This window comes from Nocardioides sp. SYSU D00038 (genome assembly GCF_016924665.1).
GTDB lineage: Bacteria > Actinomycetota > Actinomycetes > Propionibacteriales > Nocardioidaceae > Nocardioides.
Map to the genome: position 1 here is coordinate 1 of NZ_JAFFJT010000012.1, position 48,401 is coordinate 48,401.

Genomic DNA, 48,401 nt, shown 5'->3' on the forward strand with positions numbered 1-48,401 from the left:
GCAAGAGTTACGGCGGCCATAGCGAAGGGGAAACACCCGGTCCCATCCCGAACCCGGAAGTTAAGCCCTTCAGCGCCGATGGTACTGCAACCGAGAGGCTGTGGGAGAGTAGGACGCCGCCGGACATTCTTTCCAGCAGGCCCATCCCTTCGGGGATGGGCCTGCTGTCATTTCCGGCATCTTCGGCCTGTCGGGGAGGGCCAGGTGTCGTGCACATCGACCCTCCCGATCGGCGTTCTGCACCGCCGCGGATAGTGGCCCGTCGCGACGTCGCCCCCTGCGGCGAGGCTGTCGGTGGAGGTGATGTGCATGTCAGCACGCAGGAAGGCCGCGGACCCCGGGGTCCCGGGGCGCGACGAGCCCGAGCACGCCAACGAGGTGCGCCTGGTCGGCCGCTTGGCAGCGGAGCCCGAGGTCCGCGAGCTGCCGAGTGGCGACACGGTGTGGACGTTCCGCCTGGTGGTGGGGCGACCGCGTGCGGAGGTTCGGGGCCGCCAGAGCGTCGACACCCTCGACTGTGCTGCCTGGACGCCACGGGTGCAGCGGTCGGTCGCGGCGTGGTCGGCCGGCGACGTGGTGGAGGTGTCCGGCTCGATGCGGCGCCGGTTCTTCCGCGCGTCGGGGGCGACGGCGTCGCGGGTGGAGGTCGAGGTGACCCGGGGTCGGATCAGCCGTCGCGCAGCGAGCGGATGAGCACTCCCGGTGACGGCTTGGGCTGGAACGACGTGGCCTTCTCCGGCAGCAGCCGGTCGTCCTCGGCGATCCGGATCACCAGGTCGACGTCCGGGGCGGGCATCAACAGCCCGACGTCCTGCCCCCGCCGCAGGCCGGCCAGGGTGGCCTCCACGGTGTGGAAGTGGGTGATCGCCTGGGGACCGCGCGGCAGCGCCGGTACCAGGTCCTCGTGGAGCGCTTCTACGACGGCCCGGTCGGTGCCGACCGGGAGGGACAAGGTGCCCCAGGCGCGTCCGTCGGTGACCGCCATCGTGGCGGCGTCGAGGGCGGCGACGGCGGCGTCGCGGTCGGTGGGGGCGAAGCGACCCCCGGTCGCGGCCGCCGCGGTGGCGAGGTCCTCGAGGCTGACCTTGGTCAGCACCCGGTGGATGGGGCCGAGGAACAGCGGGGTCTCGCCCTGGTCGACCAGCATCGCCAGGCCGCGATCGGCGGCCCCACCGGGCGCCCGGCTCTGCATCCGCAGGTAGGCGGCGTAGCGGTGGTGCCCGTCGGCGATCAGCGCGCGCGAACCGGCCAGGGCGACCTCGAGCCGCTCCAGCAGCGCGGGGTCGCGGATCGCCCAGATCCGGTGGTGCTGCCCGGCCCGGTCGTCGAACTCGTGGTCGGTCGCGCCCCGGGCGACCTCGGCCAGCGCGGCGCGTGCGTCGTCGTGGGAGCGGTGCACCAGGAGGATGGGGGCGGGGTTGAGCTCGAGCTGCGTCATCCGGTCGGCCAGGTCGTCGGCCTGCACCGGGCGGATCCCCTCGTGGGGTAGCACCGCCCGGTCCTCGGGGCGCGCCGCCCGCCGGCCGAGCTCGAGGGCGCCCACCAGCCCGCGGACGGTCAGGCCGCCGGCGGTGTACTCGTGCAGGTAGAGCGCGGGCTCGTCGTCGTGGTGCAGCTGGCCCCGCTCCTGCCACTGCAGCAGGCGGCCGGCGACCGAGAGGTAGGGGCGGGCGAACAGCCGGCCCGATGCCGGGTCGCCGACTCGGCGGGGGGTGAGCATCAAGCCGCGGAACGGCGTCAGCCGCAGCGGCCGGGCGACGTAGGGAGGCGTGACCACGGCTCCGACCTCCACCCCCTCATCGTAGGGTTGCGCACCAACGGCCCACCCGTGCCACCCACCCGTGCCACCTACCGCTGCCACCCCGCCCGAGGAGCCCGATGCTGGTCACGTCCGACGGCCCGCTGTGCCGGGCGCACGACCTGGTCATGCTCGACCTCGACGGGGTCGTCTACGTGGGCGGCCGGGCCGTCCCGGGTGCTCCCGAGCACCTGGCCGCGGCGCGCGAGGCGGGGGCCGCGGTCGCGTTCATCACCAACAACGCCTCCCGACCGCCGGAGACCGTGGCCGCCCACCTGACCGAGCTGGGAGTGCCCGCGGCGGCGGAGGACGTGGTGACCTCGGCGCAGGCCGCCGCGCGGGTGCTGGTGGAGCGGTTCGGGGCCGGTGCGCGGGTCGCGCTGCTGGGCGGCCCGGGGCTCGAGGCAGCCCTGGCCGAAGCAGGTGTGGTCGCGGTGGACGTCGACGACGAGTCCGCGGTAGCGCTGGTGACGGGCTACGGGCCCGAGGTGCTCTGGCGCGAGGTGATGCGGGCGGCCGTCCGGGTGCGTGACGGGCTGCCCTGGGTGGCCAGCAACACCGACCTCAGCATCCCGACCGACTACGGCGTCGCGCCGGGGCACGGGGTGCTGGTCGAGACCATCGCCCGGTTCGCCGAGGCCGAGCCGGTGGTGGCCGGGAAGCCCGCCCGACCGCTGCTCGACGAGACGGTGCGCCGGATGGACGCCCAGCGACCGCTGATGGTGGGCGACCGCCTCGACACCGACATCGAGGGCGCCGAGGCGCTGGGCCTGCCGTCGCTGCTGGTGCTCACCGGGGTCAGCGGGCTGGCCGAGGTGGTCGGGGCCCCCGAGGGCAGCCGACCCAGCTACCTCGCGCCCGACCTGGCCGGGCTGCTGGTCGAGCACCGGGCACCCGAGCGGCTCGAGGACGGCGCCGCGCTCGGCGGCTGGCACGCGTCGGTGCACGACGGCCACCTGGTCGTGGCGGGCGCCGGCACGGACGACGACTGGTGGCGGGTCGTGGCCGCGGCGGCCTGGTCGGCTGCCGACCGGGACGGGTCGGTGCCGGGCTGTGCGGGCCTGCTGCCGGGACGAGCCACGGGGTAGCCTCGGCCCATGCGCGACGACCACGACCCGGACCTCCCGACCCCGCCGCCCGGCGACGGCGACGCGGCGTACGACGCGGACGTGGCCGAGGACTCCGACCAGGACTCCCCGGAGCCGACCGGGGTGGGTGCCGTCGACGAGGTGGTGCGATCGGTCGAGGGGCTGGCCGACCGTCCCGTCGAGGAGCACGTCGCCGTCTTCGAGCAGGCGCACGAGCGGCTGCGGTCGGCGCTGGACGCCGCCCCCGAGGAGTCCGCCGAGCCGACCGGCGACCCGGCTGGCGACCCGGCCTGAGGTGCCTCCGCGTCGGTTGCGACTCGACGCCGAGCTGGTCCGGCGCGGGCTGGCCCGGTCGCGCGAGCACGCCAGCGAGCTGGTGGCCGCCGGCCGGGTGAAGGTGCGGGGCGCGGTCGCCACCAAGCCGGCGACCGGGGTGACCACCGACGTCGCGATCGTGGTGCTCGACGACCCCGACCGGCCCGACTACGTCTCGCGCGGAGGGCACAAGCTCGCGGGAGCGCTGGCGGTGTTCGGCCCGGCCGGTCTGGAGGTGGCGGGGCGGCGGGTGCTCGACGCCGGCGCCTCGACCGGCGGCTTCACCGACGTGCTGCTGCGCGCCGGTGCGGCCGAGGTGGTGGCCGTCGACGTCGGCTACGGACAGCTGGCCTGGCGGATCCAGCAGGACGAGCGGGTGCGTGTGCACGACCGCACCAACGTCCGCGACCTGACGACTGCGACCATCGGGGGTCCGGTCGACCTGGTCGTCGGCGACCTGTCTTTCATCTCGCTGCGGCTGCTGCTCGACGCGCTGCTGGGCGTGACGGCCGACGACGGCGACCTGGCGCTGATGGTCAAGCCCCAGTTCGAGGTCGGCAAGGAGCGGGTGGGTCGGGGCGGTGTCGTGCGCGACCCCGCGCTGCGCGCCGAGGCGGTCGTGGGCGTCGCCCGGGCCGCCGCCGAGCGGGGCTGGGGCGCCCGGATGGTGGCGACCAGCCCGCTGCCGGGCCCCTCGGGCAACGTGGAGTTCTTCCTCTGGCTGCGTCGCGGGCCGGCCACGCTCGACGACGACGCCATCCACACCCACGTGCGGGATGCGGCGCCGGTGGGGGCGGCGGGTGAGAAGGTGGACCCGTGACCAGCCACGAGCCCGACCCCGTCGCCGTGCCGCGCCGGGTGCTCATGCTCACCCACACCGGCCGGGCCGAGGCCCGCGAGGTGGCGCTGGACTGCTGCAAGGCGCTGACCGGCCACGGGATCGTGGTGCGGATGGTGGCCGAGGAGGCCTCCGACCTCGGGGTCGAGCCGGGCGACTACGCCCCCGCGCTCGAGCTGACACCGGGGGAGGCCGGGGCCGCCGACGACTGCGAGCTGGCCCTGGTGATCGGCGGCGACGGGTCGATCCTCCGCGCCGCCGAGATCACCCACGGCACCGGCACGCCGGTGCTCGGGGTCAACCTCGGCCACGTGGGTTTCCTGGCCGAGGCCGAGCCCGACCACGTGGACTCGACGATCGACGCGATCGTCGGCCGTCGCTACACCGTCGAGGACCGACTCACGCTCGACGTGCGCGCCTACCGCGACGGCGAGCTCCTGATGCGGACGTTCGCGCTCAACGAGGCCAGCGTCGAGAAGGCCGCCCGCGAGCGGATGCTCGAGGTGGTCGTCGAGATCGACGGGCGGCCGCTGTCGCGCTGGGGCTGCGACGGCGTGGTGCTGGCGACCCCGACCGGGTCGACGGCGTACAACTTCAGCGCCGGCGGGCCGATCGTGTGGCCCGGCGTCGAGGCGCTCCTCATGGTGCCCATCAGCGCGCACGCGCTGTTCGCCCGTCCGATGGTGGTGGCCCCCACCTCGCTGCTCGCGGTCGAGGTGATCGCGCGCACCGACGGCGCCGGCGTGCTGTGGTGCGACGGCCGCCGGGCCGTCGACCTGCCTCCGGGGGCGCGGATCGAGGTCCGCCGCGGCGAGTGCCCGGTGCGGCTCGCGCGGCTGCTCGAGGCGCCGTTCACCGACCGGCTGGTCGCGAAGTTCGACCTGCCGGTCTCGGGCTGGCGCGGCGCCGCGGAGCGCCGGGGGGAGCGCGATGCTTGAGGAGATCCGGATCGGCTCGCTCGGGGTGATCGACTCCTCGACCCTCGAGCTCGGGCCGGGGCTGACCGTGATCACCGGTGAGACCGGGGCAGGCAAGACCATGATCGTCTCGGCGCTGGGCCTGCTGCTCGGCGGCCGCGCCGACAGCGGGGCGGTGCGCTCGGGGGCCCGGACGGCGCGGGTCGAGGGCGTCGTGCACGCCGGCGACCTGCCCGCCTTCGCCGCCGCCGTCGAGGACGTCGGTGGCGAGGTCGAGGACGACCGGGTGGTGCTGGCCCGCAACGTGTCGAGCGAGGGCCGCTCGCGCGCGTTCGTCGGCGGCGCGTCGGTGCCGGTCTCGGCGCTCGCCGAGGTCGCCGAGCCGCTGGTCGCCGTGCACGGCCAGTCCGACCAGCACCGGCTGCTGCAGCCGCGGGCCCAGCGCGACGCGCTCGACCGGTTCGGCGGCCCCGGGCTCGCCGCCGTGGCGACCGCCTACCGCGACCTGCACCAGCGGCTCGAGGAGGTCGAGCACGAGCTCGACGAGGTCGTGACCACCGCCCGCGACCGGGCTCGCGAGGCCGACCTGCTGCGCTTCGGCCTCGGCGAGGTCGAGGCGGTCGAGCCGAACCCGGGCGAGGACGCCGAGCTGGCCCGCGAGGAGGCCCGTCTCGGGTTCGCCGACACGCTGCGGACCGCGGCCGAGCAGGCCCGCGAGGCGCTGTCGAGCGAGGAGGGGGCACCCGACGCGCTGACCGTCGTCTCGCACGCGCGCACCGCACTGGACTCGGTGCGCGAGCACGACGACGAGGCCGGCCAGCTGGCCGACCGGCTCGCCGAGATCACCTACCTGCTCTCCGACGTGGCGGCCGACGTCGCGTCGTACGCCTCCCGGGTCGAGACCGACCCGGCCCGGCTCGCCGCGGTCTCCGAGCGCCGCGCCGCGCTGACCGCGCTCACCCGCAAGTACGGCGACACGATCGACGAGGTGCTGGCCTGGGCCGAGTCGTCGGCCCGCCGGCTGCTCGACCTCGACGGCACCGACGAGCGGATCGAGGAGCTGCGGGGCGAGCGGGAGCGGCTGCGCGGCGAGCTCGCCGACGCCGCCGCGTCGCTGTCGTCGCTGCGCACCGAGGCCGCGGGCCGGCTCTCGGAGGCGATCACCGCCGAGCTGGGCCAGCTGGCGATGCCGCACGCGGTGGTCGCGGTCGAGGTCCGCCAGCACGAGGTGGAGGAGCCGCCCGAGGGCGCCGCCGGCGCGCCGCTGCTCGTCGACGGTCGCTGGTTGCGGCACACCGCCTCGGGGGTCGACGATGTCGAGTTCCTGCTGACCGCCAACACCGGCTCCGAGCCGCGGCCGCTGCACAAGGGCGCGTCCGGCGGCGAGCTCTCCCGGGTGATGCTCGCCCTCGAGGTCGCGCTCGCCGGCACCAGCCCGGTGCCGACGTTCGTCTTCGACGAGGTCGACGCTGGCGTCGGCGGGTCGGCGGCCGTCGAGATCGGCCGGCGGCTGGCCCGGCTCGCCACCGGTGCGCAGGTGCTGGTCGTCACCCACCTGCCCCAGGTCGCGGCGTACGCCGACCGGCACGTCGTGGTCGAGAAGGCCAGCGACGGCTCCGTCACCAGCTCGGGGCTGACCGTCCTCGACGCCGCGGGCCGCGAGCGCGAGCTCTCCCGGATGCTCGCCGGCATGGCGGAGTCGGACTCCGCGCTGGCCCACGCCCGCGAGCTGCTCGAGGTCGCCTCGCCCGCCCGCGCTCTGGGCTGACCGCCTCCGGCCGCCTCGGCTGCGCCACCTGTGACTCCTTTTCGCCTGTCACGCAAGGGGATCGCCGGGGTCGGGTGGTGGGGCGCGGTCTGGTCCGGTGCTGCCGGTCCGCGTGGCGCGGTCGGAGCACCCCCGGACGTGACCTAGGATGGAGTTCCATGCGGAGCCCGTCGCCCACCAAGCATGTGTTCGTCACCGGAGGCGTCGCCTCCTCACTCGGCAAGGGCCTGACGGCGTCGAGCCTCGGTCGCCTGCTGCGACTGCGTGGCCTGCGGGTCACGATGCAGAAGCTCGACCCCTACCTCAACGTCGACCCCGGGACGATGAACCCGTTCCAGCACGGCGAGGTCTTCGTCACCAACGACGGGGCCGAGACCGACCTCGACATCGGCCACTACGAGCGGTTCCTCGACACCGACCTCGGCCAGATCGCCAACGTGACCACGGGCCAGGTCTACTCCAGCGTGATCGCCAAGGAGCGGCGCGGCGACTACCTCGGCGACACCGTGCAGGTGATCCCCCACATCACCAACGAGATCAAGGACCGGATCCTCGCGATGGGCGGCCCGGACGTCGACGTGGTGATCACCGAGGTCGGCGGCACCGTCGGCGACATCGAGTCGCTGCCGTTCCTGGAGGCCGCCCGGCAGACCCGGCACGAGATCGGGCGCGACAGCTGCTTCTTCCTGCACGTGTCGCTGGTGCCCTACATCGGGCCCTCGGGCGAGCTCAAGACCAAGCCCACCCAGCACTCGGTGGCCGCGCTGCGCCAGGTCGGCATCCAGCCCGACGCCGTCGTCTGCCGGGCCGACCGCGAGCTGCCGCAGTCGATCAAGCGCAAGATCTCGTTGATGTGCGACGTCGACGAGGAGGCCGTGGTCACGGCCGCCGACGCCCCGTCGATCTACGACATCCCCAAGGTGCTGCACCGCGAGGGGCTCGACGCCTACCTGGTGCGCCGCCTCGACCTGCCGTTCCGCGACGTCGACTGGACGCTGTGGGACGACCTGCTGCGCCGGGTGCACCACCCCAAGGAGGAGATCTCGGTCGCGCTGGTCGGCAAGTACGTCGACCTCCCCGACGCCTACCTCTCGGTCGCCGAGGCGCTGCGCGCCGGTGGCTTCGCCCACGAGGCCAAGGTCAACATCCGCTGGATCGCCTCCGACGAGTGCCAGACCCCGGCCGGTGCGGCCAAGCACCTCAGCGACGTCGACGCGGTGCTGGTCCCCGGTGGGTTCGGGGTCCGCGGCCTGGAGGGGAAGATCGGCGCGCTCACCTACGCCCGCACCCACCGGATCCCCACGCTCGGCCTCTGCCTGGGCCTGCAGTGCATGGTGATCGAGTACGCGCGGCAGGTCGCCGGCCTGGAGAAGGCCGACTCCACGGAGTTCGACCCCGGCAGCCCGGAGCCGGTGATCGCCACGATGGCCGAGCAGATGGCCTTCGTCGAGGGCGCGGGCGACCTCGGCGGGACCATGCGTCTGGGCCTGTACCCCGCGGAGCTCAAGGAGGGCTCGGTGGTGCGCGGCGCCTACGACGGCGCCCCGTCGATCGAGGAGCGGCACCGGCACCGCTACGAGGTCAACAACGCCTACCGCGAGCAGCTGGAGGCGGCCGGGCTGGTCTTCTCCGGCACCTCGCCGGACAACAACCTGGTCGAGTTCGTCGAGCTGCCCCGCGAGGTGCACCCCTACTACGTCTCCACCCAGGCCCACCCCGAGCTGCGCTCGCGACCGACCCGCCCGCACCCGCTCTTCGCGGGGCTGGTCGGTGCGGCCATCGAGCGGCAGCGCGAGCTGCGCTTCCCCATCGACGAGAGCGGCCTGCGTCGGGAGCCCCAGCCGGAGGCGTGAGTCCGCTCCCGCCGTTGGTCGAGGAAGGACGAAGTCCTGTCTCGAGACCCGGTGAGACGGGTGCCCTCCGGTGGGGCCGGATGGCGTCCGGGCGTCCGGGGTCTCGACGGACGCTCCTCGCTGGCGCTCGTCGCTGCTCGACCACCGGTGGCGCGGTGGTCGAGGTGCGAAGGCCGCTAGGCCTGAGCCTCGAGACCCGGTGAGACGGGAGCGCTCCCGTTCCCGACGGAGGGTGTTCGGGTGCGGGGGTTTCGAGGCTCGCTTCGCTCGCACCTCAACCAGCGCGGGGCACCGGAGGGGCGTTGGGTGCGGTGGTCTCGACGGGCGCTCCTCGCTGGGGCTCGTCGCTGCTCGACCACCGGTGGCGCGGTGGTCGAGGTGCGAAGGCCGTTAGGCCTGAGCCTCGAGACCCGGTGAGACGGGAGCGCTCCCGTTCCCGACGGTGGGTGTTCGGGTGCGGGGGTTTCGAGGCTCGCTTCGCTCGCACCTCAACCAGCGCGGGCCGGTGGGTGTTCGGGTGCGGGGGTCTCGAGGCTCGCCCCGCTCGCACCTCAACCAGCGGTGGGTCAGGAGCGGGCGCGGAGCATCCGGGCGGCGAGGTCGGCGGCCTCCAGGACGACGGCCCGGACGCCCGGGCTGAGCCCGTCGCGGCCGGCCAGGGAGAGCGCCGCCTCGACGTACTCCTCGTCGACGACCGTCGGCGTCATCGCTCGCAGCAGCAGGAGGTGGCCGGGGCCGCCGGTGCGGGAGAGGGCCTCGGCCTCCTCAAGGTAGCGCCGGGCGTAGGGGAGCAGGAGGGCGTGCTGGACCGGCCGCCAGAAGCAGGCGGCGAGCCGGGGGAGCTGGGCGTCGACGGGCACCCGCCGGGTGCGGAAGAGCTGCTCCCAGACCTCGTCCTTGGCGGCCGGGTCGGGGCGGGCGGCGGTGACCCACAACGCCCTCACCCAGGTCTCCGGGTGCGGGTCGCGCCGGGTCAGGGCCTCGGCGTCGGACGGCAGGTCGCGGCCGAGCGAGGCGCGGCGGGCCAGCACCCGCCAGGCGAGGTCGACGTCGCCGCCGGTGGCGGCGTCGAGGGCCTCGAAGTGCTCGGGGCGGCTGGCCGTCCAGGCCAGGGCGCGGAGCGCCGCCACCGGCTCGGTCTCGTCGTCGCAGCGCGCCAGGGCGACCTCGGCCAGCCGGCCGAGACGGCGGGGGACCAGGCCGCGGGCGGTCCAGTGCTCGGCCACCTCCAGACCCAGGACGAGCAGCGCCTCGAGCAGCGCCGGGTCGGGCTCGGCGGCGGCCGTGCGGACGACCAGGTCGAACAGCTCGCCGCTGGACAGCTCGCCGCGCAGCAGCAGGTCCCACGCCGAGCCGACCGCCAGCGCCCGCGAGACCGGCTCGGCGAGCCGTTCGGCGTGGCCGAGCAGGACCGTCAGCGAGCGCTCGTCGGTGCGGGTCGCGGCCCAGGTCAGTGCGTCGTCGTTGACCAGGCGTACGTCGGCCTCGGGCAGCTCGGTCGACAGGTCGGTGGTGGGCGCGGCCGCGTCGACGTCGGTGCGGGCCACCCGCACCAGCGCGCCGTCCTGCTCCAGCCGGTAGGAGCCGATCACCAGTCGGTGCGGGCGACCCGGGGCACCGTCGGGACCGGTCACCAGCAGGGTGTGGTCGACGAGCGTGAGGGTGTCGCCCCCGGCGGTGTCGAACCAGGCCTTGCCCCACTCGTCGAGGCCCGGCCCGTCGAGATCCGGCCCGTCGAGATCCGGCCCGTCGAGATCCGGCCCGTCGAGATCCGACCCGTCCGCGAGCTCACCGGGTGCATCAGCAGCGATCGCGGCGAGCAGGTCGGCGGCGGTGGCGGTGCCGCCGCTGTGCCCGGCGAGGTAGTGGCGCAGGCCGGCCAGCAGCCGGTCGGTGCCGACGGTGACGGCGAGCTGGTGCACCACCGCCCGTCCGGTCTCGCGGGTCAGCGTGTCGAGGGCCAGGTAGGAGGACCTGGCGTCGGGGACGTCGGCGCGCAGCGGGTGCCGGGTGGGTGCGAGCTCGGCCAGCCGGCCGCGCCGGGCCCCGCCCAGCACGAAGCCGGGCAGGTCGCCGCTGCCGGCGATCGCGGCGACCCACGCGGTGAGCGCCTCGCTGAGCCACAGCTCGTCCCACCAGGCCGGGGTGACCTGGCCGCCGAACCAGGAGCGGGCCAGGTTGCCGAGCACCTCGTCGGCGACCGCGGCCCGGTCACCGGGCGTCGGCGTCCCGCGGTGCAGCGCGTCGTCGCCCAGGGTGACCCCGCCCCAGTGGGCCAGCCCGGCGCGCAGCCCCGGGACGAAGACCTGGTCGTAGCGGCCCAGCGACCGGCCGAGGTGGTCGCGGAGGAAGTCGAGGCCGCGACCGGTGACCCGCGCCAGCTCGTCGGCGTCGCGGTCGAGCAGGTCGCGCACCGACCCGCGGCAGTAGAAGCCGAGGTCGTGCTCCCCGTGCTCGCGCCGCACCTCGTGGAACGGCCCCGCGTGCAGACCCACGGCGTACGACGGCAGCCGGGGGGTCTCGGCGAAGACCCAGGACCGGCCGCCGTCGTCGAGGTCGCGGACCTCGTCGGGGGCGGTGCCGGTGACGACCGTCCAGTCGCCGGGGGCGTGGACGGTCAGCCGGTGCACCGCCTTGAGGTCGGGCTGGTCGAAGCAGGCCCAGGCCTGGCCGGCGGCGTCTGGCTGGGCCGCGGTCCAGACGTAGGTCTGGTTGTCGGACGGGTCGACGAACCGGCGCACGGACGCGTGGGCGGCCGAGGCCGTGGAGGAGACGACCAGCACGTTGCGGGCGGCCAGCCGGGACAGCGGGATCCGGCCCCGGCGCACCTGCTCGAGGTCGATGGCGACGCCGTTGAGGGTGGCGGCCAGCACCTCGCCCGCGCACTCGACGAAGGTGCGCGCACCCGGGCGGCAGGTGAAGGTGATCCGCGACTCGGCGGACCACACGTCGGCGCCGCGCATGCCGCGCACGTCGACGACGAGGTCGTAGCGCTCCACGGTCAGGTAGGAGGCGCGCTCGCGCGCCTCCTCCAGCGTCAGGGTCGACGCCTGGCTCATGGTCGGTCCTCCTGCGGCCCGGGGGGCGGTGCGGGCTGCCCCGCACGGTAGCGTCTCGGCATGCCCGACCTCGTCGATTCTCCCGAGGAGTGGCCCGTGGTCGCCACCGCGGACCTGCACCGCGACGGCTGGGTGGTGGCGCTGCGCGCCGACCAGGTGCAGCGGCCCGGCCACCCCGACGAGGAGCCGTTCCGGCGCCTGGTGGTCGAGCACCCCGGCGCCGCGGTGGTGCTGGCCGTCGACGACGACGACCGGGTGCTGTGCCTGCGCCAGTACCGGCACCCGGCCCGCACCCGCTTCGTCGAGGTGCCCGCCGGGCTGGTCGACGTGGCCGGCGAGGACCCGCTCGACGTGGCTCGCCGCGAGCTGCGCGAGGAGGCCGGCTACGCCGCCGAGCGGTGGACCCACCTGGCCTCCACCTGGGCCTCGCCCGGGATCTCGGCCGAGCGGCACCACCTCTACCTCGCCCGCGGGCTGCGGGAGGTCGACCGCAGCGACTTCGTGCTCGAGCACGAGGAGGCCGAGATGGAGGTCTTCTGGGCGCCGTTCGACGACCTGGTGGCGGGCTGCCTGGCCGGCCGGCTCACCGACGCGCCGCTGGTCACCGCGGTGCTGCTGGCGCAGGCCCGGGGACTCGCGGGCAGCGGCGCCGGACCGTGGGAGCGCAGGAAGTAACCTCGCGTCAGCGCCACGACGAGGTGGCGCCACCAGTCCCTCGAGGAGTCCCACGTGAAGGTCGGCGTACCGAAGGAAGTCAAGAACCGCGAGTACCGGGTGGCGATCACGCCCATCGGCGTGCACGAGCTCACCGCCCACGGCCACGAGGTCGTGGTGGAGCGCGGAGCCGGGGCCGGCTCCGGCATCACCGACGAGCAGTACGTCGCCGAGGGCGCCACGATCATCGCGGACGCCGACGAGGTGTGGGGCACCGCCGACCTGGTGCTCAAGGTCAAGGAGCCGGTCGCCGAGGAGTACCACCGGCTGCGCGAGGGCCTGACCCTGTTCACCTACCTGCACCTGGCCGCCGACAAGCCCCTCACCGAGGAGCTGCTCGCCCGCAAGGTCACCGCGATCGCCTACGAGACCGTGCAGCTGCCCTCGGGCGGCCTGCCGCTGCTCTACCCGATGTCGGAGGTCGCCGGGTGCCTCGCGCCCCAGGTCGGCGCGCACACGCTGATGAAGGCCGAGGGCGGCGGCGGCGTGCTGCTCGGCGGCGTGGGCGGCGTGGAGCAGGCCCGGGTCGTGGTGATCGGGGCCGGGGTGGCCGGCCAGAACGCCGCCAACATCGCGCTCGGCATGGGAGCGGACGTCACCCTGCTCGACACCGACCTCGACAAGCTCCGGATGGCGTTCTGGCGCTACAACAACCGGGTGCACGGGCTCGCCTCCTCGCGGCTGGCGATCGAGCAGCAGCTGCTCCAGGCCGACCTCGTGATCGGGGCGGTGCTGGTGCCGGGCGCCGCGGCGCCCAAGCTGGTCTCGAACGAGCTGGTCGCCGCGATGAAGCCCGGCTCGGTGCTGGTCGACATCGCCGTCGACCAGGGCGGGTGCTTCGAGGACACCCGGCCCACCACCCACGACGACCCGACGTACGCCGTGCACGACTCGGTGTTCTACTGCGTGGCCAACATGCCGGGCGCGGTGCCCAACACCTCCACCTACGCCCTCACCAACGCCACGCTGCCCTACACGATGGCGGTGGCCGACCACGGCTGGCGCGACGCGTGCGCCGCCGACCCGAGCCTCGCGAGAGGTCTCAACACCCACGCCGGCCGGCTGACCAACGCCCCGGTCGGCGAGGCCACCGGCATCGAGGCCGTGGCGCTCGACGAGGTGCTGTCGGCGTGAGGAGCCCGACCGGGTGAGCGTCGGCACCGAGGAGCTGGGGCACGCGGTCCGCACCTACCTCGACCACCTCTCGGTCGAGCGCGGGCTCGCGGCCAACACCTTGTCGTCGTACCGCCGCGACCTGAGGCGCTACCTCGACCACCTCGACCACCGCGGCGTACGACGGCTGGCCGACGTCTCCGAGGAGGTCGTGCTCGACTTCCTGGTGCGGCTGCGCGAGGGCGACGCCGACCACCCGCCGCTGAGCTCGACCTCGGCGGCGCGCACGGTGGTGGCGGTGCGGGGGTTCCACCGCTTCGCCGTCGCCGACGGGCTCGCCGAGGCCGACCCGGCCGCGGCGGTGAAGCCGCCCACCCCGGCCAAGCGGCTGCCGAAGGCGCTGCCGCTGGCCGACGTGGAGGCGATCCTGGCGGCCGCGGGCTCGGCCGGCACCACGCTGGCGCTGCGCGACCGGGCGCTGCTGGAGGTGCTCTACGGCACCGGGGCGCGGATCTCCGAGGCGGTCGGGCTCGACGTCGACGACCTCGACCTCGTCGACGGCACCGTGCTGCTGCGCGGCAAGGGCTCGAAGGAGCGGATCGTGCCGGTGGGCAGCTACGCCCGCGAGGCGGTGGAGGCGTACCTGGTGCGCGGCCGCACCGAGCTCGTCTCGGCCGGCCGCGGCACCCCGGCGCTGTTCCTCAACGCCCGGGGCGGCCGGCTCTCCCGCCAGTCGGCCTGGGCGGTGCTCACCCGCCACGCCGAGCGCGCCGGCGTCACCCGCGAGGTCTCGCCCCACACCCTGCGCCACTCCTTCGCCACCCACCTGCTCGAGGGCGGCGCCGACGTCCGGGTGGTGCAGGAGCTGCTCGGCCACGCGTCGGTGACGACCACGCAGGTCTACACGCTGGTCACGGTCGACAGCCTGCGCGAGGTCTACGCCGCCGCCCACCCCCGAGCCCGAGAGTGAGACCGAGGCGCTGATGGCCAGGCTCGACATCCCCACCGGCACCGACCCCGACGACGTCTACGCCGCGCTCGTCGCGTGGGTCGAGGAGCAGGGTCTCGGCCTCTACCCCCACCAGGACGAGGCCGTCATCGAGCTGCTCGCGGGCAGCAACGTCGTGCTCGCCACCCCCACCGGCTCCGGCAAGTCGCTGGTCGCCGTGGGGGCCCACGCCGCGGCCCTGGCCGACGACCGGGTGTCGTTCTACACCGCGCCGATCAAGGCGCTGGTGAGCGAGAAGTTCTTCGCGCTGTGCGAGGTATTCGGCGCCGACCAGGTCGGCATGCTGACCGGCGACGCCAGCGTCAACTCCGACGCCCCCATCATCTGCTGCACCGCCGAGGTGCTGGCCAACATCGCGCTGCGCGAGGGCAGCACCGCCGACGTCGGGTTGGTGGTGATGGACGAGTTCCACTTCTACGCCGAGCCCGACCGCGGCTGGGCCTGGCAGGTGCCGCTGCTGGAGCTCCCCCAGGCGCAGTTCCTGCTGATGTCGGCCACCCTGGGTGACGTCACCGACCTGATGGCCGACCTGAGCCGGCGCAACGGCCGCGACACCAGCCTGGTCGCCGACGCCGAGCGGCCGGTGCCGCTGAGCTTCACCTGGCAGCTGACCCCGCTCGCCGAGACGGTCGAGGAGATCGTCACGACCGGTCAGGCGCCGGTCTACGTCGTCCACTTCACCCAGAAGGACGCCGTCGAGCACGCCACCTCGCTGCTCAACGCCAAGCTCGGCATCACCGTGGACGAGGCGCTCAAGGAGCGGTTGGCCGGCTTCCGGTTCGGCGCCGGCTTCGGCCGGGTCCTGTCGAAGCTGCTGCGCCGCGGCATCGGAGTCCACCACGCCGGGATGCTGCCGCGCTACCGTCGCCTGGTCGAGCAGCTGGCCCAGCAGGGGCTGCTGACGGTCATCTGCGGCACCGACACGCTCGGCGTCGGCATCAACGTGCCGATCCGCACCGTGCTGTTCACGGGGCTCGCCAAGTTCGACGGCAACCGGCAGCGGATCCTGCGCACCCGCGAGTTCCTCCAGATCGCCGGGCGGGCCGGACGCGCGGGCTACGACACCGCCGGCTACGTCGTCGTGCAGGCGCCCGAGCACGTCATCGAGAACGAGCGTGCCAAGGCCAAGGCGGAGGCCAAGAACCTCGCCAACCCGAAGAAGAAGAGCAAGGCCCAGCTCCGCAAGCCCCCCGAGGGCACCGTGGTGTGGTCGGAGCAGACCTTCGACAAGCTGGTCGCGGGGGAGCCCGAGCCGCTGGTCTCGCGGATGCGGGTCGACAACTCGATGCTGATCAACGTCGTCGCCCGCGAGGAGGACGCGTTCCCGGTGCTGCGCCGGCTGCTCACCGACAACCACGAGCCGGAGCGGGAGAGGCGGCGGCTGGCGCGGCGGGCGCTGCGGCTGGCCCGCTCGCTGCTGCGCTCCGGGGTGCTCACCCGCCTCGACGAGCCCGACGAGCACGGCCGCCGCTACGTGATCACCGTCGACCTGCCCGAGGACTTCGCCCTCAACCAGGAGCTCTCGCACTTCGCGCTGGCCGCGCTCGACGTCCTCGACCCCGAGGCCGACGAGCACACCCTCGACATCGTGTCGGTGCTCGAGGCGGTGCTGGAGGGACCGCGGCAGATCCTGATGGCCCAGCAGCACGCCGCCCGTGGCGAGGCGGTCGCCGAGATGAAGGCGGACGGCCTCGAGTACGACGAGCGGATGCGGCTGCTGGAGGAGATCACCTGGCCCCAGCCGCTCGCCGAGCTGCTCGAGGCGACGTACGAGATCTACCGGCAGACCCATCCCTGGCTCACCGAGGACGCGCTGCAGCCCAAGTCGGTGGTGCGGGAGATGTGGGAGCAGGGGATGAGCTTCACCGACTTCGTCGGCCGCTACCAGCTGGCCCGCTCCGAGGGACTGGTGCTGCGCTACCTCACCGATGCCTACCGCACGCTGCGCCAGACCGTGCCGGAGTCGCACCGCACCCCCGAGCTCGACGACGTGCTGGAGTGGCTCGGCGAGACCGTGCGGCAGACCGACTCCTCGCTGCTCGACGAGTGGGAGGCGCTGACCGACCCGGAGGCGGTCGCGGCCCGCGCCGCCGACCTGGCCGCGCACGCCCCGCCGCCCCCGCCGCGGCCGATCACCCGGCAGGAGCGGGCGTTCCGGATCATGGTGCGCAACGCGCTGTGGCGCCGGGTCGAGCTGGTGGCCCGCGACGACCTCGACGGGCTGATGCGGGTGGAGCGCGAGTCGGCCGACCGCACCGACCCGCCCGCGCCGGTGGTGATGACCCGCTCGGCGTGGGACGAGGCCCTCGAGGCCTACTACACCGACCACGACGAGGTGCGCCTCGACGCCGACGCGCGAGGGCCCGACCTCGTGGCCACCGAGCCGCTGCCCGACGACCTGCGCGCCGAGCACGCCGAGGAGCTCGCCGGCGACCGCGCGCTGCTGGCCCGCCAGACCCTCCACGACCCCGCCGGCCACCACGACTGGGTGATCGAGGCGCTCGTCGACCTTGACGCCTCCGACGAGTCCGGCGAGCTGGTGCTCCGCACCCTGGCCATGCGCCGCCTCTGACCCTCCGCGGGGGGGGGGGGGGGGGGGGGGGGGCGGTGGGGGGGGGGGGGGGGGGGGGGGGGGGGGGGGGGGGGGGGCGGGCCCCCCGCCCCCCCCCCGCGCTGTTGCTGTTTCCCTGGCCCGCCCACCCCCCCCCTCGGCGGGGTTGGCGGGGCCGCTTGTCGCGCACAGGTGGGGTTGGGGAGCGCGGCCTAGGGTGGGGGCATGGCTGAGGTGACGGTGAGGGACAACCCGGGGGAGTCGCGGTTCGAGGCGTTCGTCGACGGCGAGCCGGCCGGCTTCGCGGCGTACCAGAAGGACGGCGAGCGGATCGTCTTCACGCACACCGAGGTCGACGACGCCTTCGAGGGCCACGGCGTCGGGTCGGTGCTGGCCCGGACGGCGCTCGACGCGGTGCGGGCCGAGGGCACCCACCGGGTGGTGCCGAGCTGCCCGTTCATCGCGCGCTGGATCGAGCGCCACGAGGACTACCGCGACCTGGTCGCTCCGGGCTCCTGACGGGTCGCTGAGGCGCCGTCGCGTCTCCACAGGACTGTGCACAGGGGGGGTCCCGCCTGTGCAGGTGAGGCGGCGGAAGTGCACACCTCGTCAACAGATTCGACCGGGGGCTGGGGATAGGCGGTGGCCGGGTTGTTGGGCCCTCCGCAGCGGGCCTAGAGTCCCCCCGCGAGTCGGCGCCAAGTCGCCGTGTCGACAAATTACGGTGCTGGGAAGAGCAGCCCGCCATCCCGAGGAGCCACCATGAGCGCAGCCGCACCCGGCCCGGGCAGCAGCGGGGCCACCGCGCCGCAGATGCCGCCCACGATCCGCACCCCCGACCCCGCCGACCGCGACGAGGACCTGCCCCTGAGCGAGCCGGTCGCGATCGGCACCCGAGGCGGCAAGGGCCGGGGCAAGGCCGGCTCCGGGCTGGGCCCGACCGGGCGGCCGATGCCGACGCTGCCGGAGCCGACGCCGGTGGCCGAGCACGGCGGCGCCCGGGTGGTGTCGATGTGCAACCAGAAGGGCGGGGTCGGCAAGACCACCACCACGATCAACCTCGGCGCCAGCCTGGCCGACTACGGGCGCAAGGTGCTGCTCGTCGACTTCGACCCCCAGGGCTCGCTCTCGGTCGGTCTCGGCATCAACCCCCACGACATCGACCTCACCGTCTACAACCTGCTCATGCAGCCCGACGTCGGCCTCCACGACGTGGTCGTGCCCACCGGGGTGCCCGGGATGGACCTCCTGCCGTCGAACATCGACCTCTCCGCCGCCGAGGTGCAGCTGGTCCACGAGGTCGGCCGCGAGCAGACGTTGCAGCGGGCGCTGGCGCCGGCGCTGGCGGAGTACGACGTCATCCTCATCGACTGCCAGCCCTCGCTGGGCCTGCTGACCGTCAACGCCCTCACCGCCTCCCACGGCGTGATCGTGCCCCTGGAGTGCGAGTACTTCGCGCTGCGCGGGGTGGCGCTGCTCAAGACCACGATCGACAAGGTCCGCGAGCGGCTCAACCCCGGCCTGGAGATCGACGGCGTCCTCGGCACCATGTACGACGGCCGCACCCTCCACAGCCGCGAAGTGCTGGAGCGGCTGGTCGAGGCCTGGGGCGACACGGTGTTCCACACGGTGATCCGGCGCACGGTGAAGTTCAGCGACTCCACGGTCGCCGGCGAGCCGATCACGTCGTACGCCCCCAGCTCCTCGGGTTCCGACTCCTACCGCCAGCTCGCGAGGGAGGTGCTCGTCCGGTGGCACGACGCGTGAACCTGCCGGCGGCCGACGACCTCTTCCGCCCCACCGACGACGACGCCCCGTCCCGCCCGAAGGGGCAGACCGCCCAGGGCAAGGGCAAGGGCGCGGTCCGGGCGGTGCCCGACCAGCCCGAGCCGGGGGCCACCCGCCGGCCCAGCGGCCGGGTGCGGCACGACGAGAAGATGACGGTCTACGTCACCTCCGAGGAGCTGCTCGACATCGAGCACGCCCGACTGACCCTGCGCCGCCACGGGATCGCCGTCGACCGCGGCCGGCTGGTGCGCGAGGCGCTGGCGCTGGTCCTGGCCGAGCTCGAGGCCGAGGGCGAGTCGAGCGCCCTGGTGAAGCGGCTGGCCGAGGAATGACCGTGACCTCCCCACCCACGGACGCCTCCGCGGCCGTGCCGGCGGGCGAGGGCGAGACCCCCGCGTTCGCGGTGCGCCTCGACAACTTCGAGGGCCCCTTCGACCTGCTCCTGAGCCTGATCTCCAAGCACAAGCTCGACATCACCGAGGTCTCGCTGTCGCAGGTCACCGACGAGTTCATCGCCCACGTCAAGGCCGGGGGACCGGTCTGGGACCTGGAGCAGACCTCGTCGTTCCTGCTGGTCGCGGCGACGCTGCTCGACCTCAAGGCAGCGCGGCTCCTGCCGCAGGGCGACGTCGAGGACGAGGAGGACCTCGCCCTGCTCGAGGCCCGCGACCTGCTCTTCGCGCGGCTGCTGCAGTACAAGGCGTTCAAGCAGGTCGCCTCGGTGCTCGAGACCCGCCTCCACGGTGAGGCCCGGCGGCACCCGCGCGCGGTCGGGCTCGAGGAGCGGTTCGCCACGCTGCTGCCCGAGGTGCTGATCGGCATCGGGCTCGAGCAGTTCGCCCAGCTCGCTGCGCGGGCGCTGGAGCCGAAGCCGGTGCTGGAGCTCAGCCTCCAGCACATCCACGCCCCCACCGTGAGCGTGCGCGAGCAGGCGGCGGTGGTCGTCGACCGGCTGCGGCGCAGCGGCACCATGACCTTCCGCGCCCTGTGCGGCGACTCCCCGGACACGCTGACCACGGTGGCCCGGTTCCTGTCGCTGCTCGAGCTGTTCCGCGAGGGCGCGGTCGCCTTCGACCAGGTGACCCCGCTCGGCGAGCTGACGGTTCGCTGGACCGGCGACGACGAGGCCGACGTCGACGCGCTGATCCACGACGAGTTCGAGGGCGCCCCGCCGCAGGACGACGTGCCGCTGCCGGCCGGCACCGACCAGACCGACCCGACCCCGGAGGACGAACCAGGTGAGCACGCAGGTGAGTGAGGACGCGACCGAGGTCGAGCCGGAGGTCGTGCAGGCTGCGGACGAGGCGGGCGGCGAGACGCTCGCCGTCCCGCTGGCCGAGCTGCGGCCCTCGCTCGAGGCGGTGCTGATGGTGGCCGACCAGCCGCTCGACACCACGGTGCTGGCCACCGCGGTCGGCTACCCCGTCGAGGAGGTGACCGCCGCCCTGCACGCCCTGGCGGAGGAGTACACCGAGCAGGGCCGCGGCTTCGAGCTGCGCAACGTCGCCGGCGGCTGGCGCTACTACACCCGCGAGGAGTACGCCGTGGTGGTCGAGGGCTTCGTGCTCGAGGGCCAGCAGGCGCGACTCACCCAGGCCGCGCTCGAGACGCTCGCGGTGGTCGCCTACAAGCAGCCGGTCTCGCGGGCCCGGGTCTCTGCGATCCGCGGCGTGAACGTCGACGGCGTGATGCGCACCCTGCTGACCCGCGGGCTGGTCGAGGAGGCCGGCCAGGACCACGAGACCGGCGCCAACCTCTACCGCACCACGGGCTACTTCCTGGAGCGGATCGGGGTCACCTCGCTCGACGAGCTGCCCGAGCTCGCGCCGTACCTGCCGGCGATGGAGGACATCGAGGACGAGCTGGCCGAGCTGACCGCGCCGGCGCCCGAGCCGAGCCCGGAGCTCGAGCCCGAGCAGCCCGATGCCCAGCCCGATGCCCAGCCGGCCGCCCAGCCGGCCACCCGGCCGGGCCCGACGCCCGAGGAGGGGCCGAGCACCGAGCCCGACGGGGGCACCGAGCCGTCGTGACCCCGGAGCAGGAGGGCATCGAGACCGACGAGGAGGGCCTGATCCGGCTGCAGAAGCTGCTGGCCCAGTCGGGCGTCGCGTCGCGCCGCAAGTGCGAGGAGCTGATGCTCGCCGGGCTCGTCGAGGTCGACGGCGAGGTGGTCACCCGGCTCGGCACCAAGGTCGACCCGCGCACCGCCGTGGTACGGGTCGAGGGGCGGCGGCTGCCACCGATCTCGGAGAAGGTCTACCTGGTGCTCAACAAGCCCCGCGGGGTCGTCTCCACGATGTCCGACCCCGAGGGACGCCGCTCGCTCGGCGACGTCGTGGCCGACCGTCCCGAGCGGCTGTTCCACGTGGGGCGGCTCGACACCGACACCTCCGGGCTGATCATCCTCACCAACGACGGCGACTTCGCCCAGCGGCTGGCCCACCCCTCGCACGAGGTCGACAAGACCTACGTCGCCGAGGTCGCCGGGCAGGTCTACCCCAAGGTCGTCAAGCAGCTGCTCCGCGGTGTCACCCTCGACGACGGGCCGGTGCAGGTGAGCAAGGCCAGGATCGTCGAGGCCGTCGCCGACCGCTCGATCGTGGAGCTGGTGATCCACGAGGGACGCAACCGGATCGTGCGACGCCTCCTGGAGCACGTCGGCCACCCGGTCACCCGGCTCACCCGCACCCGGATCGGACCGGTCACCCTGGGCCGGCTCAAGCCCGGCGAGCTGCGCGACCTGGGCCGCGACGAGCTCGGCGAGCTGCTCGACGGCGCCGAGCTCTAGCCCGGTCCACCCGGTCCGGCCCGGCTACCGTGGAGGGGTGACCGGGAAGCCCAGGGCAGCGGTGCCACGCGTGGCCGTGCCGCCCGTGCTGGCGCCGTACGTCGCCTCGCTGGTGCCCTACGACGTCGAGACCGGCGTGCCCGGCGTCCACCAGGGGCTGCCCTCGACGACGCTCACCTTCGTGCTGCCCGTGGGGGAGCCGCTCGACGTCGGCTGGGCCGACCGCCCGGCCACCCGCGCCCGGCGCTGGTCGACGGTCTCGGGGCTGCACACCGGCCCCGCCCGGATCCACCACGACGGCACCCAGCGCGGGGTGCAGCTCGGGCTCACCCTCGCCGGTGCCCGCGCCCTCCTCGGTGTGCCCGCCGCCGCGCTGGCCGGCGAGATCGTCGAGCTCGCCCAGCTCGACGGACCCGGCGACCCCGCGCTGCGGCACCTGCCCGAGCAGCTCGCAGACCGCACGCCGGAGCAGGCGGGTCGGCTGGTGGTGCGCGCGCTGGTGACCGCGCTCGCCCGGCACGGGGCGGCGGGACCGCGGGCCGAGGTGGGGCGCGCGCTGGCCCGGCTCACCGCTGGGGTGCCGGTGCAGCGGGTGGCCGCCGAGGTGGGCTACAGCCGTCGCCACCTCGGCACCCTGGTGCGGGCGGAGAGCGGTCTCAGCCCCAAGGAGTGGCAGCGGGTGGCACGGCTGGAGCGGTCGCGGGCACTGCTCGGCCGCCGGCCGCTGCGCGAGGTGGCGGCCAGCTGCGGTTACGCCGACCAGGCGCACCTCACCCGCGACTGGCGCGACCTGGCCGGGCTGACGCCGGGCCGGTGGGTGCGCGAGGAGCTCCCGTTCGTCCAAGACCTCCGCGAGGCCGACCCGGCAGGGTGAGCCCATGACCGCTTCGACCACCCGACTCTGGCAGACCCTGACCTTCCGCGACTGCGACGCGATGATGTCGTGGCTGGCTGCGATCGGTTTCACCGAGCACGCCACCTACCGCGACGAGCAGGACCCCTCGGTCGTCGTGCACGCCGAGTGGGTCTGGCCCGGCGGTGGCGGGATCATGTTCGGCTCGCCGCGCCCCGACAGCCCGGTCGCCGCACCGGGCGCGTCGTCGACGTACCTGGTCACCGAAGACCCCGACGGCGTCTTCGCCCGCGCGGTCGCGGCCGGTGCCAGCGTCGACCGCGAGGTCGTCGACCAGGACCACGGCGGCCGCGGCGGCAGCGTCCGCGACCCCGAGGGCAACCGCTGGTCGTTCGGGGACTACCAGCCGTCGTAGACCGGCGCCGAGCCCCGGCGGGCATGCCCTAGCCTTCTCTGGTCACGAATTGATCACGACGGAAGGCGGAGGAGTGTCGGTGCGGGCAGTGCGGGGAGCCACCCAGCTCGACGAGGACACCCGCGACCACATGCTCGAGCGGGTGGCCGAGATGGTCACCGACGTGATGAGCGCCAACGGCCTGGAGGTCGACGACTTCATCTCGGTGATCTTCACCGCGACCTCCGACCTGGTCTCGGAGTTCCCGGCCTACGCCGCCCGCCGGCTCGGGTTCGGCGACGTGCCGCTGATCTGTGCCCGCGAGCTGGAGATCGAGCGGTCGATGCCGCGCGTCGTGCGGATGATGGCGCACGTCGAGACCGACCTGCCGCGCGCCGACATCACCCACGTCTACCTCCACGGTGCGGCCGCGCTGCGCACCGACCTCACCCGGGTGCGCTCGGTGCCCGACGATGAGTGAGCCGCTGGCCGGGCCGGTCGCGATCATCGGCACCGGCCTGGTCGGCACCTCGATCGGGCTCGCGTGCCGCCGCGCCGGGCTCGACGTCGTGCTCCACGACGCCAGCCCGGAGCACGTCCGCACCGCCTCGGGGCTGGGCGCCGGCCGGGCGCCCGCCCCCGGTGACCGGCCCCAGCTCGTGGTGGTCGCGGTGCCGCCGGACCACCTGGCCGAGGTGATCGCCGGGGCGCTCGCCGACGGCGACGCCGTCGTGACCGACGTCGGCAGCGTCAAGACGGCTCCGCTCGCCGCGGTGGCCGGCCGGCCCGGCGTCGAGCGCTACGTCGGCGGCCACCCGATGGCCGGCAGCGAGCGGTCCGGTCCGCTGGCGGCCAGCTCGACGCTCTTCGACGGGCGGCCCTGGGCGATCACCCCCCACCCGACCTCCGACGTGGCCGCGGTCGAGCTCGTGGAGGAGCTGGTCGCGCTGTGCGGCGCGACGCCCGTGTGGCTGACGCCCGAGGAGCACGACCGGGCGGTGGCCCGCACCTCCCACGTGCCCCACCTGCTCGCCACCCTGGTCGCCGGTCGGCTGGCCGCGGCCCCGGAGAACCACCTGGCGCTCTCGGGGCAGGGCGTGCGCGACGTCACCCGGGTGGCCGCGGGCGACCCCGCGCTCTACAGCCAGATCGTCGCGGGCAACGCCGATGCGGTGCTGGCCCTCCTCGGCGAGGTCCGCGACGAGCTCGACGCCGTCATCGCGGCGGTCGGCACCGGCGACCGCGACGGGCTGCGCGACGTCCTGGAGCGCGGGGTGGCCGGCACCCGGGTGATCCCGGGCAAGCACGGCGGGCCCCCGCGGCCGATGCGGTCGGTCTGGGTCTCGGTGCCCGACCACCCGGGCGAGCTGGCCCGGCTGCTCAGCGACTCGGTGGCCAGCGAGGTCAACATCGAGGACATCCGGATCGACCACGACCCGGGTCGTCCCGTCGGCCTGGTGGAGCTCGTCGTCGAGGAGCGCCGGGCCGAGCACCTGCTGGCCTCCCTGGAATCCCGCGGTTGGGTGACTCACCGGTAGGCTGCGGCCCCGTGAGCAGCAGCACCCCCGACCCGGTCGCAGGGCACCGCGACCCCCCCGCCGCCCCGGTCGAGGGCACGGTCAAGGGCGCGGTCGAGGGCACGCTCGAGGGCGCGGTCGAGGGCGCCGCCCACGGCGTCGTCGTCGCCGTCGACGGCACGTCGGGCTCGGGCAAGTCCAGCACCTCCCGCGGCGTCGCCGCGCGGCTCGGCATGCGCTACCTCGACACCGGTGCGATGTACCGGGCCGTCACCTGGTGGATGGTCAGCCACGGCGTCGACGTCCACGACCCCGCGGCGGTCGCCGCCCGTGCCGGCGAGCCCGTGGTCGAGTCGGGCACCGACCCCGACGCCCCCACGATCCACCTCGACGGCGTGGACGTGGCGGTCGAGATCCGCAGCGACGCCGTCAACGCCGCGGTCTCTCCCGTCAGCGTCGTGCCCGAGGTGCGTGCCCGCCTGGCCGAGCAGCAGCGCGCCGAGATCCGCGCCGCGCTGGCCACCGGGCCCGGCATCGTGGTCGAGGGCCGCGACATCGCCTCGGTGGTCTGGCCCGAGGCGGCCGTCAAGGTGTTCCTGTCCGCCGACCCCGAGGCGCGGGCCGCCCGCCGGGCGGCCGAGCAGGGCGGCACCGACGTCGGCGCCACCCGCGAGTCGCTGCTCGAGCGCGACCGGATCGACTCCGGACGCGCCACCGCGCCGCTCACCATGGTCGACGGCGCCGCGCACGTCGACACCACCTCGCACACCCTCGACGAGGTCGTCGACCGCGTGGTGGCGCTGGTCGAGGCCGCCCGGGTGGACGCGTGAGCAGCGGCCTCCAGGGACGCACCGACCTGCCGCCGAGCGCGGCCAAGCACCCCTACCGCTACCTCCTCCACGGCCTGCGCCCGGTCGCCCGCTGGGTGATCCGCCGCCGCTACCGGGTGACCGTCCACGGCGCCGAGCACGTGCCGGCCAGCGGGCCGGTGATCCTCGCGTCCAACCACGTCGGGGTGCTCGACGGCCCGTTGATGGCGATCTACGCCCCGCGACCGGTGCACGCGCTCACCAAGGAGGAGATGTTCGAAGGTGCCCTGGGCCGGTTCCTGCTCCACTCCGGCCAGGTGCCGCTCGACCGGTTCCACTCCGACCCCGCGGCCGTGCGCACCTGCGTGCGGGTGCTGCGCGACGGCGGGGTGGTCGGCATCTTCCCCGAGGGCGCCCGCGGGCCCGGCGAGTTCGAGCGGTTCCACCTCGGCGCCGCCTACCTCGGGCTGGTCTCGGGGGCGCCGATCGTGCCCGTGATCCAGTTCGGCACCCGTGAGCCGGGCGGGCACAGCGGCTCGCTGCCCGACCGCGGCCACCACATCGAGCTGGTCTTCGGGCCACCCCTGGCCACCACGGCCGCGCCCTGGCCGCGCACCAAGGAACAGGTGGAGGGTGCCTCGGTGTTGCTCCGGGAGCACCTCCTGGCGCAGCTGGCCGCCGCCCGCGCCCTCACCGGCCGCGAGCTGCCCGGTCCGCTACCGCCTGGCGACCACGACATCGATCCCGCCACCGGGATCACCGAGCAGGGAGCACCATGAGCGAGACCGGCCCCGAGCCGGCGTCCTCGACCGACGCACACGTCCACGCCGGCACCGACCCCGAGGCACCCCTCGGGCCGCTGCCGGTCCTCGCCATCGTCGGACGCCCCAACGTCGGCAAGTCGACCCTGGTCAACCGGATCATCGGCCGCCGCGAGGCGGTCGTGGAGGACGTTCCCGGCGTGACCCGCGACCGCGTCTCCTACGACGCCCTGTGGAACGGCCGCGCCTTCACCGTCGTCGACACCGGCGGCTGGGACCCCGACGCCCGCGGGCTGGCGAAGGCGATCGCCGACCAGGCCGAGGTCGCGGTCTCGCTCGCCGACGCCGTGCTGTTCGTGGTCGACGCGACCGTGGGCATCACTGACGCCGACGAGGCCGTGGTCAAGATCCTGCGCCGCTCCGGCAAGCCGGTGGTGCTCGCCGCCAACAAGGTCGACGACCAGCGCACCGAGGCCGAGGCCTACGGCCTGTGGAACCTCGGGCTGGGCGAGCCGTGGCCGGTCTCGGCGCTGCACGGCCGCGGCTCGGGCGACCTCCTCGACGCCGTCCTCGCCGCGCTGCCCGAGCCGCCGCCGGAGCGCGAGGCCGAGGTGGGCGGTCCGCGCCGGATCGCCATCGTCGGCAAGCCCAACGTCGGCAAGTCCTCGCTGCTCAACCGGGTGGCGGGGGAGGAGCGGGTCGTCGTCGACAACGTCGCCGGCACCACCGTCGACCCCGTCGACGAGCTCGTCGAGCTCGGCGGACGCACCTGGCGGTTCATCGACACCGCAGGCATCCGCAAGCGGGTCAAGGAGGCCTCCGGGCACGAGTACTACGCCTCGCTGCGCACCTCGACAGCCATCGACCGGGCCGAGGTCGCCGTGCTGGTGCTCGACGCCGGCCAGTCGATCTCCGAGCAGGACGTCCGGATCCTTCAGACCGTCCGCGAGGCCGGCCGGGCGCTGGTGATCGCGTTCAACAAGTGGGACCTCGTCGACGAGGAGCGCCGCTACTACCTCGAGCGCGAGATCGAGCGCGAGCTGGTGCAGGTGCAGTGGGCGCCGCGGATCAACGTCACCGCGCGCACCGGCTGGCACGTCGACCGCCTGGTGCCGGCGCTCGACCGGGCCCTCGAGGGGTGGGAGACCCGGGTCACCACCGGTGCGCTCAACGCATTCCTCGGCCGCCTGGTCGCCGAGCACCCCCACCCGGTGCGCAGCGGCAAGCAGCCGAAGATCCTGTTCGGCACCCAGCCGTCCACCGCGCCGCCGACGTTCGTGCTGTTCACGAGCGGGAGGCTCGACGCGGCGTACGAGCGGTTCATCGAGCGGCGGCTGCGCGAGGAGTTCGGCTTCGTCGGCACCCCGATCGTGCTGCAGCAGCGTCCGCGGGAGAAGCGCAAGCGCTGAGCCCGCGGGTGGGGCAGACTGACCCCCTCGATCGATTGCCGCGGCATGGGGCGGGCACCGGTCGGACCGTCACACCGCTTCTCGGAGGAGAGTCCCCATGCGCCGCCGTACGCCCGTCCTGGCCGTCCTCGCCGGCCTCGTCGCCCTGGTGCTGCCCGCCGGCCTGCTGCCGGCCCTGGGTGCCGCCCCGGCGGTGGCCAAGCCGGTCGCCGGCACCCGGTGCGCGGAGTTCCCGGCCGACAACTGGTGGCACGCCGACGTCTCGCGGCTCCCGGTGCACCGGCGCAGCGCCCAGTGGCTCTCGCACATGTCGACCGACCGGCGGCTGCACCCCGACTTCGGGCCGTCCTACGACGGCGGCCCGGGCTACGGCATCCCGGTCACCGTGGTGGGCAAGCGCCACCCGCGGGTGCCGGTCGCGTTCGACTACGCCGCGGAGAGCGACCGGGGGCCCTACCCGCTCGGTCCGCGCACCCGGATCGAGGGCGGCCGCGGCTCGGCCGGCGACAAGCACGCGATCGTCGTAGACCGGGACCGCTGCCGCCTCTACGAGACCTGGAACACCCGCGTGGAGGCCGGCCGCTGGCGGGCCGGCTCCGGCGCGGTCTGGTCGCTGCGCAGCAACCGGCTGCGGCCGCTGGGCTGGACCTCCGCCGACGCCGCCGGCCTGCCCATCCTGCCCGGCCTGCTGCGCTGGAACCAGGTGCGCACCGACCGGATCGACCACGCGATCCGGTTCACCACCGACGTGACGAGCCGCTGGTTCCTCTGGCCGGCCCGCCACCACGCCGGCGCCACCGACGACCGGTCCTACCCGCCCATGGGCGCCCGGTTCCGGCTGCGCTCGTCGTGGTCGGCGGCCGGGCTGTCGCCGTACGCCCGGCGGGTGGTGCGGGCGATGAAGCGCTACGGCCTGGTGCTCGCCGACAACGGGTCGCCGTGGTACTTCCAGGGCGAGCAGCACCGGAAGTGGCCGCCCCGGTTGCTCGAGGACCTCAAGCGGATCCCCGCCTCGGCGTTCGTCGCCGTCGACACCTCCTCGCTGCGCCGCTCCCGAAACAGCGCCGCCGTCCGCTGACGACGGGGCGCGGCCGCCGGGCCCCGGGCCCGCCGTGGGGCGGCCCGATTCCGGGGAGCGGCGGTGGCTGCGGTAGTGTTCACCCGGCCTTCCAGGAGCACCACGGAAGGCTCTTCGGGCTGTGGCGCAGCTTGGTAGCGCACTTGACTGGGGGTCAAGGGGTCGCAGGTTCAAATCCTGTCAGCCCGACCGGAGAAGCAGCACGTCGGAGGCCACGTCCGCGATCAGCGGGGGTGGCCTCCTGCGTGTTCCGGTCCGGGGTGGTGCGAGGCCGGAGCACCCCCGGCCAGCCGCACGAACCGCGCCTTTGCGCCGTTCGCGCCCCCGAACCCCACCCGCACACTGGCGCATTGCAAATCGATTGGCTAGCGTGCGCGTCCACATCGTGTCGAGGGAGGAACCGCATGAACAGCGCGCGCAGCCGGCAGGCCCTGGTGGTCCGGGGCGGCTGGGAGGGGCACAGCCCCGTCGAGGCCACCGACCGCTTCATCCCGTTCCTCGAGGAGCACGGCTTCGCGGTCGAGGTACACGACTCGCCGGAGGTGTACGCCGACGCCGAGCGGCTCGCGGCGATCGACCTGGTCGTGCAGTGCTACACGCAGGGGGAGGCCACCGACGAGCAGGTGCTGGGCCTCTCCGCGGCGGTCGCCAACGGCACCGGGCTGGCGGGCTGGCACGGCGGGGTCTGCGACTCCTACCGGGGCTCGCCCGACTACCTCCACCTCACCGGCGGCCAGTGGGCCGCCCACCCGGGCGGCTTCGTCGAGCACGAGGTCGTGGTGGCGCCGGACCAGGCCGACCACGAGCTGATGACCGGGCTGAGCCCGCGGTGGTCGCTCGACACCGAGCAGTACTGGGTGCTGACCGACGGCCTCAACGAGGTGCTCGCCACCACGACGTTCGAGCCCACCGACGAGACGCCCTGGTCGGAGTCGGTCACCTGCCCGGCGGTGTGGACCCGCCGGTGGGGAAGCGGGCGGGTCTTCGTCTCCACGATCGGCCACAAGCTCGAGGACCTCGACCACCCCGACGTGCGCACGCTGACCGAGCGGGGCCTGCTGTGGGCGAGCCGCTGACCCACGGACCCGTGCGCATCGTCCTCGACACCGACCTCGGGATGGGGGCGCCGGGCTCGGACATCGACGACGGCTTCGCCCTCGCGCTGGCCCTGGCGGAGCCCGGTGTCGTCGTCGAGGTCGTCACGACCGTCGGTGGCAACAGCGACGTCGAGACCTCCACCCGGTTGACCCGCGACCTCCTGGCGGTGCTGGGCCGCACCGACGTGCCCGTGGTGACGGGGGCACCGGCCGTCGACGACGCTGCCGAGGAGATCGTGCGCCGGGTGCGCGCCGAGCCGGGCGAGCTGACGATCGTCGCCATCGGCCCGCTGACCAACCTCGCCCGCGCCCTCGCGCTCGACCCCGAGGTGGCTCGCGACGTCCGCGAGGTCGTGGTGATGGGTGGGGTCTTCCTCGGCCAGACGAACGTCGCGGCGATGCCGGGGGAGTACAACTTCTGGTGCGACCCTGCGGCCGCGCAGGCGGTGCTCGACAGCGGCGCGCCCCTGCGCCTGGTCGGGCTCGACGTGACCCGCCAGGTGCGGCTGACCCGGGCCGACGCCGACGCGCTGGCCGGCGCCGGGGAGTTCGGCCGGGTCGCCGCGGCCGCGACGCACGGGTGGATCGACTTCCAGGAGCGGGTCAAGCCCCACGAGGAGATCGAGCAGGGCAGCTGCGCGCTGCACGACCCGCTCGCGGTGGCGGTCGTGACGCGACCCGACCTCGTGACCTGGAAGCCGGCCCACGTGGCCGTCGAGACCCAGGGCCGGGTGACCCGCGGCGTCGCCGTCGCCGATCTGCTGATGTGGGCCGACCCGCCCACGCCGAACTGCCTGATCGCCACCGACGTCGACGCCGACGCGTTCCGCGCCGTCTTCCTCGGGCGGATCGCGGGCCTGCCGTGACCGGCGTGGTCGACGTGGTCGGCGTGGTCGACGTGGTCGACGTGGTCGTGGTCGGCTCGGTCAACCGCGACTACGTCTGCCGGGTCGACTCGCTGCCGGCTCCCGGCGAGACCGTGCTGGGCGGCCAGGCCTCGGTGGGCTCGGGCGGCAAGGGTGGCAACCAGGCCGTCGCCGCCAGCCTGCTCGGCGCCCGCACCGCGCTCGTGGCGCGGGTGGGCCGCGACGACGACGGCCGGGCCGTGACCCGCGACCTGGCGGAGGCCTGGGTCGACACCCGGGAGGTGCTCCCCACCGCCACCCGCACCGGGCTGGCCTTCGTCATGGTCGACGCCACCGGCGAGAACTCCATCGTCGTGGCCCCGGGCGCCAACGAGCTGCTCGAGCCCGCGACGACGTCGAGGGCGGTGCGCGAGCTGCTCCGCCCGCCGGGCGTCGTGGTGACCCAGGCCGAGATCCCCGAGGCGGCCTTCGACGCCGCCGTGCGGGCCGCGGCCGAGACCGGCTGCCGCGCGGTGGTCAACCTGGCGCCCTACCGGCCGGTGGCCGCGGACGTCCTCGCCCTGTGCGACCCGCTCGTGGTCAACGAGTCCGAGGCCGGTGGCCTGCTGGGTCGCCGGGTGCGGGGCGCGGCGGCGGCGTGCGACGCGGTGGTCGACCTGGCGGCCCGCTGCCGGTCCGCGGTCGTGACGGTCGGGGCCGAGGGAGCGGTGGTGGGGGAGGGGACGCGGGTCACGCACGTCCCGGCCCACGAGGTGCCGGTCGTCGACACCACCGGCGCCGGCGACGCCTTCACCGGGGCCGTGGCCGCGGCCCTGAGCGCCGGCCGCGACCTGGTCGACGCCGTCCGCCTCGGCGTGCGGGCCGGGAGCTTCGCCGTGCAGCGGCCCGGCGCGCAGGCGTCGTTCGCCCGTGGCGCCGACCTCGGCACCGGCCCGCTGCGCGAGCGTGCCTGACCGGCCGTTGACCGCGACGACGCCAGGGCCTAGCGTTCGCCATCCAAACCGATTTGCGCCCCGAGGAGACCGATGACCACCCCGAGCAACGGAACGCGGCCGGCGCTCGGTGTCGCGATGATCGGGTACGCCTTCATGGGAGCGGCGCACTCGCAGGCGTGGCGCAACGCCCACCGGTTCTTCGACCTCCCCGCCCGGCCGGAGCTGCGCGTCGTCTGCGGTCGCAGCGAGTCGGCCACCCGTGAAGCCGGCGAGCGGATGGGGTGGGCCGACTGGACGACCGACTGGCGCACGGTCCTGCAGCGCGACGACGTGCAGGTCGTCGACATCTGCACCCCGGGCGACACCCACGCCGAGATCGCGCTGGCGGCGCTGGCCGCCGGCAAGCACGTGCTGTGCGAGAAGCCGCTGGCCAACACGGTGGCCGAGGCCGAGGCGATGACCGCGGCGGCGCAGACCGCCCAGGCCCGCGGGGTGCTCTCGTCGGTGGGGTTCAACTACCGCCGCACGCCGGCTCTCGCCCACGCCCGACGGCTGGTCGAGGAGGGCGCGCTCGGCACGGTCCGCCACATCCGCGCGCACTACCTCCAGGACTGGATCGTCGACCCCGAGTTCCCGCTGGTCTGGCGGCTGCAGAAGGACAAGGCCGGCTCCGGGGCCCTGGGCGACATCGGCGCCCACATCGTCGACCTCGCCCAGTTCCTCACCGGCCAGCGGCTCACCGACGTCGCCGGCCACCTCACCCGCTTCGTCGAGCGGCGCCCGCTGGCCGAGGCGACGTCGGGCCTGCAGGCCAGCGGCGGCGCCGAGACCGGCGAGGTGACGGTCGACGACGCCGCCGTCTTCCTCGGCCGCACCGACGGCGGCGCGCTGGCGACCTTCGAGGCCACCCGCTTCGCCACCGGCCGCAAGAACGCCATGCGCATCGAGCTCAACGGCTCGGCCGGCAGCATCGCCTTCGACTTCGAGGCGATGAACGAGCTGCACGTGCACGACGCCACCGTCCCTGACCGCGACGCCGGCTTCCGGCGGATCCTCGTGACCGAGCCCGACCACCCCTACGCCGCGGCCTGGTGGCCGCCCGGGCACGGCCTCGGCTACGAGCACACCTTCGTGCACGAGATCGCCGACTTCGTGCGCGACGTCGTGTCCGGCACGCCGCCGACGCCGTCGTTCGCCGACGGCCTCCAGGTGCAGCGCGTGCTCGACGCCGTGGAGCGCTCCTCGGCCGCCGGGGCGGCCTGGACCCCCGTCGGCGCCGACCAGCCCGGTCGCCGCCCCCAGCACACCGACCACCCCCCACCGCCTGCCGCGTCGGCCGACGTCGCGTCGAGCACCACCCACTGAGAGGGATCCCGTGACCAAGCTGCGCGTCGGAGTCATCGGTCTGGGCGAGGTCGCCCAGGTCATCCACCTGCCGATCCTGGAGTCGATGCCCGACCGCTTCGAGGTGGCGGCCATCTGCGACATCTCGCCCGGGCTGGTGAAGCGGATGGGGGAGCGCTACCGCGTCGCCCGCGGCTACACCAGCTTCCACGAGCTGATCGCCGCCGGCGGCCTGGACTGCGTGCTCGTGCTCAACAGCGACGAGTACCACGCCGAGTGCACGATCGCGGCGCTCGACGCCGGGCTCGACGTCCTGGTCGAGAAGCCGATGTGCCTGAGCCCACGCGAGGCCGAGGAGATCATCGCCGCACGCGACCGCTCCGGACGCACCGTGATGGTCGCCTACATGCGCCGCTTCGCCCCGGCGTTCACGGAGGCGGTCGAGCGTCTCCCCGAGCTGGGCGAGATCCGCTACGTGCGGGTGCACGACGTCATCGGCGAGAACCGGCTGATCGTCGACCAGACCTCCCACGTCGACCGCCCCGACGACGTGCCGGCCGGCGCGGTCGACGAGAAGTGGGCGCGGCGCTCGGCGCTGGTCAAGGAGGCGCTGGGGGAGGTGCCGCAGGAGCTGGAGTGGACCTACGGCCTCCTCTGCGGCCTGGGCAGCCACGACCTGTCGGCGATGCGCGAGCTGCTCGGCCGGCCCCAGCGGGTCTCGGCCGCGAAGATGTGGCGCAGCGGCGGCTACCTCGTCGCGCTGCTCGACTACGGCGACTTCGTCGTCACCTACGAGACCGGGGTCGACTCCCAGCTGCGCTACGACACCTACATCGAGGTCTACGGCGGCTCCGGGACCATGAAGGTGCAGTACGACACGCCGTACGTCCGCCACTTCCCGACCACCTTGCAGCTCGAGCTGACCGACGGCGACTCCTACGAGCGCTCGGTGCGCCGTCCGCACCTCAAGGACCCCTACACCTACGAGCTCGAGCACTTCCACGAGGTCGTCACCTCCGGCGGGACGCCCAAGACCACCCCCGAGGACTACGTCGAGGACATGGAGCTGTTCGTCGAGATCATCCGCGCGCTCGAGCGGTCCTGAAGATAAGTCGAACGCCGCCGAGGAAAGGCGTCGTGGCCCCCGCCCCCGCTCCGTAGCGTCGGTCGCGCCGCACCTCCCCGACCTTCCGAACCGAAAGGCACGCCGATGCTGACCGAGCAGGACATCGAGCACTTCCGCACCCAGGGCTACCTCCTGCCGGGCCGCCAGCTCTTCCCGGAGGAGAAGCTGAGCCGCCTGGAGCAGATCTTCAACGAGCACCTCGCCGACAAGGGCGACAAGCTCTCCGACGAGCTCGACACCCCGCACTACCGCGACGAGCGGCTGCTGGAGTTCCTGCTCTCCGACGAGGTGCTCGACATCATCGAGCAGCTGATCGGCCCCGACATCGCGCTGTGGTCGAGCCACTTCATCTCCAAGGACCCGCGCACCGGTCGGGCCACGCCGTGGCACGAGGACAGCGCCTTCTGGGAGGGGCGCTTCGACAGCTACGACAACATCGTGACGATCTGGCTGGCCCTCGAGGACGGCTCGTTCAAGGAGAACGGCTGCATGCGGGTCATCCCCGGCACCCACCTCAACGGAGGGTTCTCCGAGGGCTACGAGCCCGCGGACATCACCACCCAGACCTTCCACGCCGAGCTCGGCGGGGTCGACGAGGACCAGGCCGTCTACTTCGAGCTCAAGCGTGGCGAGTTCTCCATGCACGACGGCCGGATCGTCCACGGCGCCGCCGCCAACACCAGCGACATCCGCCGCACCGGCTACACCATGCGCTACTTCCCGTCGTCGGTGAAGATGCAGGACGTGCCGCAGAACGAGGGGTGGCGGATCTGGCTGGCGCGCGGCAGGGACCTCGCCGGCAACAGCTACGCCAACGTCCCGGCGAACGCGTGAAGCCGCGCCGGTGAAGCTGGGGTTCCTCACCGCCTGCCTGCCCGGCGAGTCGCTCGACGACGTCGCCGGGTGGGCGGGCGACCAGGGCTACGCCGCCCTCGAGGTCGCCGCCTGGCCGGACCGGCCCGGTCGCGACTGGGAGGCCAGCCACCTCGACGTCGAGTCGTTCGGGCCGGCCGACGCCGAGCGGGTCCGCGCGCTGCTCGACCGCCACGGGCTCGAGCTCTCCGCGGTCGCCTACTACGAGAACAACCTCCACCAGGACCTCGCGGTGCGCGAGGCGACCCACGACCACCTGCGCCGCTGCATCGACGCCGCCGCGCTGCTGGGCGTGGGGCTGGTCGGCACCTTCGTCGGCCGTGACGTCGGCCGGACCGTCGCGGAGAACCTGCGGCTCGCCGAGCAGGTGCTGCCGCCTCTGGTCGAGTACGCCGCGGCCCGCGACGTACGCCTGGTGGTGGAGAACTGCCCGATGGAGGGCTGGCACCCCGACGGCTACCCCGCCAACCTCGCCTACTCACCCGAGCTCTGGGGGTGGCTGGCCGAGCTCGGCCTCTGGCTCAACTACGACCCCTCCCACCTGGTCTGGCTCGGCATCGACCCCGTCGCGGCGCTCGAGGCGCACGCCGACCGGGTGCTGCACGTGCAGGCCAAGGACGTCGAGGTCGACGCCTCGGCCCGCGACCGCTACGGCGTCTTCGGCCGCGCGCTCGACCGCGAGGCGTGGGTGAGCGGCTGGTGGCGCTACCGCATCCCGGGCCTCGGCCAGGTCGACTGGCGCCGCGTGGTCGACACCCTCCACCAGGCGGGGTACGACGGCGTCGTCTCGGTCGAGCACGAGGACCCCGTCTGGAGCGGCTCGCCCGAGCGCGTCCGCCGCGGCCTGGCGCTCGCGCACCGCACGCTGTCACCCCACGTCGACGTCTGATCCCCTCCCCGCGCCTCCGCCCACCGCTGCACCGCCCGAGCACCCCGTCGAAAACCCGCTGTCAGGAAGGTCCGCCCATGCACCGTGGTGTCTACTTCGACGCCTGGTTCCCGCGCCAGCACTGCTACCACCCCAGCCTGCCCCCACGCCGGCTGCGGATGGTCGACGACCTCGTCGACTACCGCGCCACCGTGCTGGTGTGGGCGTCGATGGGCGGCGGCTCGCTGTCGCTGCCCTACCTGGAGCAGGAGGCGTTCGGCCCCGTCGACGCGCGCTCGCGGTTCTACGGCTTCGTCAACGACAGCGAGTTCATCGCCGCCTGCCACGAGCGCGGCATCAAGGTGCTCGGCATCGTCTTCGAGGCGCAGGGCTGGGAGTTCCCGGTCGAGCTCAACGAGGCCGAGGACGAGGTGCTGGCGATCAACGAGCTCCGCGGGGTCGGCCGCCGCGGCTGGATGGGCCTGCGGGAGTTCTCCGGCAACCGCTACCCCAAGCTGTGGAAGCCGGTCGAGCACTACTTCCCCGAGGGCCTGGTCAACTCCGACGGCGAGCCGGTCACGGACCTGATCGAGGAGTGCGTGGTCCGCGACATCCACGGCGAGCCGTGCCACGCCCACTGGGTGGAGTGCCCCGACCGCGAGCACCAGTGCTTCTACATGGACCGCAACAACCCCGTCTGGCGCGAGTACCTCAAGGCGGTCATCCGGATCCAGCTCGACGCCGGGGCCGACGGCATCCAGCTCGACGAGGCCGAGCTGCCGATGGGTGCGTTCCAATACGGCGCCTGCTTCTGCAAGGACTGCATGAAGGGCTTCCGGGCCCACCTGCAGGCGCTGCCGGCCGCCGAGCTCGACGACGCGCTCGAGAACGTCGACCTCTCGACGTTCCACTACGGCGAGTGGCTGCTGGCCCGCGGCCACGACTTCAAGGAGGGGCGCGAGTCCACGCCGCTCTTCGGGGACTACTACGCCTTCCAGTGCCTGGCGATCAAGAAGTACTTCGCCGAGCTCGCCGGCTACGCCCGGGAGTACGGTCGCTCGCTGGGCCGCGAGGTCATCGTGTCGGGCAACTTCTTCAACCTCGAGCCGATGTACCTCGCCCTGGCCGACGACGTCGACCTCGTGATCACCGAGATGCGCAACACCACCTACCGGCAGCCGGAGTGGTACCGCTACGTCGCCGCCTTCGCCGGAGACAAGGACGTGGTGGTCGTCGAGAACCCCTACGGCGGCGTCGTCCCCGAGCTGATCGAGCTGCTCGGCCAGGGCAAGGGCCACGACCTGTTCCGGCTCTCGCTGTTCGAGGCGGCGGCGTTCGGGGCCAACATGTCGGTGCCGTACGGCTCCTGGATGGGCTCGGTGATCGAGGACTCCTTCTACGCCCCGCACGGGCTGGCCACCGAGATCCAGGCGTTCCTGGCCGACCACGAGCACCTGGTGGCGCGCCGCACCGCCAACGAGGTGGCGGTCGTGTTCAGCGTCGAGAGCACGCGCGAGCTCATCGGCAGGGCCGACGCCAGCGACAACACCACGAACCTGCGCGACGAGTCGGTCGTCGTGCCCTACCGCGTCGTCACCACGACGCTCGCCGACGCGGCCGTGCCGTTCGACGTGGTGATCTGGCCCGACGGCGTCACCGCCCCCGACCGGTCGACGGCCGAGGCGCTGACCCGCTACGACACCGTGGTGCTGCCCGACGTGTTCGCGCTCACCGCCGCGCAGGCGGCGGCCATCGAGGGCTACCTCGCCGCCGGTGGCACGGTGGTCGTGACCGACCGGGTCCCCGAAGCCCTGCCCCGGCACGAACGGGTGGTCAGGGCCGACCACACGGTGGTCGACGAGCTGCTGCCCCACGGCCGCCAGGTCGACACGGCGGCCGCGGTGTCGACCAACCTCCACCACCTCGCCGACGGTTCCTACGCGCTCCACCTGGTCAACTACGCCTACGACCGCGAGGCGGACGCCGTGCGCACCCTCACCGACGTGGCGCTGCGCGTTCGCCTGCCGGAGCCCCGCGGCCACGCCACCCTGGTCACCCCGGACGGCACCCGCACGCCGCTCGGGCTCGACCGTGACGGCGACGCCCACGCGGTCGTCGTCGGCGCCCTCGGCGTCCACGCGATCGTGGTCTTCCACGACGAGGAGCTGTCGTGAGGATCGCCGTGCTGCGCGGGCCGCGGTCGTTCGAGATCGAGGACGCGCCGGTGCCGGAGCCGGCCGCCGACGAGGTGCTCGTCCGGGTCGTCGGGTCGGGCGTGTGCGCCTCGGAGCTGGAGACCTGGCTGGACGGCCCGCCGCCGGGGGAGGAGCGCCGCCCCGGCCACGAGGTCAGCGGCGTGGTCACCGCCCTCGGCGCCGACGTGACCTCGCTCGCGGTCGGCGACCGGGTGGGCGTCTGGGTCACCGAGCGGGGCTTCGCCGAGTACGTCGCGGTGCGGGCGGCGTACTGCTTCCCGGTGGGCGACGGCCCGCTCGACGTCGCGCTGGCCGAACCGGTCGCGTGCTCGGTCAACGCCGTCGAGGCGGCCGACGTCCGCCTGGGCGACGACGTCGTGGTCATCGGGGCCGGCTTCATGGGCAACCTGGTGCAGCAGCTGGCCGCTCTGCGCGGGCCGCGGCACGTCATCGTCGCCGACGCCCGCCGCGACGCCCTGGAGCGCGCCGAGGCGCTCGGGGCGACCCGGGTCGTCGACGTGACCCGCGAGTCGCTGCCCGACGTCGTCCGCTCGTTGACCGACGACCGGGGCGCCGACATCACCTTCGAGTGCACCGGCACCCAGGCGGCGCTGACCGCGTGCGGCGACACGACCCGGATGAGCGGGCGGATCGCGGTCGTGGGCTACCACCAGGGCGCGGACCGCACGATCCCGCTGTCTTACTGGAACTGGATGGCCTTCGACCTGGTCAACGCCCACTTCCGCGACGTCGACGTGATCATGCGCGGGATGGCGGTCGGCATGCGCCTGCACGCGGCGGGGCTGCTGCCGCTGGACCGGCTGGTCACCCACCGGTTCGCCCTCGACGACATCGACGACGCCTTCGCGGCGCTGCGCGACAAGCCCGAGGGCTTCGTGAAGGCGGTGATCACCTTCCTGGAGGTGGAGTGACTCCGGGCGCCTGGACCACGCCCGTGCGTGGTTGGTGCGGCGGGCCGGGGGCGATCCGGCGCCCGAACCACGCCCGTGCGTGGTTGGTGCGGCGGGCCGGGGGCGATCCGGCGCCCGAACCACGCCTGTGCGCCGTTCGTGCGGCGGGGCGGGGGCGATCCGGCGCCCGGACCGCGCCTTTGCGCGGTTGGTGCGGCGCCGGAGACCCGACCGGGCCCTGCGCCGGGAGCCGTCAGGCGGTGCCGCGCTCCACCAGCGGGCAGGGCAGCACGACGGTGCGTCCCGCGCCCCGGTAGCGGCCCGAGAGCCGGCTCAGGGCCAGGTCGCCGGCCGCGCTGCCGAGGTCGTAGGCCGGGTTGCGCACCGTCGTCAGCTGGGGCGTGACGATGGTGGCGGCGTCGACGTCGTCGAAGCCGATGATCGCGACGTCGTCGGGCACCGAGAGCCCGAGCTCGTGAGCGACGTCGAGCGCGCCGATGGCCATCAGGTCGTTGGCGCAGAAGACCGCGTCGGGACGGGTGGGCAGCGTCATCAGCGCCTGCATGGCCTGGTAACCGCCCTTGCGGGTCCAGTCGCCGCGGACCATCATCTCCGGCGGCACCCGCTGCCGGGCGACCTGCATCGCGGCCCGGAAGCCGGCGGTGCGGGCGGTGCCGTAGCGCGGCGGCCCCTGGATCATGGCGATGCGCGCGTAGCCACGCTCGGCGAGGAACGCCGCCGCGTCGCGCGAGCCGGCCTCGTCGTCGGGGATGACCGCGTCGCACAGGGGGTGGTCGAGGTGGTCGCCGACGCAGACGATCGGGGTGGTGAGGTCGCCCGGTCCGAAGGTGATCTCGGAGGCCAGCTCGCCCGAGGCGAAGACGATGCCGTCGACGCCGCGGTCCATGACGTCCTGGAAGAACTTCCGCTCGCGGTCGTGCTGGCCGTCGGTGCTGCACACGAAGGTGCCGTAGCCGGCCGCGTCGACGGCGTCGGCGAGCCCGCGGGTGAGCACGGCGTAGAAGGGGTTCGTGATGTCGGGCACCAGCACGGCCAGCACGTGGGACTGGCGGGTGCGCAGGTGCCGCGCCACGTGGTTGGGCCGGTAGCCCAGCTCGCTGATGGCATCGAGCACCGTGCGGCGGGTCGTCTCGCCCACGACCCGCTTGCCCGACAGCACGTGCGAGACCGTGGTGGGGCTGACCCCGGCGCGTCGGGCCACGTGGGCGATCGTCACGCGGGCAGGCGGTGCCGACGCGGTGGTCGACTCGCTGCGCGGCATGGCGGTACCCTAGCCCACCCAAAACGATTTGAGCCTGGAGGCGCGGGGTGACCGACCCGGTCGAGCGCTTCAGCGCCGCGGCCCTCGAGGTCCCGTTCGCCGGTGCCCGGGTGATGCGCCCCGAGCTGCGCCGCGTCGACGTGCACTGGCACGACTACTACGAGCTGAGCCTGGTCGTCGACGGCCGAGCCGAGCACGTGGTCAACGGCCGCGTCGGAACGCTCGGTCCGGGCGACGCGTTCCTGCTCTCGCCCGCAGACTTCCACTCCATCACGAGCGTCGGCGACGAGCCGCTGACCTGCTACAACACCGTGATCGCCGCCGAGCTGATGGAGCGCCAGCTGGACGGCCTGGGGGCCCCCGGGCCGGACGACCTGCCGTGGCACGCCAGCGGCTTCGACGACACGGCCAGCGACTTCGAGCGCCTCCGGCGCGAGCTCGAGGAGCCGCGGCTGGGCTCGGCCCGGCTGACCGAGGCCATCGTGGCCTGCCTGGTAGTCGAGCTGGCGCGACGCAGCGGCGTCGCCGAGCCCGACGGCGCACCACCGCTCGCCGACGCCGACCTCCGCGCGGCCGTGCTGCACGTCGACCGCCACTTCCGCGAGCCGCTCACCCTCGCCGGGGTCGCCGCCGTCGCGCACCTCTCGCCCAACTACTTCAGCGAGCGCTTCCGCGAGCTCACCGGCACGCCGTTCCAGTCCTACCTCCAGGAGCGCCGCCTGCGCTTCGCGCGCTCGCTGCTCGCCGCGACCACCCTGTCGGTGACCGAGGTGTGCCACGCCGCGGGCTTCAACAGCCTGTCCCACTTCGGACGCGCCTACCGCAGGCAGTACGGCGCCGCGCCGTCCGCGCGCGTCCGGTAGGCCTCGCGACGCCACCCGGGAGCGGCCCGTCCGGAGCCTGCTGCCGCGCCTCGGAGGACGCCCAGCGGCGGACCGATGTGACGCAAACCACGCCGATCCATTGACAACGGGCCGAGCCGCCACGATGCTTCCGGCCACGGAGCCAAACGATTTGCACGACGTCGGACTGAGCCTCCGCACCATCGCTCGAACCAAGCTAGGGAGTTGATTCGGTGACATCACGAAGGTTCCGGAGAATCGCCTCGGTCGCCGCGCTGGCCACCATCGCATCGCTCGGCCTGGCCGCCTGCGGCGGCAGTGACGACGGCCCCGAGCAGGAGCCCAAGGGGGAGGGTCCCGGTCCGGTCGAGCAGCCCGCCGAGCCGACGACCGTGACCTTCTTCTCCTGGCTGGGCAACAACCCCGAGTGGAAGAAGCTCGCCGACGAGTTCCACGCGGAGTACCCCAACATCACGATCAAGTTCGAGAACGTGCCAGCCGAGCAGGCCGCGCAGGTGCTCTCGACCCGGATCGCGGGCAACAACGCCCCCGACGTCGCCTACGTCAACGCCAGCGACGTGGCCGACTACGCCTCCCGCAGCGCCGCCGTCGACCTGGTGAACTACATCGACCGCAGCGAGGTCGTCGACCCCGACGACTACGTCGAGGCGTTCCGCCAGTTCGTCACCTACGACGAGAAGCTCTGGGGCCTGCCGATGGGCGGCGAGACCACCGGCCTCTTCTACCGCACCGACCTCTTCGAGGAGGCCGGCATCGACGGCCCGCCCGCGACGTGGGAGGAGTTCGAGGAGACGGCTGCCGCGCTGACCGACGAGTCGGCCAACCGCTACGGCTTCGAGGTCTTCGCCCCCGAGTCGGCGTACTACTTCCAGCCGTGGCTCTACCAGGCCGGCGGCGACCTGATGAGCCCCGACGGCAAGGAGATCGCCTTCAACAGCGACGAGGCGCGCACCGCGGCGGAGTTCTACGTCAACCTCGCGAAGTACGCCCCGAAGGACTACCTGAACTCCAACTCCTGGGACGGCCGGGTGGCCTTCGCCGAGGGGCAGGTCGGCATGTACATGGCCGGCGCCTGGTTCGCCGGCACCCTGACCGAGGAGTTCCCCGACATCGAGGGCAAGTGGGCCACGGCGCCGCTGCCCGAGGGCGAGGCCGGCTGCAAGACCACCATCGCCGGCGACTCCCTGGTGATGATGGACCAGACCAAGAACCCGGACGCCGCCTGGCTGTGGATGGAGTTCCTCTCGCGGCCCGACGTGCTCGCCCGCACGACGTACGAGACCGAGGGCACGCTGCTCCCGCCGCTGACCTCGCTGCTCGAGGGGCCCGAGATCGTCGAGAAGAAGCCGGTGCTCCAAGGCTTCATCGACCTGATGGAGTGCGGCGTCGCACCCACCGCGTCGAACCCGAAGTGGCCCCGCATCGAGACCATCCTCAACGAGGAGCTGGGCAAGGCGATGTACGGCGACCAGACGGCCGGTGAGGCGCTGGACAACACCGCCCAGCAGGCCGAGGCCATCCTGGCCCGCAACTGACGCCCGACCCTCCGCCCGCCCGGGCCGGCCCATCGGCCCGGGCGAGCGGCTCCGGCGAGCACCGGACCGAGGCCGGTCCGTACCCGCCGGCCAGCACGAGCACCCCAACACCAGGACCAGCACCCGAGCACGGCGAGCAGAGCGAGGAGCAGGTATGTCGACGGCGGTGGCGCCGAGCGAGGCGCCGAACCGGAGCGAGGAGCCGCAGGGCCGGACCCGGCAGGGGCGGGCGCGGCGACTGGCCTGGCGGATCTGGCGGGAGCGGTCGGCGTACCTCTTCATCGCCCCCGGGATGATCATCTTCTCGGTCTTCACCCTGGCGGCGCTGATCTTCGCCTTCTACCTGACGTTCCACCGCTGGAGCATCATCGAGCCGGACAAGCCGTTCGTCGGCACCCAGAACTACGAGGACATGATCCACGACGAGCGCTTCGTGCAGTCGGTCCTCAACACCATCTACTTCACCGGTGCGTCGGTGCCGCTCACGATGATCATCGGGCTCGGCCTGGCACTGCTGCTCAACCAACCGCTGCGCGGCCGGGCGATCTTCCGCACCGCGTACTACCTGCCGGTGGTCACCCCGTTCGTGGTCTCGGCGCTGCTGTGGAAGTGGCTCTACAACGGTGACTTCGGGCTGTTCAACTACTACCTCGTCAAGGGGCACATCATCGACCAGCCGCTGCTGTGGCTCTCGGACAAGGACCTGGCGATGCCGGCCGTCGTCCTGATGAGCGTGTGGAGCGGCGTGGGCTTCTCGATGGTGGTCTACCTCGCCGGGCTGCAGGCCATCCCGCACGAGCTCTACGAGTCGGCCAAGCTCGACGGCGCGAGCACCTGGCGCCGGGTCGTCTTCGTGACCATCCCGCTGCTGCGCCCGACCACCCTGTTCCTGCTGGTGATGGGGATCATCGGCTCGCTGCAGGTCTTCACGCAGATCTTCGTGATGACCAGCGGCGGCCCGGTCAACAAGACGACCACGATGGTCTACTACATGTACCAGTGGGCCTTCAAGTACTACGACATGGGCTACGCGAGCACGCTCGCCTTCGCGCTCTTCGCGATGCTGCTGGCCTTCACGGCCTTCCAGCTGCGCCTCTTCCGTGACGGGGCCACCTCGTGACCGGGGTGACCGAGGAGCCGACCTCGGCCCGGTTCGCCAGCGAGGTCGAGCCGGTCGTCCCGCGCCGGCTGCGCCGCGGGCGCCGCGACCGGAAGGCCCCCGGCCCCTCCAAGGACCGGGAGAAGATGAGCCTACGGGCCAAGGTCGCCACGTACCTCGTGCTGGCACCGATCGCGATCCTGTTCGTGGCGCCGTTCGTGTGGATGATCAGCGCCTCGTTCCAGCCGATGAGCACCATCTTCGCCAACCCGCCCACCTGGCTCCCGGACAACCCGACGACCGACGGATACAAGGGCTTCCTCAACCTCGGTGAGCTCACCCAGGCGCAGGAGTCGCAGGGCCACGGCGACTGGCGCTGGTTCGCCAACAGCGCGTTCGTCGCGATCACGATCACCGTGCTGCAGACCTTCTTCAACGCCCTCTGCGCCTACACGTTCGCGAAGCGCAAGTTCCCCGGCCGCAACGTCATCTTCGTGCTCTTCCTGGCGACGATGATGGTGCCGGGGCAGATCACGCTGATCCCGAACTACATCATCGTCCAGCACATCCCGTTCTTCGGCGGCAACGACTGGATGGGCACGGGCGGCCACGGCTGGCTGAACTCCTACTGGGGCCTGATCATGCCGGGCATCGTGAGCGCGTTCGGCATCTTCCTGCTGCGCCAGTTCATGATGTCGATCCCCGACTCGCTCCTCGACGCGGCCCGCATCGACGGGGCCAGCGAGTTCCGGATCTTCTGGAACGTCGTGCTGCCGCTGTGCATGCCGGCGCTCGCGGCCAACGCGATCTTCACCTTCCAGGGCGCGTGGGAGGACTTCCTCTGGCCGCTGCTGATCACCTCGGGAGACCCGGACAAGACGACGGCGCCCGTCGGCCTGGCGCTGTTCGTCGTGCAGAACAAGACCGACTGGAACCTGCTGTTCGCGGGCTCGGTGATCGCCACCCTGCCGATGATCATCGTGTTCATCATCTTCCAGCGGCACTTCGTGCGGGGCATCGCGGTCACGGGGCTCAAGGAGTGAGCGCCCCGCGCGAGCGGCTGCACCGGCTGCTGGCCGAGGGCGGGGGAGTGCTGCGCTGCGAGCCGGCCTGGGTGGCGCGCGACTTCCTGCCGCCCGGCCGGCGGCTGGGGCTGCCCGACGACGCCTACGACCTGGGGGAGCGCGGGGCGGTCTGCGAGCGCTGGCTGGCCTCGACCACGAAGGCCGACAACCGGATCGGCCCCGACGACGAGGGGCTCAGCCACGTCGTGGGCGAGCACGGCGACCGGATGCTGCTGCGCGACGCCGTCGCCGCCGACCCGGCTGCGGTGCTGGGGGCGTCGTACGCCGCGACCCACCCGGCCGGGCTGGGCCGGCTGGCCAAGATCTTCGACTACGCCTACCGGCTGCCCTACCACGTGCACCCGCCGCAGCGGTTCGCCTCGCTGGTCGGCTGCAACGCCAAGGACGAGAGCTACCACTTCCTCCCCGGTGACCTCGGCGCGCACCCCGAGACGTTCTTCGGCGTGCACCCCTGGATCGCCGAGCAGGGGGCCGGCGAGGTGCTGCTGCCCTACCTCGTCGACTGGGACAGCGACCTGGTGCTGCGCCACGCCCGCGCCGAGCTGCAGGTGCCCGGCGAGGGGTTCCACGTGCCCTCGGGGGTCCTCCACGCCCCCGGGACGGCGCTGACCCTGGAGCTGCAGGAGGACTCCGACGTCCTCGCCATGTTCCAGGCGCTCAACGCGGGTCGGATCATCTCCAAGGAGCTGCTCTTCAAGGACGTGCGCCCCGAGGACCGGGAGGCTGAGGGCGAGCGGTTCCCGCTCCGCTTCGTGGACTGGGAGGTCAACGGCGACCCCTGGTTCTACGAGCACCGCCACCTGTCGCCGCAGCCGCTGGACGACGACGGCGTGGAGAGCTGGGTCTTCTACAACACCACCAAGTACGCCGGGAAGCGGCTCGTGGTCCCGCCCGGCAGGGTGCACCGGCTGCGCGAACCCGGGGCCTACAGCGTGTTCGCGTGGTCCGGCACCGGCCGCTACGCCGGCCACGAGGTCCGCGGCGGCGAGCCCGGGCTCGACGAGCTGGTGGTCACCCACGACGCGGCGACCGTCGACCACGAGGTCGTCAACACCGGCGCCGCGGACCTGGTGGTGTTCACCTTCTTCGGTCCCGACCTCCACCCGGGGGTGCCGACCATCCCGGTCCGGTCGCGGTGACCGGCGAGCTCACCGTCGGGCTGCTGGGCGCCGGCGTGATCGCGGGCGTCCACGCGCACGCCTACCGCGCCTGCCCGGGGGTGCGGCTGGTCGGTGTCGCCGACCCGGTGCCCGGCAAGGCCGGCCGGATCGCCGGGCCGCACGGGGCCGCCGTGGTGGCCGACCTCGAGGCGCTGCTGGCGCTCGGTGTCGACGTGGTCGACGTCTGCACCCCGCCGGCCACCCACGCCGACGCGGTGGTCGCCGCCCTCGCCGCCGGTCGGCACGTGCTGTGCGAGAAGCCGGTCACCCGCACCCTCGACGAGGCGCGGCGGGTGCTCGCCGCGGCCCAGACCGCGCCCGGTCTCCTCTCCATCGGCCAGGTCGCGCGCTACGCGCCCGACCACCGCGCCGCCCGCGACGTCGTCGCGTCCGGCGGGATCGGCGCGGTGCGGCTGGTGACCCACTCCTCCACCTCCGCGATGCCCGGCTGGAGCGAGGCCGGCTGGCTGGCCGACCCGACCAGCTCCGGCGGGCCGCTGGTCGACCAGGGGGTGCACGCCTTCGACTACGTGAGGTGGGTCGTGGGCAGTCCCGCGGTGCGCGTGCACTGCGTGGCCGCCGACAGCGGCGTCGGCCCGGCGACGTACGCGTTGGCGACGGTGCGCTACGCCGACGGCGCGATCGCGCACGTGGAGTGCAGCTGGGCCCACCCGGCCTCGCGCGGCTTCACGCTGCGCGCCGAGCTCGTCGGCACCACCGGGCGGCTGTCGTGGGCCAACGACCAGATGATGGCCGGAGTCCTCCACCGCCGCGAGGGCGACACCGAGTGGTGGGACGCACTGGGCGACCGCGAGTTCACCGCCGAGCTCGGCGCGTTCTTCGACGCGGTCCGCGCCGGCGGGCCGCCCCCGGTGCCGGCGGTCGAGGCGGTGGAGTCGCTGCGCACGGCGCTGGCGGCGCTCGAGTCGGCGCGCACCGGACGCACCGTCGACCTGACGACCTGGGAGGTCCGGTGAGCGGGGCGCCGGTCGGGGTCGCCGTGCTCGGCGCCGCGCACACCGGGCACGTGTGGGCCTGGACGCGGGCCCTGACGCGGTCGCCGCACGCTCACGTCGTCGGGGCGCACGACCCCGAGCCCGAGCACACCCGGTGGATCCACCAGGACTTCGGGGTGCCGCTGGTCGACGACGCCGACGAGCTGCTCGCCGACCCGCGGGTCGGCGCGGTGCTCGTCTGCAGCGCCACCGCCGACCACCGGGCGCACGTCGAGCTCGCCGCCCGGCACGGTCGCCACGTGCTCTGCGAGAAGCCGATCGCCACCACGCTGCCCGACGCCGAGGCGATGGTGGCGGCGTGCGCGGCGGCGGGGGTGCAGCTGCACCTGGCGTACCCGTCGCGGTTCGTGCCGTGGGTCGCCCGGGCCCGGGAGGCGGTGCGCGCCGGCCACCTCGGAGAGCTTCTCGGGCTGGTCGGCGGCAACCGGGGCCGCCCGCCGCTGCCGCTGGCGTACCCCGCCTGGATCACCGACCCGGCCCTGGCCGGTGGCGGCGCGCTGATCGACCACTCGGTGCACGTCACCGACGCGATGCGCCACGTCAGCGGTCTGGAGGTCGTCGAGGTGTCGGCCGAGGCCGGTGCCCTGCTCTGGGGCCTCGAGGTCGACGACGTCGCCGTGCTCTCGCTGCGCTTCGACAACGGCGCGGTGGGCAGCGTCGACCCGAGCTGGTCGGTGCCGGCCGACGCCCCCTGGGACTACGACTTCTTCCTGCGCCTCCTCGGCACCGAGGGCTCGCTCGACCTCACCGACACCGCCGGCGCGGTGCAGCTGGTCAGCACGGCACCGGGCGCGCCGCCGGGGCTGCGGCACGTCGGCCTCGACGAGGACCCGGACCTGGCGATGGTCGAGGCGTTCGTGGCCTCGGTGCGCGCCGGGCGGGTGCTCGAGCCGTGCGCCACGGGCGACGACGGCGTCCGCTCGCTCGCGGTGGCGCTCGCGGGCTACCGGTCCTCGGCCGCAGGTGAGCCGGTCGCGGTCGGGTAGCCGACGCTGCTGGGGCGGTGGCGCGGGGCGGGTCCGGGCGGCGGTGGCCAGGCCTCTGTTCCCCGACCCGTAACGGCGGCTGGCTCACCGCTGCCTCGAGGCGGGCCGGGCGGCGGTGGGCAGGGCTCTGTTCCCCGGCCCGCATCGGCGGCTGGCTCACCGCTGCCTCGGCGCCGGTCCGGGCGGCGGTGGGCAGGCCTCTGTTCCCCGGCCCGCATCGGCGGCTGGCTCATCGCTGCCTCGGCGCCGGTCCGGGCGGCGCTGGGCAGGCGTCTGTTCACCGGCCCGCATCGGCGGCTGGCTCACCGCTGCCTCGGCGCCGGTCCGGGCGGCGGTGGGCAGGCCTCGATCCACCGACCGAGGCACTGGGCTCGGAGCAGGATCGAGTCCTCGACCTGGGCGGCGACGTAGACACCGTGGACGGGCTGCTTGAGGACGCCCCATCGGCACAGGAGACCCAGGTGGTTGCGGTGTACGCCGACCGCCCTGGCGACGGCTGCGGTGAAGGGCGCGTCGTGCGGCAGCTCGCTCGAGCCGTCCAGCCGGGCCCCGGGTTCGCGAAGTGAAGTGAGATCCATGCCAGTGGCATGCGCGATCGTGCCTCACCTGAACCAAGCGCCGACCGAGCCTGTGGACAACCCCCCGTGGGAACCTGCCCGCAGTCCGGGGGGGGGGGGGGGGGGGGGGGGGGGGGGCGCGGCGGCGGGGGGGGGGGGGGGGGGGGGGGGGGGGGGGGGGCC

Annotated in this window: 44 protein-coding genes, 1 tRNA gene and 1 rRNA gene; 43 read left to right on the forward strand and 3 right to left on the reverse strand. The window is 73.8% G+C overall.

Translation table 11 applies throughout. The features are described from left to right. Nucleotides 1–8: 8 nt before the first annotated feature. Nucleotides 9–125 (forward strand): 5S ribosomal RNA (gene rrf / locus JT721_RS06545). Nucleotides 126–309: 184 nt separating this feature from the next. Then, on the forward strand, nucleotides 310–693 hold the full coding sequence (locus tag JT721_RS06550) for a single-stranded DNA-binding protein (RefSeq protein ID WP_205472154.1): 384 nt from the start codon (nucleotides 310–312) through the stop codon (nucleotides 691–693). On the opposite strand, the gene JT721_RS06555 is transcribed toward JT721_RS06550, so the two are convergent. Then, on the reverse strand, nucleotides 668–1,792 hold the full coding sequence (locus tag JT721_RS06555; protein WP_205472155.1) for a DUF1015 family protein: 1,125 nt from the start codon (nucleotides 1,790–1,792) through the stop codon (nucleotides 668–670). The two genes, JT721_RS06550 and JT721_RS06555, sit on opposite strands and share 26 nt — an antisense overlap. 86 nt (nucleotides 1,793–1,878) lie before the next feature. Here JT721_RS06555 and JT721_RS06560 point away from each other — a divergent pair, with 86 nt between their 5' ends. The 6 genes from JT721_RS06560 (at nucleotide 1,879) to JT721_RS06585 (ending at nucleotide 8,577) form a co-directional block, all read left to right on the forward strand. Next, nucleotides 1,879–2,886 carry an HAD-IIA family hydrolase gene (locus JT721_RS06560; RefSeq protein WP_205472156.1) on the forward strand — a complete coding sequence of 336 codons (1,008 nt, stop codon included), beginning with the start codon at nucleotides 1,879–1,881 and terminating at the stop codon, nucleotides 2,884–2,886. Between the two features lie 9 nt (nucleotides 2,887–2,895). After that, nucleotides 2,896–3,180, forward strand: coding sequence for a hypothetical protein (locus tag JT721_RS06565; RefSeq protein ID WP_205472157.1), 285 nt, complete (start codon nucleotides 2,896–2,898; stop codon nucleotides 3,178–3,180). A 1-nt stretch (nucleotide 3,181) separates the two neighbouring features. Further along, the gene (locus tag JT721_RS06570) at nucleotides 3,182–4,021 is read left to right on the forward strand and encodes a TlyA family RNA methyltransferase (protein WP_205472158.1); all 840 of its coding nucleotides are present in this window, start codon (nucleotides 3,182–3,184) and stop codon (nucleotides 4,019–4,021) included. A 44-nt stretch (nucleotides 4,022–4,065) separates the two neighbouring features. After that, nucleotides 4,066–4,977, forward strand: coding sequence for an NAD kinase (locus JT721_RS06575; protein WP_205472194.1), 912 nt, complete (start codon nucleotides 4,066–4,068; stop codon nucleotides 4,975–4,977). After that, complete coding sequence (gene recN / locus JT721_RS06580; RefSeq protein ID WP_205472159.1) at nucleotides 4,970–6,724, forward strand: DNA repair protein RecN; 1,755 nt, start codon at nucleotides 4,970–4,972, stop codon at nucleotides 6,722–6,724. The genes JT721_RS06575 and recN overlap by 8 nt, the downstream gene beginning before the upstream one ends. 158 nt (nucleotides 6,725–6,882) lie before the next feature. Continuing rightward, nucleotides 6,883–8,577: a CTP synthase gene (locus JT721_RS06585; RefSeq protein ID WP_205472160.1), complete on the forward strand. Its 1,695-nt coding sequence runs from the start codon at nucleotides 6,883–6,885 to the stop codon at nucleotides 8,575–8,577. A 566-nt stretch (nucleotides 8,578–9,143) separates the two neighbouring features. Here JT721_RS06585 and JT721_RS06590 read toward each other — a convergent pair. After that, the gene (locus JT721_RS06590) at nucleotides 9,144–11,636 is read right to left on the reverse strand and encodes an ERAP1-like C-terminal domain-containing protein (RefSeq protein ID WP_205472161.1); all 2,493 of its coding nucleotides are present in this window, start codon (nucleotides 11,634–11,636) and stop codon (nucleotides 9,144–9,146) included. 60 nt (nucleotides 11,637–11,696) lie between these two features. Here JT721_RS06590 and JT721_RS06595 point away from each other — a divergent pair, with 60 nt between their 5' ends. The 28 genes from JT721_RS06595 (at nucleotide 11,697) to JT721_RS06730 (ending at nucleotide 38,656) form a co-directional block, all read left to right on the forward strand. Next, on the forward strand, nucleotides 11,697–12,311 hold the full coding sequence (locus JT721_RS06595; RefSeq protein ID WP_205472162.1) for an NUDIX domain-containing protein: 615 nt from the start codon (nucleotides 11,697–11,699) through the stop codon (nucleotides 12,309–12,311). A gap of 54 nt (nucleotides 12,312–12,365) precedes the next feature. After that, entirely contained in the window at nucleotides 12,366–13,484 is a 1,119-nt protein-coding gene (gene ald / locus JT721_RS06600; RefSeq protein ID WP_205472163.1) for an alanine dehydrogenase, read from the forward strand. A 13-nt stretch (nucleotides 13,485–13,497) separates the two neighbouring features. Next, nucleotides 13,498–14,433 (forward strand): site-specific tyrosine recombinase XerD, encoded by a 936-nt coding sequence (gene xerD / locus JT721_RS06605; RefSeq protein ID WP_205472164.1) that lies wholly within the window; start codon nucleotides 13,498–13,500, stop codon nucleotides 14,431–14,433. Nucleotides 14,434–14,446: 13 nt separating this feature from the next. After that, nucleotides 14,447–17,044 (forward strand): RNA helicase, encoded by a 2,598-nt coding sequence (locus tag JT721_RS06610; RefSeq protein ID WP_205472165.1) that lies wholly within the window; start codon nucleotides 14,447–14,449, stop codon nucleotides 17,042–17,044. Nucleotides 17,045–17,248: 204 nt separating this feature from the next. Next, on the forward strand, nucleotides 17,249–17,542 hold the full coding sequence (locus tag JT721_RS06615) for a GNAT family N-acetyltransferase (protein WP_205472166.1): 294 nt from the start codon (nucleotides 17,249–17,251) through the stop codon (nucleotides 17,540–17,542). A gap of 432 nt (nucleotides 17,543–17,974) precedes the next feature. Beyond that, on the forward strand, nucleotides 17,975–18,790 hold the full coding sequence (locus JT721_RS06620; protein ID WP_240340276.1) for a ParA family protein: 816 nt from the start codon (nucleotides 17,975–17,977) through the stop codon (nucleotides 18,788–18,790). Next, nucleotides 18,775–19,143 (forward strand): hypothetical protein, encoded by a 369-nt coding sequence (locus tag JT721_RS06625; RefSeq protein WP_205472167.1) that lies wholly within the window; start codon nucleotides 18,775–18,777, stop codon nucleotides 19,141–19,143. Before JT721_RS06620 ends, JT721_RS06625 begins: the two co-directional genes overlap by 16 nt. After that, nucleotides 19,140–20,069 (forward strand): ScpA family protein, encoded by a 930-nt coding sequence (locus tag JT721_RS06630; protein ID WP_205472168.1) that lies wholly within the window; start codon nucleotides 19,140–19,142, stop codon nucleotides 20,067–20,069. The genes JT721_RS06625 and JT721_RS06630 overlap by 4 nt, the downstream gene beginning before the upstream one ends. Then, nucleotides 20,050–20,841 (forward strand): SMC-Scp complex subunit ScpB, encoded by a 792-nt coding sequence (gene scpB, locus JT721_RS06635; protein WP_374220879.1) that lies wholly within the window; start codon nucleotides 20,050–20,052, stop codon nucleotides 20,839–20,841. The genes JT721_RS06630 and scpB overlap by 20 nt, the downstream gene beginning before the upstream one ends. After that, nucleotides 20,838–21,599: a pseudouridine synthase gene (locus JT721_RS06640; protein ID WP_205472169.1), complete on the forward strand. Its 762-nt coding sequence runs from the start codon at nucleotides 20,838–20,840 to the stop codon at nucleotides 21,597–21,599. Before scpB ends, JT721_RS06640 begins: the two co-directional genes overlap by 4 nt. A 37-nt stretch (nucleotides 21,600–21,636) precedes the next feature. After that, entirely contained in the window at nucleotides 21,637–22,473 is an 837-nt protein-coding gene (locus tag JT721_RS06645; RefSeq protein ID WP_307827921.1) for a helix-turn-helix transcriptional regulator, read from the forward strand. Between the two features lie 4 nt (nucleotides 22,474–22,477). Continuing rightward, on the forward strand, nucleotides 22,478–22,867 hold the full coding sequence (locus tag JT721_RS06650; RefSeq protein ID WP_205472170.1) for a glyoxalase/bleomycin resistance/extradiol dioxygenase family protein: 390 nt from the start codon (nucleotides 22,478–22,480) through the stop codon (nucleotides 22,865–22,867). Between the two features lie 79 nt (nucleotides 22,868–22,946). Beyond that, nucleotides 22,947–23,327, forward strand: coding sequence for a chorismate mutase (aroH, locus tag JT721_RS06655; RefSeq protein ID WP_307827922.1), 381 nt, complete (start codon nucleotides 22,947–22,949; stop codon nucleotides 23,325–23,327). Beyond that, on the forward strand, nucleotides 23,320–24,384 hold the full coding sequence (locus tag JT721_RS06660; RefSeq protein WP_205472172.1) for a prephenate dehydrogenase: 1,065 nt from the start codon (nucleotides 23,320–23,322) through the stop codon (nucleotides 24,382–24,384). Before aroH ends, JT721_RS06660 begins: the two co-directional genes overlap by 8 nt. An 11-nt stretch (nucleotides 24,385–24,395) precedes the next feature. Then, nucleotides 24,396–25,193, forward strand: coding sequence for a (d)CMP kinase (gene cmk / locus JT721_RS06665; RefSeq protein WP_205472173.1), 798 nt, complete (start codon nucleotides 24,396–24,398; stop codon nucleotides 25,191–25,193). Next, entirely contained in the window at nucleotides 25,190–25,951 is a 762-nt protein-coding gene (locus JT721_RS06670; RefSeq protein WP_205472174.1) for a 1-acyl-sn-glycerol-3-phosphate acyltransferase, read from the forward strand. Before cmk ends, JT721_RS06670 begins: the two co-directional genes overlap by 4 nt. After that, a complete protein-coding gene (gene der, locus JT721_RS06675; RefSeq protein ID WP_205472175.1) occupies nucleotides 25,948–27,342 on the forward strand; it encodes a ribosome biogenesis GTPase Der in 1,395 nt (464 codons plus the stop codon). Before JT721_RS06670 ends, der begins: the two co-directional genes overlap by 4 nt. 97 nt (nucleotides 27,343–27,439) lie before the next feature. After that, complete coding sequence (locus tag JT721_RS06680; RefSeq protein ID WP_205472176.1) at nucleotides 27,440–28,420, forward strand: hypothetical protein; 981 nt, start codon at nucleotides 27,440–27,442, stop codon at nucleotides 28,418–28,420. A 115-nt stretch (nucleotides 28,421–28,535) separates the two neighbouring features. Beyond that, nucleotides 28,536–28,609, forward strand: a tRNA-Pro gene (locus JT721_RS06685). 215 nt (nucleotides 28,610–28,824) lie between these two features. Beyond that, entirely contained in the window at nucleotides 28,825–29,496 is a 672-nt protein-coding gene (locus JT721_RS06690; RefSeq protein ID WP_205472177.1) for a ThuA domain-containing protein, read from the forward strand. A gap of 11 nt (nucleotides 29,497–29,507) precedes the next feature. After that, nucleotides 29,508–30,383 (forward strand): nucleoside hydrolase, encoded by an 876-nt coding sequence (locus JT721_RS06695; RefSeq protein WP_205472178.1) that lies wholly within the window; start codon nucleotides 29,508–29,510, stop codon nucleotides 30,381–30,383. A 5-nt stretch (nucleotides 30,384–30,388) separates the two neighbouring features. Further along, nucleotides 30,389–31,336, forward strand: coding sequence for a ribokinase (locus JT721_RS06700; protein WP_205472179.1), 948 nt, complete (start codon nucleotides 30,389–30,391; stop codon nucleotides 31,334–31,336). Between the two features lie 72 nt (nucleotides 31,337–31,408). After that, the gene (locus JT721_RS06705) at nucleotides 31,409–32,683 is read left to right on the forward strand and encodes a Gfo/Idh/MocA family protein (RefSeq protein WP_205472180.1); all 1,275 of its coding nucleotides are present in this window, start codon (nucleotides 31,409–31,411) and stop codon (nucleotides 32,681–32,683) included. A 10-nt stretch (nucleotides 32,684–32,693) separates the two neighbouring features. Next, nucleotides 32,694–33,767 (forward strand): Gfo/Idh/MocA family protein, encoded by a 1,074-nt coding sequence (locus JT721_RS06710; RefSeq protein ID WP_205472181.1) that lies wholly within the window; start codon nucleotides 32,694–32,696, stop codon nucleotides 33,765–33,767. Between the two features lie 105 nt (nucleotides 33,768–33,872). After that, on the forward strand, nucleotides 33,873–34,622 hold the full coding sequence (locus JT721_RS06715) for a phytanoyl-CoA dioxygenase family protein (RefSeq protein ID WP_205472182.1): 750 nt from the start codon (nucleotides 33,873–33,875) through the stop codon (nucleotides 34,620–34,622). Nucleotides 34,623–34,632: 10 nt separating this feature from the next. After that, a complete protein-coding gene (locus tag JT721_RS06720; RefSeq protein WP_205472183.1) occupies nucleotides 34,633–35,550 on the forward strand; it encodes a sugar phosphate isomerase/epimerase in 918 nt (305 codons plus the stop codon). Between the two features lie 77 nt (nucleotides 35,551–35,627). Beyond that, nucleotides 35,628–37,703 (forward strand): hypothetical protein, encoded by a 2,076-nt coding sequence (locus JT721_RS06725; protein WP_205472184.1) that lies wholly within the window; start codon nucleotides 35,628–35,630, stop codon nucleotides 37,701–37,703. Beyond that, nucleotides 37,700–38,656: a zinc-binding dehydrogenase gene (locus tag JT721_RS06730; RefSeq protein WP_205472185.1), complete on the forward strand. Its 957-nt coding sequence runs from the start codon at nucleotides 37,700–37,702 to the stop codon at nucleotides 38,654–38,656. Before JT721_RS06725 ends, JT721_RS06730 begins: the two co-directional genes overlap by 4 nt. Nucleotides 38,657–38,888: 232 nt before the next feature. Here JT721_RS06730 and JT721_RS06735 read toward each other — a convergent pair whose 3' ends face one another. Next, nucleotides 38,889–39,917: a LacI family DNA-binding transcriptional regulator gene (locus tag JT721_RS06735; protein WP_205472186.1), complete on the reverse strand. Its 1,029-nt coding sequence runs from the start codon at nucleotides 39,915–39,917 to the stop codon at nucleotides 38,889–38,891. A gap of 47 nt (nucleotides 39,918–39,964) precedes the next feature. Here JT721_RS06735 and JT721_RS06740 point away from each other — a divergent pair, with 47 nt between their 5' ends. From JT721_RS06740 to JT721_RS06770, 7 genes are all read left to right on the forward strand, one after another. Next, nucleotides 39,965–40,780: an AraC family transcriptional regulator gene (locus JT721_RS06740; protein WP_205472187.1), complete on the forward strand. Its 816-nt coding sequence runs from the start codon at nucleotides 39,965–39,967 to the stop codon at nucleotides 40,778–40,780. Between the two features lie 212 nt (nucleotides 40,781–40,992). Further along, nucleotides 40,993–42,315 carry an ABC transporter substrate-binding protein gene (locus JT721_RS06745; RefSeq protein ID WP_205472188.1) on the forward strand — a complete coding sequence of 441 codons (1,323 nt, stop codon included), beginning with the start codon at nucleotides 40,993–40,995 and terminating at the stop codon, nucleotides 42,313–42,315. A 154-nt stretch (nucleotides 42,316–42,469) separates the two neighbouring features. After that, on the forward strand, nucleotides 42,470–43,435 hold the full coding sequence (locus tag JT721_RS06750) for a carbohydrate ABC transporter permease (protein WP_205472189.1): 966 nt from the start codon (nucleotides 42,470–42,472) through the stop codon (nucleotides 43,433–43,435). Then, complete coding sequence (locus JT721_RS06755) at nucleotides 43,432–44,457, forward strand: carbohydrate ABC transporter permease (protein ID WP_205472190.1); 1,026 nt, start codon at nucleotides 43,432–43,434, stop codon at nucleotides 44,455–44,457. Before JT721_RS06750 ends, JT721_RS06755 begins: the two co-directional genes overlap by 4 nt. Next, nucleotides 44,454–45,638 carry a hypothetical protein gene (locus JT721_RS06760; RefSeq protein ID WP_205472191.1) on the forward strand — a complete coding sequence of 395 codons (1,185 nt, stop codon included), beginning with the start codon at nucleotides 44,454–44,456 and terminating at the stop codon, nucleotides 45,636–45,638. The genes JT721_RS06755 and JT721_RS06760 overlap by 4 nt, the downstream gene beginning before the upstream one ends. Then, nucleotides 45,635–46,636, forward strand: coding sequence for a Gfo/Idh/MocA family protein (locus JT721_RS06765; RefSeq protein ID WP_205472192.1), 1,002 nt, complete (start codon nucleotides 45,635–45,637; stop codon nucleotides 46,634–46,636). The genes JT721_RS06760 and JT721_RS06765 overlap by 4 nt, the downstream gene beginning before the upstream one ends. Continuing rightward, the gene (locus tag JT721_RS06770) at nucleotides 46,633–47,661 is read left to right on the forward strand and encodes a Gfo/Idh/MocA family protein (protein WP_205472193.1); all 1,029 of its coding nucleotides are present in this window, start codon (nucleotides 46,633–46,635) and stop codon (nucleotides 47,659–47,661) included. Before JT721_RS06765 ends, JT721_RS06770 begins: the two co-directional genes overlap by 4 nt. The last annotated feature ends 740 nt before the right edge of the window (nucleotides 47,662–48,401 follow it).

Bases quoted from the DNA above. Each gene is read 5' to 3' on its own strand.
- JT721_RS06550 (WP_205472154.1), top strand. From the start codon at position 310: ATGTCAGCACGCAGGAAGGCCGCGGACCCCGGGGTCCCGGGGCGCGAC.
- JT721_RS06560 (WP_205472156.1), top strand. From the start codon at position 1,879: ATGCTGGTCACGTCCGACGGCCCGCTGTGCCGGGCGCACGACCTGGTC.
- JT721_RS06565 (WP_205472157.1), top strand. From the start codon at position 2,896: ATGCGCGACGACCACGACCCGGACCTCCCGACCCCGCCGCCCGGCGAC.
- JT721_RS06575 (WP_205472194.1), top strand. From the start codon at position 4,066: ATGCTCACCCACACCGGCCGGGCCGAGGCCCGCGAGGTGGCGCTGGAC.
- recN (WP_205472159.1), top strand. From the start codon at position 4,970: ATGCTTGAGGAGATCCGGATCGGCTCGCTCGGGGTGATCGACTCCTCG.
- JT721_RS06585 (WP_205472160.1), top strand. From the start codon at position 6,883: ATGCGGAGCCCGTCGCCCACCAAGCATGTGTTCGTCACCGGAGGCGTC.
- JT721_RS06590 (WP_205472161.1), bottom strand. From the start codon at position 11,636: ATGAGCCAGGCGTCGACCCTGACGCTGGAGGAGGCGCGCGAGCGCGCC.
- JT721_RS06595 (WP_205472162.1), top strand. From the start codon at position 11,697: ATGCCCGACCTCGTCGATTCTCCCGAGGAGTGGCCCGTGGTCGCCACC.
- JT721_RS06610 (WP_205472165.1), top strand. From the start codon at position 14,447: ATGGCCAGGCTCGACATCCCCACCGGCACCGACCCCGACGACGTCTAC.
- JT721_RS06615 (WP_205472166.1), top strand. From the start codon at position 17,249: ATGGCTGAGGTGACGGTGAGGGACAACCCGGGGGAGTCGCGGTTCGAG.
- JT721_RS06620 (WP_240340276.1), top strand. From the start codon at position 17,975: ATGCCGACGCTGCCGGAGCCGACGCCGGTGGCCGAGCACGGCGGCGCC.
- JT721_RS06630 (WP_205472168.1), top strand. From the start codon at position 19,140: ATGACCGTGACCTCCCCACCCACGGACGCCTCCGCGGCCGTGCCGGCG.
- JT721_RS06650 (WP_205472170.1), top strand. From the start codon at position 22,478: ATGACCGCTTCGACCACCCGACTCTGGCAGACCCTGACCTTCCGCGAC.
- JT721_RS06660 (WP_205472172.1), top strand. From the start codon at position 23,320: ATGAGTGAGCCGCTGGCCGGGCCGGTCGCGATCATCGGCACCGGCCTG.
- der (WP_205472175.1), top strand. From the start codon at position 25,948: ATGAGCGAGACCGGCCCCGAGCCGGCGTCCTCGACCGACGCACACGTC.
- JT721_RS06680 (WP_205472176.1), top strand. From the start codon at position 27,440: ATGCGCCGCCGTACGCCCGTCCTGGCCGTCCTCGCCGGCCTCGTCGCC.
- JT721_RS06690 (WP_205472177.1), top strand. From the start codon at position 28,825: ATGAACAGCGCGCGCAGCCGGCAGGCCCTGGTGGTCCGGGGCGGCTGG.
- JT721_RS06705 (WP_205472180.1), top strand. From the start codon at position 31,409: ATGACCACCCCGAGCAACGGAACGCGGCCGGCGCTCGGTGTCGCGATG.
- JT721_RS06715 (WP_205472182.1), top strand. From the start codon at position 33,873: ATGCTGACCGAGCAGGACATCGAGCACTTCCGCACCCAGGGCTACCTC.
- JT721_RS06725 (WP_205472184.1), top strand. From the start codon at position 35,628: ATGCACCGTGGTGTCTACTTCGACGCCTGGTTCCCGCGCCAGCACTGC.
- JT721_RS06735 (WP_205472186.1), bottom strand. From the start codon at position 39,917: ATGCCGCGCAGCGAGTCGACCACCGCGTCGGCACCGCCTGCCCGCGTG.
- JT721_RS06750 (WP_205472189.1), top strand. From the start codon at position 42,470: ATGTCGACGGCGGTGGCGCCGAGCGAGGCGCCGAACCGGAGCGAGGAG.